Raw genomic sequence first — 57,671 nt, 5'->3', positions numbered from 1 at the left:
TAGCGCCTTGCCTCCGCTCCGTTAACTCACCCCGAATACGCTATGCTGTTCGACCCTCTCTATGCTTCGCATAAAGAGGGTGAAAAAAAAACTCCCCCTCTTTCCGTTAGCCAACGGAGAAAGGGGACAGGGGGTGAGTCAACTCGCCTGGCGGACATTACCGATATACTCTCCACTCTACAAATACTCCTTAATTTTATTCAAAACGCCATTGATATCCTTTTCGATATTATCGTTTTCAAACCTTAAAATAGTTAAACCTAATTCTCTTAATACGTCGTCCCTGTTCTTGTCATACTCTTTTTTAAACAAATGTACAGGTCCATCAGCTTCAATAACCAACTTAGCTTCGGCACAATAAAAATCAGGAATATAATATTGATTTATGCCAAATGTAGATTTTACACAAATAGGGTGTTGCCTCAAAAATTTTTTACCGCTAAAGTTTCTGTTCCTTAAGGCCTGCCAAAGCAAATTTTTTGATGGGGTTTGTCTTCTTCTAAGTTCCCGGCATAATTCTGTAATGGATGGCATAAGTAAATTTACAAAATATGTCTTAAGCTGCAAATCGCTCCGTTAACTCACCCCGCCGACGCTACGCTGGGCGACCCTCTCTCCGCTACGCGGAAAGAGGGTTTAAGAAGAAAAAAGAACCTCCTCTTTGTCCGTTAGCCAACGGAGAGAGGGGGCAGGGGGTGAGTCAACTCGCCTGGCGGATTACCGCCTTGCCTCACCCCGCCCTCTCTCTCCAAAGGAGAGGGTGGTTTTCTCTTAAAGTCCTCTCCTTTGGAGAGGATTAGGTGAGGCATTTAGGGAAGGCACTTATATATATTTAATTATAAGCCTTTTAATTTATTAAATATTTATTTACCTTTGCATCCCCGCAGAAAGAACTCCGGGGATAATGTTGAATACATAAATTACAAAGAATGGCAACTAAGATCAGACTGCAAAGACACGGTAAAAAAGGAAAACCCTTTTATTACATCGTAGTAGCAGATGCCCGTGCTCCAAGAGACGGTCGTTTTATTGAGCGTATAGGTTCATACAACCCTAACACCAACCCAGCTACAATCGACATCAATTTTGATAAAACCCTTGATTGGGTAAACAGTGGCGCACAGCCAACCGATACCTGCCGTGCAATACTATCTTACAAAGGTGTATTATACAAAAAACACTTACAAGGTGGTGTTAAAAAAGGTGCCTTAACCGAAGAACAGGCAGATACTAAATTTGCAGAGTGGTTAGACCAAAAAGACAGCAAAATAACAGGCAAAAAATCAAACCTTAACGCTGCTAAAGATGAAGCTAAAAAATTAGCTTTAATTGCAGAAGCGAAAAAGAAAGAAGATAAAGCTGCAGCCATAGCTGCTAAAAATACGCCTGTTGCCGAAGAAGTTGAAGAAGAAGTAACCGAAGCGCCAGCCGAAGAAACTGCTGCTGATACCGAAACTGAAGCCGAAAGCGCAGAATAATTATTTAGATACAAGTAGCGGATATCAAGTATCAAAACACAAGATATCAGCTGTATCAAACACAACAATGGCGAAGCAACCCAACGGTTCTTCGCCATTGTTATTTAAACAGTTTTACAGATATGAAAACCGAAGATTGCTTTAGGATAGGCAGCGTGCTAAAAACCAAAGGGCTTAAAGGCGAAATGCAGCTGTATATTGATTTTGACGGCGCCGATAAAATAAAATTCAACTCGCTGTTTATTGATATGGCCGGCAAAATGGTGCCTTATTTTATCACATCCATAAAATACCTGCAAAAAAACCAGGCCTACCTTTTTTTAGAAGATGTAGATACCATTGAAAAGGCCGCTATGCTGGTAAAACGCGACCTGTACCTGCCCAATAAGCTAAAGCCAAAAAAGAAAAAGGAGGAGTTTACCCTTAAAGATGTAAAAGGCTTTATAGCGGTTGACGAAACCCACGGCGAGCTTGGTGAAATAACCGAAGTGCAGGAGTACCCGCAGCAACTGATAGCCACGGTTACCTACCAAAACAAAGAAGTACTTTTCCCGCTGAATGTGGATATCATAAAAGGCATTGACATTGAAGCCGAAGAAATATACATTGACCTGCCCGAAGGCTTGCTGGATGTTTATTTGAGCGAGTAAGGGTTGCTAAATCCAGGGAATTTTTCGATATTCAAGCATGAAATATTTGTTTACTGCCTTCCTCACTTTAATTATTTTTGGAGCTAAAGCCCAAACATCTTTAATTGCTTATACCGACGAACCTGGTACTGTTGTATTTGATAAGGTTACCAAAAAGGGACCACTAAATATAAAGGTAGGCGATACGGTTGTGCTTTATAAATTCAATGTAAATAGCAAAGTTTGGAATATAAAGTATAAAGGGATGCCGGCAACTATTAAAGATACGGTGGTATATCAGTCTGATAGGGTCACTCAATTCAAGAATGTATTTATTAATAAAGAGTATCTCAAAGACCTAAAAAGAAAGTACGGGCCGATATATGCATCATATATTTATAGCGGTAGCCCTGCAATAGGGATGACCAAAAAAATGTTTGAAGAATTTAAAGCTAAGCCTGATGAGATAAACCGGACTGTTGGAAGTTGGGGCGTGCACGAACAGTGGGTTTACAATGAAACTGCAAGCGGAAAGTCCGAATATTATTACTTCGAAAACGGTAAGCTAACGAGTTGGCAGGACTAAGGGAATAATTTGTTAATAACACTTTTGTGCGTAAGTGAGATCTTTTCCACTGTGCGTGCAGTGATGCTTTGCACTAAGGGTGATTGCTACTCCGTTAGTAATAAATAAAATTTATTTGTCAAAAATACTGGTAACTATATATTACTTGGGACAAGGATTTTATTTATCTTCTTCAAATAATCCCTCATGTATTAGATAGAAAGCATGTACTTTATATTTAGGGATAGGATTGCTTTTGTTGTAGAATTTATTGGCCTCCTCCATTGCTTTACGTTGCTTTTCAGCACACACATTTTCAGCCGAACTCTTTAACCTATATATTTCTGTAGATAGGTAATTATGTTCACCAAATACATTTATACCGTCTGTTATAAGATACACCTTTCTAAAACGCCTTGACATAAATCTAAGTTATGCTAAATATTTTAGCCTTTAAAAAGATTTTAAAAAATACGCTTATTGGTCATTGGCAATAAAAAACACATAAATAAACACGGTTAAGAAAAGTCAGTCAATTTTTTGTGTTTTCATTTGTGTTTTTTACAAAAATCATTTGGATTGTAATTTTTAATTTGTAATTTTATCCCCATAGAGTAGTAGCTATGAGTTTAGAAATAACAGACGAACAACTTGTTCAACATTTAAAACAAAAAGAAACGGGATTATTGATTCAACTTGAAAAAGTTAGAGCCGCCTTGGCTGTGTTTGATTTAGTCGGTTTAGATATTGATGAATCCACTCGTTTTCAACCGAATAAGTTACCTATAAATAACTATGACACTTTTATGTCTTATGACCAAAAAGTAATTTTTGCGTTAAGAGCGATTGAGGGTGGTTACATTAACCATATGGTTGATTACTTATTAAAAGCAGGTGACGACACAGAAGAAAAGAAATTATACAACGGACTTACAGGAGCAGCGAGTAGATTATACAGGGGTAATATACTTAAGGCTGACACGCGAGGCAAAAAATATAAATACTATTTAAATCCTGATACAGAAAAAGAAAGGGCAGAAATTCTGCCCCTCTATTGAATTGTTGAATGTTGTGCGGGCGAAGACGGTCACATTTGCCGTAAGAATTGAGAGTAGTAGCTTTCAAACTTAGCAGTAGTGTAATGGACTACAACGCACGACTTTAACATTATGCATGGTTACATGTTGTTGAGAGAAACTCCCGCTGTAACTAAGCACTATGGTAGCCATTTGACGGATGATGGGAGTAAACTTTTGACGAAGCCTCCTGTCATCCCCATTGGCATGCTTAAAAGTATGTATAATAATTTAATTATGCAAATTTATTATTGTGTTTAATTATTTATTATGTTTTTAATGCAAAATAATTAAATAAAATTTGTCCCATTAAGTTATTAATATTATATTTGTATAAGCAAACAAAGAAACAATGACAACTCAATTCAAAAGCCTTATTCAAGTATTAGATTTCTTCAAAGAGGAAACTACCTGTATTAGCTACTTAGCGCAAAGCCGTTGGGGCAATGAGCCGTCATGTCCGCATTGTGGTAATGTTGGCGCATACGTCACCAATAGGGGCTACAAATGCAAAGCAAAAGAGTGCCACAAGAAATTTACCGTTACTACAGGTACTATATTTGAAAACACAAAAATCTCTTTACGTACATGGTTTGCTGCAATGTACTTGTGTACTGCTCACAAAAAAGGTGTTTCTTCATTACAGTTGTCAAGGGATTTAAACATTACTCAAAAAACAGCATGGTTTGTTTTGCACCGTATACGTGAAATGCTTAATGCTAACCAGCCTGAACAATTAGAGGGTACAGTAGAGATTGACGAAACTTACGTAGGTGGTGCAACCAAAAACAAAAGCAATAAAAAACGTGCGGAGTTACGTGCTACTGGCGCACAGTATTTCAGCAAAACAAGCGTTGTTGCTATAGTAGGTCGTGAGAGCGGCCAGGTACGCACACGTGTGTTACAAGCCAATAGTGTTAAATACTCTGATGTATTGCCATTGATACAAGCTAACGTTGCTGAAAACGCTTTAATCATTACCGATAGTTCAACTATGTATGGTAGCCTTAAGCACTCTTACAAACACGAGGTTGTTAACCACGTAAACAAAGAGTACGTAAGGGGTGCAATGCACACTAACACCATAGAGGGCTTTTTTAGCCAACTTAAGAGAGGCATTTACGGTATCTATCACCAAGTAAGCCCTAAACACTTAGGTCGCTACTGCAATGAGTTCCAGTACCGTTACAACACACGTAAAACAACTGATGTTAACCGTTTCGAGGATGCAGTAAAAAACATCAACAACGTGCGTTTGACTTATGCAGATTTAATTAAGTAATTTTGATTATGGCAAAGGAAGAAGAAGCTAAGAAACCATACGACCCGAAAGCGAAGCGCAAAGTAAGGGGAGAGAAGTACGAGGAGAAAGTGAAGTTTGAGGGCACTTTAGAGCAAATGATTAATATAGCTGCACACACCAAGCTACCCGATAAGAAAGAAGAAAAGTAATACCTATATTAAGGGGCTAAACCAATAGCCCCTTTTTTATGAAAGATTTAGAAGTCCTTCTAATACTCTTAAGTGCCGTTTTTTCTATAATTATTACTATTAAATGGAAGAAATCCACGTGGAAAAAGAAAATTTCCTTTATTGCGTGTATAGCGGCTTCATTAGTAATCGCTTATAATGCCCATGAAAAAAATAAAAAAGATGATTTGATTGATAGAATAAATTCCAGTTTTGGAGAAATCAACGATAATACGGATGTGGCGGTTGCTAAAATGGAGATTGGAAACGGCGGTACTTTTTTCAATCTAGGGACAGGTGTATTTAGTATCCCACCAAATTATAAAGACTTAATTAAATTATTTGTTCGATCAAATAAGTTATTTATGACTGCTATAATACGTGATAGAAAAGGCGATGTTATAGCAGCAATATATGAGAATGAATGGACTTGGTATAAGAAAGGGTATGAATATAATAATGATGAAAATTCGTTTGAAATAGTTACACAGGGAGATAGAAATGTGTTTTTCAATGTCAACCTAAAAAAGGGAATTGCACAAGTAACTGGTTTTTTTTATACAGCAGATGGTTATGGCTTGCAATTTTACCATGACGATGGAAAGGATTATTCTGTTATGTTTAAAATAACGCCCACTACCCTAGATACTGAAATTCCCCAAATCATTGAAAAGCCGATTTTTAAATACCCAAGAGAAAGGTATATGGGTATTCGAGCTTCAAAAAATTAATCCTCATTGCCAATAGCTTTTGCGCATAAGAGAATTATGATAATGCCTAAAAGAAATTCCATCATTTTAAAAATGTTTTAAATAAAATCCTTGTCCCAAGTAATATATAGTTACCAAAATACTTGACATTTGTAAACTTTGTTTTACATTTGGTAAATCAAACTTTACAAGTAAATGAAAACACGCTATTTATTCCCCCACTGGAGCAGGTATTTAGGCTGGTTCCTTATTTTTCTGCATATCCCTATTATGGCTTTAAGAAAGATGCAAGTGGGTAACGACCATTTTCAGGGCTATGGAACCGGCCTGGATAGCGATAGCCTGTTTACCGGCGAGCATCTGTTTTTTATAGGCACAGCCTTGTTTATGGCCATCGGGCTGTTCTTGGTAGCCTTTTCAAAAGAGAAGATAGAGGACGAGCAAATATCACAACTAAGGCTCGACTCGTTACAATGGGCCATTTATCTAAACTATATTTTATTGGTAGTATCGCTTATACTTTCAAACGATAAGGAGCACATTTTATACCTGAACCTGTGGATACCTCTTGCCTTCTTCATCTTCCGTTTCCGTTGGAAGATATGGCAGCTTAACCGCTCCTTTAGATCAGAAACAGAATAAACTAATTACCTGTAACACATAAAAAGCATGAAAACAAAACTTTTATTAGCAAACTGGTTTAGGCCACTGGGTTGGCTGCTAACCGTGCCAGGATTTATATTAGGCTACCTGGTTATACGTAACGACTATAAGATACCCGGCTTCGGGCTACTGCTACGCAACAAAGCATCGTTGTTTTTGCCCATGTTTGAAAACCTGACCAACGAATTAGCACTAACGTTGGTAGTTGTTGGCCTGGTATGTATTGCCTTTAGCAAGCAAAAGCACGAAGACGAGCTTACGGCCAAAATAAGGCTTAACGCGCTGTATTGGTCCATACTGATCAACTACGGCTGGTATATGCTGGTGTTTTTGGTTGCCACTATAAATGTTTGGCTGCGGCTGCCGGTGCTGCAAACGGTGATAGAGTTTGTGGCCGATGGTTTGAATTTTTTGGTGTATAACCTGATAACACCGCTGCTTATATTTATAGCCCGTTTTTATTACCTGCTATATAAAAGCCGCGACGAATATGCCATAACACCTGTAAGGTTTTTAGCCAATAAGCCTTACCGCATGATAGGCATTTTTAGCACCCTTGCATTGGTGGCGGCCATAGCTGTAGTACAAATTACAGCCACTAACGACGATGGCACCAACCTGATATATGTATTGCCGGCAGCCATGCTGCTGTGGGTTTTCTCTAAAGAAAAACAGGAAGACGAATACATTAATAGCATACGCCTGGATGCCATGCAAATAGCCGTGTATGCCAACTACGCCATACTGTTACTGGCAAACGTGCTGGTTTATGGCACCGGCTTTTTGTTTGTACTGATACTAAACCTAGTTACTATACCGGCTATATTTTTACTGGTATTTAACTATCGTTTATACAGGCTAAGGCAGCAGGGCAAAAGCGGCTTAAAACTGGGCTTTTTATAATTACAGCAAGCATGAAGAACACACTGCGTATAGAGCGCGCCATTTTAAATATTACACAAGCCGACCTGGCCGAAAAAATCGGCGTATCCCGCCAAACCATTAATACTATCGAAAGTAATAAATACGTACCTTCAACAGTGCTGGCGCTAAAAATAGCCCGGGTATTTGGCAAACCGCTTGAGGAGATTTTTATGCTGGAAGAGGGGGATTAGCCCCCTCCCTCTACGTCACTGCGCGGAGCGATAGCGACAAAGCAATCTCCGGACTGTGCATAAACGCCTTGCATTAAGGGAGATGGCTTCGTGCCTCGCCATGACGCGCGGGGAACCTGTCGACCCACTTAACGGATTACAATATGAACGTACAAATATTTACACCACCAGCAAGCCAGGGGCCGGCACCAAAAGCCACCTTTGCGCCCGAGCTTACCATACCCAATGGTATTAAGGATGTAAGCTTTTATACCCGTGCCTTCGGCGCTTTTGAACTAAGGCGTTTTGGTAACGACGATGGCAGTGTGCATGTAGCTGAATTTATTATTGGCGATACCCTTTTTCACCTCCACGAGCAAACTTCGGATAGGAATGTTAGTCCGGCGAAGGCAGGCGCTACCACGGTAACCATCGGTTTGTTTGTAGAAGACGTACACACGGTAATGCAGCAGGCAATTGCTGCCGGGGCAACAGAAACCTCGCCCGTGCGGGATTATGATTACGGTTATCGCCAGGGCCAAATTTTAGACCCCTTTGGCCACGCATGGCAAATACAAAAAAAGATATAAACGAGCAACTAATGGAAGAGCAACAACCAACATTTGGCCACGGCAAAATTTGCTATGTGGTAATACCAACGGCAGATATAGCTGCATCGGCCCGGTTTTTTAAAACTGTATTTAACTGGCGCATCCGCGAGGATAACCTGGGCAATGCATCCTTTGATGACGGTGTGGGCCAGGTAAGCGGCGGCTGGGTAAAAGGCCGTAAACCGGCAATGGGTGTTGGCTTATTTATATCACTAATGGTTGACGATGCCGAAGCTACTGTTAAATTAATAAAAACCAGCGGCGGCACCATAACCCAACCCATTGGTAACGAAGCGCCCGAGATAACCGCCCACTTTACCGACCCCGATGGCAACGAATGGGGCATATACCAGCATAGGGGGTAGTAGCCCCTATGCTGCCTGTTATGCTGAGCTTGCCGTAGCAATTGGCGAATTGGCCTTTACGCGCGTCCTTCGACAGGCTCAGGATGACCCGGTCGCACAGATGTCATGGTGAGCCCGTCGAACCATTGGTGCATAGGCCTTTGCGCACGTACTTCGATAGGCTCAGGATGAACTTGGCTGCTCTATTTCATCTTCACATTTGCACATCTGCATATTTGCACATCTATCCCTATCTTTGCCGCCATGCGTTTTGATATCATCTCTGTTTTGCCGGGCCTGCTCGAAAGCCCCTTTGCCCACTCAATTTTACAGCGCGCGCAAAAAAAGGGCGTGGCGCAAGTTGTGGTGCATAACCTGCGCGATTACGCTACCGGCAAACAAAAAAGTGTAGACGACTACCCTTATGGCGGCGGCAGCGGCATGGTAATGACCATACAGCCCTTTGCAGCCTGTATAGAAAAGCTAACGGCCGAGCGCGAGTATGACGAGGTGATATTTATGTCGCCCGATGGCGAAACGCTTAACCAGGGCATTGCCAACCAGCTATCTATAAAACAAAACATCATCATACTATGCGGGCACTATAAAGGGATAGATCAGCGCATCCGCGATTTGTTTGTTACCCGCGAGATATCCATTGGCGATTATGTGCTATCGGGCGGTGAGCTACCCGCCGCGGTACTGGTAGACGCCGTGGTAAGGCTGATACCCGGTGTACTGTCTGACGAAACCTCGGCCCTGTCCGATTCGTTCCAGAACGACCTGCTGGATGCGCCGGTTTACACCCGCCCTGCCGATTGGAACGGGCACAAGGTACCCGACATCCTATTAAGCGGCAACACCCCCGAAATAGAAAAGTGGCGTTTCGAACAATCTGTAGAACGGACAAAAGAAAGAAGACCCGACCTGTTGGAGTAGGCTGTTAATGAGTGGTTGATCGGGTTAATTAAACGGTTGATTTTTGAGCCGGGTTTAAAACCATCTCAACTTTATTTCCGCATTCGTAAAAATATATGGAATAATTTTTTATATTAGTTAGTGACAGGGGTGTAAAAAAGAAGAAAAAGTTCCTGTATAACCTGTAAAAAACTAAAAAATTCTATGCGTAAGCTGCAAAATAATACAAGGCAAACGGGCATCATTTGTTAACAAAAAACAAAATGTTGAAATTTTTTAAACAGAGTTTTTTATTTTAAAAATTATCCGTATTATTGCACTCCGATTTTTACGGGCTAAAAATCGCTTTAAGAGCTAATAATCATGGATTTAGTAAAATTTGTAGAAGAGCAATCAGTAGTAAAGAATCAATTCCCGTCTTTTAAAGCCGGTGATACTGTTAGCGTATATTATAAGATCAGAGAAGGTAACAAAGAACGTATCCAGCTTTACCAGGGTGTTGTTTTACAGCGCAATAGCGTTGGTAACAGCGAAACCTTTACAGTACGTAAGGTATCAAACGGTATCGGTGTTGAGCGTATCTTCCCTTACAATTCTCCAAATATTGATAAAATAGAAGTAAACAGCGTTGGTAAAGTACGTCGCGCTAAATTGTTCTATCTGCGTGCCCTTACCGGTAAAGCAGCTCGTATCAAATCAAAAAGAGTTTAATTACGATTTTCGTATATTTAGAGCCTTTCTGCATGCCAGAGAGGCTTTTTTTGTTTTCCAAATTTTGCTATGAGATACCTGTTGTTGGTGATGTTTTTAGTGGGAATAAGCCCCTGCATGGCACAAAAGCTATCAGGTAAATGGATAGGCGAGTTGCCGCAATCCGACAAAAAGATACACTTCACCATCGAGTTGGACCTTACCCAAAACGGGAAACAAATAAACGGCACATCCAGGTTTAGCACCTTAGATTATCATACTGTAAACTATCTGGTAAAGGGCAGTATAAACGGCACCGATATTATACTGGATGAGTACAGGGTAGTAAATTGCGATTGTAACAACCAGTACATATTTTGCCTTAAAAAAATGCGTGGCAAGCTAACGCTTGATTCCGCAGCATCGGCCTATACTATTAGCGGTATATGGACCAGCGACTCGTCATATAACGGCAAAACCTATGTAAAAAGCGATTGCTCACCGGGTACCTTCGTCATATCAAAATCTACCCGTTTGCGCCCACTGGATGGTTATTACGAAAAGACCGACATAAAAAACGCCCGCGAAACACCTTACGCCAGCTTGCGCGAAACTGACGTAGCCTTTGCCAAACGCATATGGCGAGACATTGATGTACGCGAAAAAATGAATCGCTATATGGCATCACCAAAGCAAAGGCTGATAGATGTGTTGATGAAAGCAGTTGCCTCTGGCGAGATAACCCCGTTTGACCCTACGCCGACCAAAGAAGACCCGGGAGGCGACTCCTTTACCCGCCGCTTTACAGCCGAGCAAGCCAAAAGCCGCATGGCTGATAGCGCTGTGGTTGACAAATTTGATAAGGATGGTAATAAAATAGGCTCGGAGTTTAGGGCTGGTGAATTTAACCCCGATAGTGTGGTGCGGTTTAGGATAAAAGAAGATTGGGTGTTTAATAAAGCCTTATCGGTTTTTGAACCCAGAATAATAGGTATAGCACCTATGATAAAGCCTAAAGCAGCCGGACTAAACTTACCGTTTCAGCCCGCTTTTTGGATATACTTCCCGCAGGCACGCCGGGTATTAGCTAATAAAGAAGTGCAAAACCGCAACAATGATGCAACGGCTTTAAGTTATGATGATACATTTATGAAGCGCCTGTTTACCAGCTACATCATTAAACAATCTAACGATAAGGACGAACGCATCAGCGATTACAAACAGGGCGCCGACCAGCTTAGGGAGGCTGAAAAAGCAAAAAAAGCATTAATGGACTGGGAGCTGGGCTTGTGGCATAATTAACCGATAACTATTAAAGATCGGTTTAATAAAAAAAAGCCTTTATGCATGCATAAAGGCTTTTTTTTTATTACTTGTAAGCTATTACTTTTTAGCCGCTCCTTTTGCAGCAGGCGATTTAGCCGCCGGGCGTTTTGCTGTCGGTTTGGGTTTTACAGATGCTTCTTCAACTGGTTTAGCCGGGGCTTTAGCAACGGGTGTTTTAGCAGCTTCCTTTTTGGGCTCATGCTCTATAACCAACGTCTCTTCGCCATGCTCGTCAGATAATGGGGTGGCTACATCTTCAATAACGGTGGCGTTTGTATCTGTTGTTTCGGCAGGTAATGCCCCGTTACTGTTTAGCTGCGCCAATACAGTACGGCCGCCTTTAACCACCTGGTTAAGCTCTACATTTATTTTAGTGCCGAGGGGTAAAAATATATCCACCCTGGATCCAAACTTAATAAACCCGAATTGCTGGCCCTGTACCACCTCATCGCCCTCTTTAACGTACCAAACAATACGGCGAGCCAAAGCACCCGCAATTTGGCGGAAAAGCACCTGTGTGCCTTCGCTGTTTTCGGTTACTACGGTGGTGCGTTCGTTCTCGGTAGATGATTTTGGGTGCCATGCCACCAGGTATTTACCCGGATGATATTTAAAGTATTTTATTATCCCGCTAATAGGGTTACGGTTTACGTGCACATTAACCGGAGACATAAACACCGATAGCTGTATGCGCCTATCCTTTAAAAACTCAGGTTCATCAGCTTCTTCAATTACTACCACTTTACCATCAGCAGGGCAAAGCACGTTGGTTTCGTCGATGTTGATGTCAAACACCGGGCTGCGAAAAAACTGTACAATGGTTACAAAAAGCAAAAACGACGCGATGTAAATGATCCATTTTACAACGTAAGCTTCAGGAAAATAAAACTGTATTAATGCATTCAGTACAAAAATGAATAGTATGCAAATAGCCAGGGAGGTATATCCTTCTTTATGAAATCTCATATCAGGTTAAAATTATGTTGTAAAATTAAGCATTTACAACGAAGTATAAATAAGTATAAACAATTGGCGCAGCCAGTATAAAACCGTCAAACCTATCTAACAAGCCGCCATGGCCGGGTAGTATGCCGCCGCTGTCTTTTATATTGATGCTACGTTTAAACATTGATTCTATCAGGTCGCCAATGGTGCCAAAAAAGCCAATTAATACAGCAACGGTTACCCAGTGCTGCCAATCAAGCTCGGTAAAATAAAGGCTAAGTATATAGCCTACACCCGCGCTTATTGCCACGCCTCCAAAAAAGCCTTCCCATGTTTTTTTAGGCGAGTGGCGCTCAAATAACTTATGGCGGCCAATGCTCATACCTACTAAATACGCCCCGGTATCATTAGCCCAAAGCATCAATAAAAAGCCTAAGGGCATATGAAAATTAAAACTTCCCTTTAAATAAGCCAAAGCATGAAAAAACGTAAAGGGCACAATAACAAACACTAAACCCAGCAGTGTGTAAGCAATATTGGTAAAAGGGGCTACGGTTATTTTAAAAAGTTCTTGCACAAAAACTGCGCTAAGTGTAAGCGTTAGTAAAAGCAATAGCTTGTGGTAAATAGGGCTGTCCTGGTAGGTAATTAATGCAAACAATACGTAAATAAAAACAGCGTTTATAAAGCCGGTTGCCCGGTTAGGCTGTATGCCGCTTTTTATATTAAGCCCATAAAACTCGTGCAGGCAAACTAAACTAAGCGCAAGGTAAAATATGCCGAAGGTGTAATGCCCTAAAAGCACCGAGGCAAGCATCACTATAATAAAAAAGAAGCCTGTTATGGCGCGTGTCTTCATAAATTAATTTGGTTCAGTATCATTATCTCAATTGCATGGCTAAAGTTTTCCTGGTGAATATACACCTCAACATCGCCAAAATTTTGGTGCGATGACGCCTGCTTATTTAGCAAAACAGCATCAATATGATGGCCGGTAAGCACTTGCTTAACAATTTCTGATTGATAGTAGTTGGTGGATGTAAAAATTTTAACCCAGTTCTTCTCCATTAAAAGCAGGACTTTGTTTTTTGCCCGTTGCAAGGTTTTTATAAACCAGCAGCAAAATTATAATAATTATCAGGCTAAATATATAGTACACGTAACTAAATAAATGCTGGTCTTCGGGGTTAAAGCTTATTTGTTTTTTATTGTAAAGGTAAGTTACCACTACTGCTGTGCCGTTATTTAAAAAATGCGCCCAAACTGCCGGCCATATGCTACCGCTCCAGGCTACCAGGTAACCAAAAACGCCGCCTAAAAACATCCGCGGTAAAAAACCGTAAAACTCCATGTGAAAGGCACTAAACAATGCCGCGCCTATCCAAACGGCAGCATGCGTGCTTTTAGTCCACCGCTGTAGTATGGTTTGCAAAACGCCCCGAAACATAAATTCCTCGGCAACGGCAGTTAAAAATCCAACCAAAAACAGGTTTTTTAGCATATCTGCTATATTGTCCATTTTTAATATGGCCATAGTGAGTTTTTCGGCACTTTCCTCGCTTTGTTTCATCCATTTTTCAACGCCGCTTAAATAGGGTGGTAAAACCATGCGCTGGTTAACGTTACTAAGCAGTTCCATAAACGGCGAGGAGATAAACATCAAAACAAATGTGATCAGTATTAATACCCATGGGAAAGCGGATGTGGCTTTTAAGTAAGGGGCAGGCTCTTTTACTATTACATAAGCAAAAAAAACAGGGGCTATAAAAATGGGCAGTGTGGTGCTAATTACCTGTAATAGGTATAACGCGCTGGCGGTTTTAGGGTTACTAAAGTTTAAATTGGCTATATCCATTATGGCATTAAGGCCGTATAACCCGCCTATAACTGCTACTGCCAAAATATACCCTATTATTATAACAGCCACTGATACAACAATGAATACAGGAAACTGTAGGCCGGGAGAGAGTTGATTTACAGGCTTTTTTACCATTTGCTTTAAAAATGCGTATTTTTGCAGGGCTTAAAGATAAGGCATGTCTGTACAAATAGGAAATATAGATTTAGGTGAGTTCCCGCTGTTACTTGCACCGATGGAGGACGTTAGCGACCCGCCGTTCCGTTATGTGTGTAAGCAAAACGGCGCGGATATGATGTATACAGAGTTTATTTCGAGCGAGGGACTAATACGCGACGCGGCTAAAAGTCGCCAGAAACTGGACATTTTCGAATACGAACGCCCCATTGGCATCCAGATATTTGGCAGCGATATAGACCACATGCGCGAAGCCACCGAGATAGCCTCATTAGCCGGCCCGGACCTGATGGATATAAACTATGGCTGCCCGGTTAAACAGGTGGCCTGCCGTGGTGCGGGTGCAAGCCTGTTGCAGGATATTGATAAAATGGTAGCCATGACAAAAGCTGTAGTAAATGCAACACATTTGCCGGTTACTGTTAAAACCCGCCTTGGCTGGGACGATAATACCAAAAACGTTTACGAAGTGGCCGAACGACTGCAAGATGTAGGCATTAAAGCTTTAACCATACATGGCCGCACGCGCGCGCAGATGTACAAAGGTGTTGCCGATTGGACATTAATAAGCGAAATAAAGAAGAATCCGCGGATAAAGATCCCGATTTTTGGTAATGGCGATATTGATTCGCCTGAAAAGGCAGCCAACTGGCGCATGGAATATGGCGTGGATGGGATGATGATTGGCCGTGCCGCTATCGGCTACCCATGGATATTCAGGGAGATAAAGCATTTCTTTAAAACGGGCGAGCACTTGGATAAACCCACTATTGCCGAACGTATTGAGGTTTGCAAAACACACCTGCAAAAATCAATGGAATGGAAAGGGCCGCGCACCGGTATTTTTGAAATGCGCCGCCATTACAGCAACTATTTTAAAGGTGTGCCAGATTTTAAAGAGCACAGAATGAAACTTGTTACCGCCGCTACTGTTGAAGAGATAATGGATATATTAGCCGAAGTGGATAAAAAATATAGCTTTGAAATGGCATAGTATTTATTAGGATTATTATATATTTGAAATAAAGAGAGATACAATAACAATGGCAACTACTATAACTGAAGGTGTTAAGGTTTCAGTTGAAACAATTTACCAGCCCGAATATTCAAACCCGGTGAACGACCATTTTATGTTTGCTTATAAAGTGAATATAGAGAATATGGGTAACTATGCCGTACGTTTAGTTAGCCGCCACTGGTATATATTCGACTCTAACGGAGCCAAGCGCGAAGTAGAGGGCGAAGGTGTAGTAGGTATGCAACCCATAATTGAGCCTGGCAACTCGCACGAGTATGTAAGTGGCTGTAACCTAAAAACAGATATGGGCAGCATGAAAGGCGAGTACCAAATGGAACGCCTTTTAGATAATTCGGTTTTTAACGTACAAATACCTGAATTTTATTTGATTGCGCCTTACCGGTTAAATTAATTTGCCCTTCCTTCGGGAGTAGAAGATATTGAAAGTTCTCTCGCACTGTGCGAGGGAACTTTTTTGTTTATTAAGCTTGTTAAATATCGAATTAATTATTTCTCTGCTGCAAGTATGGGCATTTCTGCAATGTTGTTGTAGGCCAGTTCGCTCAAAGCCACTTCATCTTTGTAGCCTATGTGGCTAAGTTTTACCCAGCCATAGTGCGCTTTGCCTTTAATATAAAATTTAATACCGAGGTACTTATCAATTTGGTTTGCCCATAAACCCGCATATTGCTTGTTTGCTCCAACACTTGTAGAGCCAACTATAACGCCCTTTTGACCGGGTGAATTCCAATCGGTTTTATAACCGGTGGTTGGCTGTACCTTGCTACCGCTTTTAAGTGGATACGTGTAAAAGCTATTAAATACATTTGGCTGCCCCTTTTGTATAAGCAATTTATTACCTGTACCCGATACCGGGTTAATAATTAAATAGAGATAGGGTTTATTGTTTTGCATAATTAACACCGTGGTAAAGCTGTAATCAGGTGTGCCATCAGCATTTACATCCAGGTTAAAATGTTTGTTATAACCGAGCTTTTTGTTTATCAATTTATAAATAAAGGTGGATGGTATAGCTGCAGTGTTCATAAGAGCTGTGGCAGAAGAGTCGGCAACTATACTATCATTTTTAACCGCAGATGCGTTAATATTGTCTTTTTTACAAGCCTGTAATGCAACCATGGCGACCAGGCAAACGAGGATGTATTTTTTCATAATACCCAGATGACGAAGCAGTCAACTAAAGCGTTACAGAAAGCTATCGTTTATTAAACAAAAAGGCCCTTGCTACGCAAGGGCCTTTAATAATTTATTATGAGTGCATTTAGTTACGCCTGTTAAATAAAAACGAAGCGTAATAAAGTAAGGTAGCCAACGCACTTAAGGCGGCAACCACATAAGTCATGGCGGCCCACCATAGGGCATCTTTAGCCTGCTCGTGCTCTTCGCGGGTTTGCATAATGGTATAGTTATTCGCCAACCATGCTAAGGCGCGGTTGCTGGCATCAAACTCTACAGGCAGCGTAACAAAGCTAAAAGCGGTTACCAAAGCTAAAGCGGCAACACCCACCGCCAATACAAAGGGGTTATGAGTAAAAAATAGCAGCATAATGCCTATCATCAGCGTCCATTGGGTTAGTGTTGATGCTACATTAACAATAGGCACCATGGCCGAGCGGAAACTTAACCAGGTATATGACCGCGCATGCTGTACAGCGTGCCCGCATTCGTGAGCGGCTACCGCTGCTGCAGCAACACTGCGGCTATGGTAAACATCGGGGCTTAGGTTTACAGTTTTATCTTCGGGGTTGTAATGGTCTGTTAACTGTCCCTCAACAGATATTACCTTTACGTCGTAAATACCATTATCTTTCAGCATTCGTTCGGCTACATCTTTACCGGATAAGCCGGATAAAAGCGGCATTTCCGAATATTGTTTAAATTTGCTTTTGAAACGCCATTGAACAATAAAGCTGACCAGGGCAACTACTATCATAAGCAGCCAGGCCGAATTATAGGTAACAAATAACAAGTGATTCATATCTCAATAGTTTTATAAATTCACTATTTCAAAAAGTATTCCGTAAAACATAACAACGTATTGGACGAGAACAAATTTTCTTACTGGGAGCGCACCGCTTTTATTGATAATGCCGATGTGATCATCATAGGCAGCGGCATAGTAGGCCTAAGCGCTGCCCTGCATTTAAAAGCGCAGCAGCCAAAACTTAAAGTGTTGGTTTTAGAGCGTGGCTTTTTACCCAGTGGCGCCAGCACCAAAAATGCCGGTTTTGCCTGTTTTGGGACGGTTTCTGAACAATTAGAGGCATTAAAACGCTCATCCGAAGAAGAAGTAGTTACTTTGGCTAACTATAAGTGGCGCGGTTTACAACGACTGCGGCAAAACCTGGGCGATGCGAATATTGACTATTATCAGCATGGCGGCTACGAGTTGTTTATGCAAGGCGAGGAAGGCAAAGCCGAAGAAGCTATAGACCAATTGCAATACCTAAATAAATTATTAAAACCCGCGATAGACGGGCATGACATTTATGCAGTAGCAGATGCTAAAATTGCAGATTTTGGTTTTGCTAACGTAAGCCGGATGATATACAACCCCTTCGAGGGGCAGATACATACCGGCAAAATGATGCGGGCATTATTGAATAGGGTATACCAACAAGATGTGGTGGTACTGAACAATTGCGCGGTATCGACTATCGATAATCACGACACGCATATACATATAAGCACATCGCAGGGCGACTTTAAAGCAAAGCAGATTATATTGGCTACGAATGCATTTGCAAGCCAGCTATACCCAGAACTGAATGTAATGCCCGGCCGCGGGCAGGTGCTGGTTACTAAACCCATACAAGGCTTAAAGCTGCAGGGCACTTATCACTTTAACGACGGTTACTACTACTTCCGCAATATAGATGGTCGGGTGCTATTTGGCGGCGGCCGCAACCTGGATTTTAAAGCCGAGGAGACACACGATTTTGGACACACCGATAGCGTAAAGCAACAATTAACTGATTATCTGCACAAGGTAATACTCCCTGGCCAACAAGCCGAAATAGATTACTGGTGGAGCGGAATTATGGGTTTTGGCGAAACGATAAGCCCGATAGTAAAACAAATTAAACACAATATTTACTGTGCTGTAAGGTGCAATGGCATGGGTGTAGCCATGGGCAGCCTGGTAGGCGAAGAAGTGGCGGAATTGGTGTTGCAGGCTTAAAACAACTCTACCAGCCGTTCTAAAGCCATACCGCGAGAGCCTTTGATAAGTATAGTGGCGTTAGTAATAGGGTTATCTTTAAGGCCGATAATGGCATCCTCGGCAGTAAGGTAAAAAGTAGTGTTGATCAGGTTCGTATTTGTCACCTCAGATTGTTGGCTGCTAAAATCCTTGCCTATAAAAATGCGCTCAGTTACATTAGCATCTTCGGCTTTTTTGATAACCGCGGTGTGTTCTGTTGCCGATTCTTCTCCCATTTCAAACATGTCGCCCAATATCAGCACCTTTTTATCGGCATTTATCTTGTCCATATTTTCTATAGCCACAAACATGCTGCTTGGGTTTGCGTTGTAAAAATCGCATATAAGGGTATTGGTAGCCGTCTGCATCATTTGCGAGCGGTTGTTCTTAGGCTGGTAACCCTCAACGCCTGCGCTTATCTTATCAGCGCTTAACCCAAAATACACGCCGATGCTTATGGCCGCTAATATATTATGCAAGTTGTAAGCGCCCGTTAGTTGTGTTTTTAGGGCGTGCTTTTCGCCGGTTTTGTTATTGGTATATGCTAAGGTGAGTAAGGGTGAGTTCTCGAGCAATTCGCCGGTAACCAGGTTTTTTCCGGGCCCGGTGCCGTAATACACGCCATTGGTTAAAGAGCGGGCTTGTTGCATCTCCAGTAAGACTTTATCATCACTATTAATAAAAGCCACACGCTTAAAGCTCTCCTCTGCGTTGTTTGACGCCAGGTAATCATATAGCTCGCCTTTGCCTTTTTTAACGCCCTCAACTCCACCAAAACCCTCCAAATGAGCCTTGCCTACATTGGTTATCAGGCCATGGGTAGGTTGTGCAATACTGCTAAGAAAGGCTATTTCTTTTTGATGATTGGCCCCCATTTCAATAACCGCTATCTCGTGGGTATTGTTGATGGTTAGTATAGTAAGTGGCACACCAATATGGTTATTTAAATTACCTGCCGTAGCCAGTGTTTTAAACTGTTGTGATAATACCGCATTGATCAACTCTTTTGTAGTGGTTTTGCCGTTGGTACCCGTAAGGCCAATAACCGGGATGTTTAGCTGCCTGCGATGGTGCGCCGCTAGGTTTTGCAGACTGGTTAAAACATCATCAACCAAAATATATTGCTTACCCAATGCGTAGGCAGCGTTATCAACTATAGCATATGCCGCGCCTGCTTCTACAGCTTTTTGGGCGAAGGTGTTGGCATCAAACTTATCGCCCTTTAAGGCAAAAAACAAACTCCCCGGTACTATTTTACGTGTATCGGTGCTAATAACAGGGTGTTGCAGGTATAGCTGGTAAATATCTTCGGTAGTGGTCATTTGTTAACGCTTAGTTTGATACTTCGGCTTTGTTTGTATAATTCATCCAGGCAATAACCGCCTTAATTTCGGTATAAGTGTAGGCATCGCCCAATACTTCTTTTAATGGCGAAAGCCGCTCATTGCCATAGCTTTCAACGGCATCCTTAATGGCGGGTAGTTTTTGCTTTACAACAAAATCATACACATCCAGTTCGCCGGTTTCTACAAAATTAGTTAAATGATTTTCAATTGTCATAGGCGATAACCCGCGTTCGGCTGCAATGTCAGCGGGCGTTTTACCCTGTTTAAACAGCGTAAAGCTTAAACGTGCGGTATCGGCTATTTTACTTTTTTTAGGTTTGCGCTCGCGCTTAGCGGCTTTTTGCGACATTTTTGAGGATAAGCCCTTTTCTTTACTGTAAGCTGTAACTACGGCCAAAAACTCACGCCCGTACTTAGCCAGTTTTACATCCCCAAAGCCGGATATCAGCCTCAATTCATCCATTAGCTGGGGTAAATAGGTGGCTATTTCTATAAGCGATGCATCCGATAAAATGATGTAGGCGGGCACGTTTTCACTGATAGCGATATCCTGGCGTTGTTTGCGCAGATCGGCCAATAGGTCGGTTTCATAAGCCAGCTCTTCGTGTTGCTGCTCATCAATGGTTTGCGATGATATCAGTTCAACCTTTTCCAAGCCTTTTAAAACACCCTCGCTTTTTGGCGTAAGCTTTAGGGCCGAATAGCCATCGTCTGACACTTGCAGGTACCCTAACGCTATCAATTCGCGCAGGTAGCGTTGCCAGTCGGCTTTGCTGATATCTGCGCCTGCGCCATAAGTTTTAAGGGCTTTATGGTCGGCCCATATCTTCTCGCTTTTCGATCCGCGTAAAAAGTCGATCACATATGTAGCGCCAAACCGTTCCTTTATCCTTGCTACTGCCGATAGCGCTTTTTGTGCGATAAGCGTACCGTCAAATTTGGTGAACTCGCTTAGGCAATAATCGCAAGAGCCGCAATTATCCGGGAATGGTTCGTCAAAATAGTGCATCAGGTACTGGCGGCGACAGGCATGCAGCTGGCAATAAGCTACCATATCGTCCAGCTTTTTAAGCATAATGCGGCTTTGCTCCTCATTGTTTTCTACCGTGGCAAAGCCCTTAAGCTTAATAGCGTCGCCGGGAGAGTAAAGCAGCAAAGCGTCTGATGCCAGGCCGTCCCGGCCGGCGCGACCGGTTTCCTGGTAATAACCTTCGATATTTTTGGGCAGATCGATATGCACCACATAGCGCACATTAGACTTATTGATACCCATACCAAAGGCTATAGTGGCTACAATTATCTTTATCTCGTCTTTTAAAAAGGCTTCCTGGTTGCGGGCCTTAATATCGTGGATTAAGCCTGCGTGATAGGCTGCTGCGGCGTAACCTTCATCTTTCAGGTTTTCGGCCAAAGCCTCGGTTGATTTGCGCGACAGGCAGTAAATTATACCCGATTCATCTTTCCGGCTATCTAAGAAGTTAAGCAGCTGGCTAAAGCTGTTCTTTTTGGGGATAACCCTATAAGTGATGTTTTCGCGGTTAAAGGATGATGTAAACACCTTGGGCTGGTGCAGGTTAAGCTTTTCCAGTATATCTTTTTGGGTAAGCTTATCGGCTGTTGCGGTAAGCGCAATAACCGGCACATTGGGGAATTCGGCTTTTAAGCCGGCAAGCATCAGGTACTCCGGCCTAAAATCGTGGCCCCATTGCGATATGCAATGTGCCTCATCTATAGCTATTTGCACCACATTGAGGGTGCGCAAAAAGGCCATCATCTTATTATCGGCACCAAATAAACGCTCGGGGGCTATATATAGCAGCCTTATCTGGTTGTTTCGCAGTTGTATGGCTATGTCCTTTTGTTCCTCCGGGCTTTGGCTGGAGTTGAGGTAAGCCGCCGGTATGCCGGTAAGGTTAAGGCTGTCTACCTGGTCCTTCATCAGGGCTATTAAGGGCGATATTACAATGGTTAAGCCGTTAAGCAGTACCGCGGGCAACTGGTAGCATAACGATTTACCGCCGCCGGTAGGCATCAATACCAACACATCCTGCTTGTTTAAAACATGCTCAATAATGGCTTCCTGCGAGTGCCTGAACTGGTTATATCCGAAATATTTTTGAAGTGCCTGTAAGGGTGTCATCTGCTTTTACAAATGTGCGTTTTTTTGTTTAACCGTGGTTGGCGCCGACCAAATTTGGATGGTGTTTTCTTTATCAAGGCTTTTTTGATAAAAAAGTAGCTTTACAGCACGTATGGGCCTAAACCATTCTACTTTTGGCTATAAATTATTCCATTTTTTTCGTGGTCTATAGCTAAAATTTTCGTTTATTTTCGCTACCCCTCTCTTGCTAATATAATATTTAATTGCAATAAAACAAGTTTTACAGGCATTTTCTACTCGCCCAATTATCGCCGGCGTTATTAAACGTCAAAAAAATATTTTAGATTAGCCTTTGCTACCTCTTATTATTTATTATGATAAAAAAACTACGCCTCCTGTTTTTTACGGTTGTGTTTTCGCAATCAATTTTCGCTCAAAAAATTCAATCGCCCGAAGAATTTTTAGGATACAAGCTGGGCACACAATTTACCCCCCATTACCGTATTGTTGAATACTTTAAATATGTTGCCGGGGCATCTAAAAATGTAAAGCTGCAGCAATTCGGCAGTACAAACGAAGGGCGGCCTTTATTGGCCATGTTCATCGCATCTGACGAGAACATTGGCAGGCTTGAAGAAATACGCCACAACAACCTGCGTTTAGCCGGTTTAGAAAGCGGCACGCCAATAGCCAATGCGCCGGTGATTACCTGGCTAAGTTTTAACGTGCATGGTAACGAGCCGGCATCAAGCGAGGCAGCAATGTGGACCTTGTTTGATATGGTTGACCCCGCTAACGCCCGCACCAAGGAGTGGTTAAAAAACTCGCTGGTGGTTATTGACCCCTGCTTAAACCCCGATGGGCGCGACAGGTATGTAAACTTTTATAACTCGGTTAAGGGCTTAGCGCCCGACCCAATGCCAACATCGCGCGAGCATGCCGAGCCATGGCCGGGAGGCAGGGTAAACCATTATTACTTTGATTTGAACCGCGACTGGGCATGGCAGGCACAAAAAGAAACGCAGGCCCGTGTTGGCCTATACAACCAATGGCTGCCCGAAGTGCATGTAGATTACCACGAACAAGGCTACAATGCCCCTTACTACTTTGCGCCCGCTGCCGAACCATACCATAAAGATATTACCCAATGGCAGCGCGATTTTCAGGTGACCATAGGTAAAAACAATGCCAAGTACTTCGATCAAAATGGCTGGATGTATTTTACCAAGCAGGAGTTTGACCTGCTTTATCCATCATACGGCGATACTTATCCACTGTATAATGGCTCAATAGGTATGACTTACGAGCAGGGGGGCATCAGCGCCGGTTTGGCTGTAGTTACCCGCAGCGGCGATACGCTTACCTTGGTACAGCGTGTGGCACACCACCATTCGACAGCCTTAAGCACAGTGGAGATCGTGTCGGCAAACGCGCAGAAAGTATTAGATGAGTACAAGAAGTTTTTTGACAATAGTAAAGCTAACCCGCCGGGGCAGTATAAAACCTATGTGATAAAAAACGACAATAACGAAAAAGTGAGCACGCTGGCCAAAATGCTTACCCGCAACGGTATACAATACGGTTTTGGGCTGGCCAATAAAACGGTGACGGGCTTTGATTATATGACCGGTAAAACCGAGCAATACAACGTAGGGGCCAATGATCTGGTGGTGAATGCCTATCAGCCAAAATCGGTATTGCTGCATGTATTGCTGGAGCCTAAAACCATCATACCCGATTCGGCTACTTACGATATTACGGCATGGGCATTGCCTTATGCTTATGGCTTAACGGCCTATGGTGTAAAAGAATCGTACAAACCGGCCACCGCCACCTGGAACGTTATAAAGCCACAGCCGCTAACCAGTACACATGCTTATGCCTATGTATCGGCATGGCAGTCGGTCGCCGATGCGCGCTTTTTAGCCGCCCTGCTTAAAAAGGGTATAAAGGTTAGGTATTCCGAAAAACCATTCGAATCGGCAGGTAAAAAATTCTCGGCCGGGTCCTTACTTATCACCAAAGCCGGAAATGACCGTCCTGATTTTGACCAGGTAGTTACCCAAACAGCGGCCTCGCTCGATCATGAACTGGTGCCTTTATCGTCGGGCTTTGTTGATAAGGGTAACGATGTTGGTTCGGATGTGGTGCGTTATATTAAAACACCAAGGGTTGCTTTAATAGCCGGTGATGGCGTAAACTCAGAAGCGATGGGCGAGGTATGGCATTTATTTGAACAGCAATTAGGCTACCCTATAACGCTGGTAAGGTACCAGGACCTTAGCCGTACCAAGCTTGGCGATTATGATATCGCTATTTTTCCTGATGGCCGTTATGCGGATTTCCCGTCGGAAAAAATTTCGAGCTGGGTACGCGACGGCGGTAAACTCATCGCATTAGAAAGCGCGGTAGAGCAATTAGCCGATAAAAAGGGATTTGCCATCAAAAAGAAAGAAGATAAAAAGGACGATAAGGACAAAGACAAACAAAAGGCGCCAGATGTTAAAATATACGCCAACCGCGATCGTGATGCTATATCATCATCTATACCAGGCGCTATATTTAAATTGAACCTGGATAATACCCATCCGCTTGGCTTTGGTATGCCTAATTACTACTACTCGTTAAAGTTAAACGATGATATTTACGAGCTGTTAGGCGAGGATGATGGCTGGAATGTAGGTACAGTTAAAAAGGATAGCTATACATCGGGCTTTGCAGGTGTGGTGTCCAAACAAAAAATTAACAACGGACTATTACTTGGCGTGCAGGAAATGGGCCGCGGATCGGTAGTGTACATGGTGGACGACCCATTGTTCCGCAGCTTTTGGGAAAATGGCAAACTGCTGTTTAGCAACGCGGTGTTTATGGTGCAGTAGGTAACCCCCTACCCCCCTGAAGGGGGAATTTTTGAATGCTAAAAGGGCATCCAGCAATTGCTGGATGCCCTTTTAGTTTAAAAAGAACAGTAGTTCCCCCTTCAGGGGGGTAGGGGGTATTATCCTCCGCTTTTTACCCTGCCTTTTTCGTCGTCGGCGCCGCTGCGGTGCTCGCGAGATTTGATAGAACTGTTACCAAAATTGTAGGTAACCGTAAAGCGGCCAACTCTTGTATCGTTGCGTTGTTTTATATCAAAGTTATTGTTTAGCGCGTGGCTGCTTAGGTCGTTACGGCGTATCTTAAATACATCGTCACAAGCCAGCTTAAGGTTAAGCTTTTTGTTCATGAACGATTTGCTTATACCCATATCTACCGCATAACGTGGTTTAATATTATATATACCATATGTTAAAGGCGACTGGTAATCGCCCATTACCTCTAAGCGGTAACCCGAAAACTTAAACGTTTGCGTTAAACGGCCCTGGAAAGCCGCCTTGCCTGTGTTAAAATTGAAACCGGCCAGTGTATCAGCTTTAAAGCCCAGGTAAAACCCGGTAAGGTTTACATTACCTTCCCACCATTTGGTAATAGTAAAGGGGCTGTTCACATTAATATTGTAACCGGTTTGGGTTTGTAAGTTTTGGTGTGTTTCGAAGGTTTTATTACCCTCTGATAATATCAGTTCGGTTATGGCATCGGTAGTGCGGCTGTAACCCAGGCTTACGTTTAACGAGTGGTTGTAAGTATAATTAAACTCGAAATTTTGGGTGTATTGCGGGTTAAGGAACGCATTACCCTGCGAGTAGGTGTAAGGGTCAAGGTAATAAACAAAAGGGTTCAGGTCATCATACCCCGGCCTGTCTATACGGCGGCTATACGAAAAGCTTATCTCGTTTTTATCATTTAGCGTGCGGTTAACAAACACACTCGGGAAAAGGTTAAGGTAGCTGCGTTTTACCGGTGTGCTGCCCATTAGGTTACCGTTAGATCGGGTTTGCTCAGCACGTAAGCCTAATTGTATAGATGCTTTTTTAAACTGCTTGTTTAAATTGATATAACCCGCGGCTATTTTTTCGTCATAAATAAAGCGGTTGGTACGGTTAATATCGTTTATATAATCAACATTGTTGTTCGCATCTATGGTGCCTATTTGCGCCTGCAAATCATTATCGGTTTTAACACTGCTAAACTTAGCGCCTGTTTCCAGTTTTATGGTTTTGCTTAGCGGTTTGGCATAATCAACCTTGCCGGTGTATATACTAATAACCGATGGTGTTTGATTGCGTAATAACTGCGGAGCATGCTGCGGGCTGCCATCCTGTAAAAAATAGTTGGTGGTGTATTGGGCGTTTGAGTTGTTTTTAAATTTAGAGTAATCAAGGTCAAAGCTCAACTCTTGGCCGTTGGTATCAATTTTTAGCCTGTCGTTAAGGTTAACGGCAAAATTTTTATAGGCCTGGTTAACGGTTGATATGGTATTTAACGATGAATCGGCGACACCAAACTGTTTACCTATTATGGTAGCTGTATTGTTATCGTCGTAACCGGTATTATTATAGCCACTTACCACAAAGCCAATGGTATGCTTAGCTGTAAGGTCATAATCGGCACCAAGGCGGTAATTATTATAGTGGTTTGCGCTTGGCATGTGCGATAGCTGGTTAAAATAGTTTTTGTTACCCAAACTATCAGATACTACCCGGTTTAGGCCCAGGTCATGAAAGCGTTTGTTATCACCACGGCTTAGGGTGGTAAATACGTTTAAGTTACCCTCTTTATGGTTAAGGTTTAAGCTGGTATTATCCCTCCAGTAACGGCCTTTAGCCACACCGGCGGTAATGCTGCCATTTGTACCCGATTGCGTGTTCTTTTTTAGCTTGATATTGATGATACCCGAATTGCCCGCCGCATCGTACTTAGCCGATGGGTTGGTAATTATCTCGATAGATTTAATGGTATTGCCATCGGTAGATCGTAACAGGGTTGCCAATTGGGCGGCGGTAAGATAGGTAAGCTTGTCGTTTATCATAACCGTTACCCCTTGCTTACCTTTAAGGCTAATGTTATCATCCTTATCTACCGTAACGCCGGGCGCCCTGGCTAATATTTCCATGGCTGTATTACCTGCCGCCAGTACGCTGTTTTCAACGTTCATTACAGTGCGGTCTATCTTGCGCTCAATTAATGGCTTGGCGGCTACAATGCTTACGCCTTGCAAATTGCGGCTGCTAACCAGCATGGTAATGGCGGGTGCAGTAACAGCGCTTTGCGCCGCTATTATTTCAAAGGCGGGGCTATAGCTGGTTTGATAACCCACGTTGGTAGCCTTTACAATGTATTTGCCCTCGGCAATATGGTCGATAGTGTATATACCGGCATCGTTAGTTAAGGTGCTTTTAACCGCTGTAGAGTCGGCCGCGCGCAATAAGGTTACGGTGGCATAGTCTACAGGTTTGCCCTGCTCGTTTTTTAATGATCCCGAAACGGTTAGGTTTGGCGGGTTGCTGCCCATTGCATACATGGTGGCCGATGCAAGGGTAAATAATATGATGTATAATAATTTAAGCGTTTTCATGGTGTAAAAATTTGGCAATAGATATCCCTGGAAGGTTTCCCTTCATTTTTTAAAAAGTAAATAGTTTGTTTGTGTTATTGCGGGTTTATATCCCTATGGTTAGATGGTAGTGCTTTGTGAGGTTTTATTCATAACATATATAATTTATGCGTTAAGGCGATGTTGCGTTTTTATATAAGATGATAAAATACCCCCTAAGGTTACACTTAAAATAAACTTTTTAATACCGGGAAGGCTATTTTAGCAACTTCGCTATAAATAGAAAAGCCATTTTCTACAGGTTTTTCAACCACTGTTTGTTTATCAAGTGCATTAACACGCTGCTGATGAGCAGCATGGCTAATGCTGACATAATAATAGAAAGGTAATATAAGCCCGCTGAAGATCAGCAGGCCTATATGCTTAATAATTAGTTTCATTATTCTCCAATTTTTTTCAAGCTGTCAGCAGTTGCTTTTTGGGCCGGTGTTAATGGTATCACCACAGTATCAACCTTGCATTGTATGCCGTTCTCGGTCATTATAAACTTGGCCGATGTCGCGTTTTCCTGCTTGTTTACGTTTTTGCAATCCCATACGCTTAAATCGCGCACAAACCTGTCCATATCCTGGTCTATCACCACTTTATAATTCAATGGTACTTTAAGTATAAGGTGCAATTCCTGTGCGCGCCATAACCTGTCGTCTTGTTTTTCAAGTCGGCGGTTAAACTTTAAGGTAGCGCCATCCTGCACAAATTGGTAAGTAGTACCACGGGCGTTAAATAACGCATCTTCGTAATCGCTGCCGCGCGCGCTAAACGATTCTACCAATACCGGCTGCGCAACGTCGCTTTTTTCGATATACAGATCGATATTCCTATCCGGCATATCCATATTGCTATCATCGTCGTTGTCAAGAATTATCTTGCCCCTAAAATCTTCTTTAATTTTAAGGCGTATACTATCTTCTTTGGTTAGGTATTTAATATCGTTCAGCTTTAAAACATAAGTGCTATCGGCAACAGGTTTTAAGTTGATGGTTTGGCTAAAGCTTGCACCGGCTTTAAATTCGGCGCTGGTTTTTGCTGTGTAGTAAATAACTACACTTAAGGCAACCACCCATACCATTAACAATGCCGACCCGGCTGTGCGGTTAATTACATTGCCCTTAAATACAAAATTAATAATAGCTAATATGATAGACAGCAATGGAATAATACACATTATTAATAGCGCCACTATAAATATGTTGTTTACCTGGTGGTTTACAATGTTAAAAGGGAATATATGGTAAATGCCCATATTGCTGTTGCCGTAAGCAAAAGCAGTTACTACGGCAATAACCAAAGCTACTATGGCAGCAAATGCCGATAGTAAAATGGTAATAGCAATTAACTTTAATAAAACCTTGCCCGCACCGCCTATAAAATTACCCAGGTGGCCAAAAAAGTCGCCGGCAAAATCGCGGGTTTTATAAATAAGGGGGCGAGCTTCCTGGCCCATATTGTTAAGGCTGTTGCGCACACCGCTCAGCTCTTCTTCAAAGTTGTTTTTAAAACCTTGCAGGTCCAGCTTTTGGCCTTTCATGGCCATGCGGTCGGCACGGGTAACTGCTTTAGGCACAACAATCCATAGTATTATATATAGTATAAAGCCTACACCGCCCATTGGTGTTAAAAAAGCGAACAGCAGGCGTATCCATACCGGGTTAAAATCAAAGTAGCTGGCAATGCCCGAGCATACACCTGCAATCAGGTGGTCGTCAGGGTCGCGAAACAGGCGGCGGCTTTCGGTATTATAAGCATAGTGGGGGTGAGCGCCCTTAGGGCTTTCGTCTTCGGCCGATTCAAAATCCTGTACCGAGCCCATTTGCTCAACCACTTTGGTTACGTCAAATTCAACAATAACCTGTTTGCCCTCTTTAAGCAAAATCTCGTTAAACATTTCGGCAATGCGGTTCTCAATATCGGTAGTGATCTCGAGGCTGTCGGCCGAATTCATAAAATGACGCTTAACCTCGGTCATATAGGTTTTAAGTATATCATAGGCATCCTCTTCTATATGAAAAACGGTGCCGTTTATGTTGATGATAATAGTTTTATTCATGATGGTGATAGTTTAATAGGGTGATTTAATTGTTTCTGTCGCCTATGGCAGTTTGTACAGCATATAAAAGTTCCTGCCATGTGCCATCAAGCTGCTCCAGCACCTTTCGGCCCTCGTCAGACAGGATGTAGTATTTGCGTGGCGGCCCCGATGTAGACTCGACCCAGTTGTACGACAGCAGGCCATTATTCTTTAACCGGGTTAATAAAGGGTATAGAGTACCCTCAACAACAAGCAGCCGGGCTTTGCGCAATTCGGATATGATATCCGATGCATATATCTCGCCCTTTGCTATAATGGAAAGTATGCAATACTCCAGTATGCCTTTCCTCATTTGGGTTTGGGTGTTTTCAACAATCATAATGCAAAGATATATGTTTTAGAATGTATTATGCAATACATAGTACTATATTTTTTAATTATTTATTCTTTTTGGGACTATTAGCGAATTATTTTTTATAAAAAGCATGTTTTTTTAACAATTAATTTGATTTATTGATAACGTAACACTACTTTTATGATTAATTAACTATTAACTGATCTTATTATTAACAAACATGAAAAAACTTCTACTAGTAAGTTTGTGTTTCCTGATGTTAGGCATAGCACAGGTTTATGCACAAAATCGTACGATTACTGGTACAGTTACTTCAAAGGATGACGGTTTGCCGTTACCAGGAGTAAGTGTTACAGTAACAGGAACAACAATTGGTACACAATCCAATGTTTCGGGTAAGTATACCCTTTCCGTGCCAGCAACGGCAAAATCATTAACCTTTTCTTTCATCGGTTTTTCAAGGCAACAAGTTGCTATTGGCTCAACTGATGTAGTAAGCGTTTCACTTGCTTCAAGTGCAAGCCAACTAAGCGAAGTAGTTGTAACGGGTGTATTTGGTATCAAATCAAACTCACGTTCATCTTCAAACTCTGCGCAGGTTGTTGGTGCTACAGCTTTGAACACAGTGCGTCAAACCAACCTTAACAACGCCCTTGCGGGTAAAGTTGCAGGTTTACAGGTACGTAGCCAATCATCAGCAGCTTTAGGCCGTAACACCGAGGTTCGTCTTCGTGGTGCCGGTGGCTTTGGTGCTGGTAGCGGTGCTTTGTACGTTGTTGATGGTACTGTATTGCCAAACGCCGATGACCTTAGCCCTGATGATATCGAAGACGTTTCGGTATTACAAGGCCCTGCTGCATCTGCACAGTTTGGTTCGCAAGGTGCTAACGGTGCTATCGTAATCACTACTAAAAAAGCCAAAAAGAATGGCGGTGTTGGTATTGATGTAAATTTAGGTGCGCAGTTTGACAAGGCTTACATTTTGCCTAACTACCAAAACTCTTATGGTGGTGGTGCAAATGCCGACTTTACCGAGTATACCTGGAAAGCTGGTGACCCTGATGGCTGGAAAGCTTTAAGCGGCAAATACTACCCTGACTATAGCGATGACTCGAGTTGGGGCCCTAAATTGGTTGGTCAAGAATATATACCTTGGTATGCATGGGCAGCAGGTACTAAATATTCTTTCAAAACAGCAACCTGGGATCCGCAGCCAAGCAGTGCTTCAGATTTCTTCCAAACAGGTGTGAATTTGAACAACTCTATTGCGTTTAACAAAGCAGCAGACGATTATAGCTTCAAACTATCTTACAACAATCAATATGTGAAAGGCTTAATCCCTACACAGGATTTGAAAAAGAACGTTTTAAACTTAAATGCAAGCTACGATATTAGCAAAAAATTAAACTTTTCTGCTAACATCAACTACGTAAACCAAAAGGTTAATGGTGAGGTAAATGATAGCTACGCTAACCAAACCTCAGGTTCATTCAGTTCATGGTATCACCGTGATATCGACATGAACATCATGAAAGAATTAAGAGCGTTACAATCTCCGGATGGTACCTATGTAAGCTGGAACCACTTAAACCCAACTGCATACGACCCGGCTAATCCTTCTAAATTTTATGCTGGTAACTACTGGTACAACTTTTATACCTACCAGGATTTTTACAAACAATACCAAAACCGCGACCGTTTATACGGAAACGTAGCTTTAACTTACAAAATCACTAAAGATTTAAACTTAAGGGCTACTTACCGTAAAAACCAGGAGTTTGGTTATTACGAAGGCAGAGAGTATTCCGAGTTAAAATACAGCCAAACACAAACTGGTCGTAAAGGTTACTACTCAACAAGCGAGTACAACTCAAACCGCGAAAACTATGAGTTTTTAGCATCCTATAAAAAGACCATCAGTGACTTTAGCATTGATGCAAGTGTTGGTACAGACTCTTATAACCTGACATATAAAGACCTATCTGCAAGTACTGTAGACGGTTTAGGTATTGATAACTTGTTTACCATTGGTAACTCGGTATCTAACCCGGCATTTGGTAACGGTAGGGTTAAAGAAAAATATAATGCAATAGTTGGTTTATTGAACGTAGGCTATAAAAACGTGTTGTTCATCAACGGTAGCTTACGTAACGATTGGTATTCAACCTTACCATCAGATCACAATAGCGTTTTATCAAAATCATTAGGTGGTTCATTCGTTTTCAGCGAATTACTTAAAGGACAAGATAGCTGGTTAAGCTTTGGTAAAGCAAGAGTACCATGGGGAGAGATTCCTAATGCATTGGGAACAAATAACGAAAATTTCGGTGCTTACAGATACCCGGGCTCTGCTTATGGAGTGGGTTCAAACAAGTTTAACGGAAACATTCTGATGGCTACCCCAGATCAATTTGTTGACCCGGCTATTAAAGGCGCGGTGGCTAGTTCAACAGAGTTTGGTTTAGATCTACGCTTCCTGAATGACCGTTTAGGCTTTAGCTCTACTTATTTTACTGCTACACAAAAAGGATTACCATATACCCTCTCTGTTAATGGAGCCTCTGGCTTTTCATCTATATTAACCAACATTGGTTTAATCTCCAGAGCAGGCTTAGAGTTTAAATTAGATGCTGCTCCTGTTAAGTCGCCAAACTTTAACTGGAATATTACTGCAACTTATTCAAACTTAATTAGAAATACCATTGTAGAAATAAGCAACAAATACAAAGTTGATCGTATCAACGTTAGTGGCCAACAAGTTTGGGGTTCAACCATGCCTTACCTAATTCAACAAAAAGGTAAAGAGTGGGGTCAAATTTTTGGTAATGGTATCCTTCGTAACTCTGCAGGTGTGCCTGTACTTGATGCAAATGGTTTCTACAAAAATGATCCTAACGTATACTTTGGTAGCGTATTACCTAAACACCAGGGTGGTTTACAAAACAGTTTCAACCTGTTCCACGATTTTGATGTGAGAGTAAATATTGACTACCAATTTGGTGGTAAATTCGTTTCGTTATCAAACCAGTGGGGTTCATACAGCGGTTTAACTGCACGTACTGCAGGTGTTAACGATAAAGGTAACCCAATACGTGATGCTGTTGCCGATGGTGGTGGTGTACATACCACAGGTGTTGATGTTGATGGTAACCCTGTTAGCTTTTATGTTAATGCTAAGGATTATTTCCAAAACTTATACAACAACAAAACTTTTGATGATTACATATACGATCTTACTTTCGTAAAATTACGTGAGCTTTCTATTGGTTACCGTATCCCTACTGCTAAATTAGGTATCTCTAAATACATCAAGAGCGCTAAATTTGCAGTTGTTGGTCGCGACCTTTGGTTATTATATGCCAAAACAAAAGATTTTGATCCATCACAGATCAGTGCAGTTACTGGTGAACAAAGCCAATTGCCAGGTACAAGAGGCATAGGCTTTAACCTTAGCTTAAGTTTTTAATAATTGCTTAACTAAAAACATTATTTAAACAATAAAAAGATGAAAAAAATATATTTATATACACTTACAACCGCATTGATTTGGGGAGCTGCCGGTTGTAAAAAGCCTAGCGACTTTGGGGATACAAACGTAAACCCTGCGGCCACTACAACGCCTATCATTTCGGCTCTGTTAACTAATGCAGAAGTGGGTGTAGCCGGTTATGCCTCAAATTTTACAGAGGCTATTTCTGGCGGCCAGTACGCACAGTATTTTACAGAAACCCAATATTCTGGTACGTCGTTATATTCAACACCGCAAAACTCTTTTACAGGTACTTACAGCGGTATATTGTACGATTTGCAGAATATCATTAACTTAAACCAAAGCAAAAATACATCAGTAGCTGCATCTATATTACAGCAGTACCTGTTTTGGGTAATTACCGATGATTGGGGAGATGTGCCTTACAGCGAAGCCCTTAAAGGCTTAGATGCGATAACCCCTGTTTACGATAAGCAACAAGATATCTACAAAGGTATCCTTACCAACTTGACATCAGCTGTAGCAGCTTTTGATGGTTCGTCATCATTAGCCGGTGATGTTATTTATGGTGGTGATGTTGCTAAGTGGAAAAAGGCAGCAAACTCTTTAAGAATGTTGGTTGCTGTACAAATGTCAAAAAGGTTCCCAGGCGCAAGCGATTATGCTGCAACACAATTTAAAGCGGCTTTAGCTGCAGGTGGCATTACTTCAAACGCAGATAACTTCCAGGTTAAATTCCCTGGCGGTAGCTACAAAAGCAACTGGTACAGCTTGTACGATGGTCGTAAAGATTATGCAGAAGCGCAAACCTTGACTGATATTATGAAAGGTTTTAACGATACACGTACCAATGCATACGGTGGCGATTCTGAAGCTGCAGGTAGCACAGGTTCATCAAGTAATGGTAACCCTTACGGTTTAGAACGTAGTAAGGCAATTGCATTTACCGATGCTAACAATGATTGGGCACGTGTTTTACGTGGCGATTTACGTGCTGCTGATGGTATTGTTTATGTTATCACATCTGCCGAAACATGGTTGGCCAGGGCAGAAGCTGCTAACTTGGGTTGGACAGGTGAATCGGTTCGATCTACTTACAAAAGTGGTATTGATCAATCATATGAGCAATGGGGTGTTGGTGCACCAGCAGCAGGTTATTATACCCAAGCGGGTGTAGTGGTTACTGATGCTCCTCAGCCTGGTTTAACAAGTGCTAATACTAAGGCAATTGCAATCCAAAGGTGGATAACAAGCTATCCGGATGGTCATCAGGGATGGAATGTATGGCGCAAGTCGGGTTATCCTGAGTTAACCCCTGCTCCTGATGCTGTAAACACATCTAAACAAATTGTTAGAAGGTTTACCTATGCATCAACCGAGTACGGTAGTAACACCGATAACGTAAATGCTGCTGTTGCAAGGTTAACGGGTGGCGATAGCCAAGACTCACGTGTTTGGTGGGATGTACAATAATTTTTAACAGACTTTTAAAATAAAAGATATGAAAAATACTTTAATAAAATATCTGGCTGTTGCGGCTTCGGTAGTTGTTCTTTTCGGCTCTTGCCGTAAAGATTCATTCCAGGGCGAGCAATCAGAAGGTAAGGGTACATCCTTTGTACGACTTTACGAAGCCCCTTTACGAAACTTATACTTTGATAAGTTTTCTGATATAAAGGAAGTTACCTTGTTTAACATCAGGAGAGACGCAGCAAGTAGTGCTGATCTAAAAAAGGCAATCACCGTCACTCTAAAGCCTCTTGCTTTAGTTGCAGTTGATTCGGCATACCTTGATTACACCTTTTTACCAACAACTATTGCGTCTTTAAACAACGCAGCACTTAGCGGTTCTATAGGTGGCGACATCACAGTTAACTTTGGTGCAGGACAGGATATCCAAAAATTTGCTGTAAAACTGGACGGATCGAAATTCGATTTGACCAAAAAATATGCAATTGCTTACGAAATATCCGATGCAAGCGGCCTGACTTCAAAAGTAGGAAAAGATACTATTCTTGTAACAGTTGGTATCAAAAACTACTTAGAAGGTAACTACCATGCAACAGGTGTATTTACACACCCTACAGGTGGTCCAAGACCGATAGATGAGGCTAAATATTTAGGTACCAATGGTCCAAACACAGTTTCAACTACTGTAGGTGACCTTGGTGGTTATGATTTAGAACTTACTGTTGACCCTGCTACTAACAAAGTAACGGTTGGTGGCTCAGTTAGTCCTGCTCAACCTATCGAGCCGGTACCTGGGTTAACTAATACTTACGATCCTGCTACTAAAACGTTCCACGTTAACTACCAATACATTGGTGGTGGTGGCTACCGTGTGGTACAAGAAGATCTTGAATTCACTTCAAGATAATACTGAGTATATAACATTAAAAAGCCCGCTTCGGTATTTACCGAAGCGGGCTTTTTATTTGACAGTAATCTTTGGGCTAAAACTTACCGCAGCAGGTGCATCTTTTATACAGGGTTACTATATTGCGTAAAAAAGGTATACGGAAGAGCCATTAATTAAATAGCCTATTTTTTATCAACGCTATACTTACCCGGCCCTACAAAAAGTAAGCCTGCAAATACAAAGGCTAATTCAACAGCATGTGCCGCGCCTTGCAGGCCATCGCCTTTGCCAAAATGGGTAGCTGCGGCTACTATAAGGTTAATAAGCAGCAGCAAACAAACCGGCCTAAAGGCAAGGCCTATTAAAAACAAAAAGCCGCCTAAGGTTTCTACTACTGCAGCCAAAAAGCCCCATACTACAGGTAAAAAGGTAATGCCCACATATTTTGTTGAAGTGCCCAAACCGGCCCAGCCCTCGGGGCCTCCTAATAATTTGGGATAGCCGTGGTACACCATCATTGCGCCCAGGCCCACCCTGATAATTAATAAACCGGTATTGCGGTAATTGTTTAAACTGCCAAATAATGCCATAATGTAAATGTTTAAGATGTGTTTATAGGTAATTAATATCAACCAGGTTGTTGTTAACGGAAAGATTTACTTTTTTGCCCAGCACCAGGCTGCAATTATTAGGCACGTGGCCCGCCGGGAAATCAAAGCAAACAGGGTAATCGTATTCTTGCACTACATCCATCACAATTTGCGGGATGGTTTGACCAAAAGGGATATCGTTATCCTTCATATCGGTAAAGCCGCCTACAATAAGGCCGGCCAAATGCTTAAGCTTACCTGCACGTTTTAGGTTGCGCAACATGCGGTCTATCGAGTACAGGTACTCGCCCACATCCTCAATAAAAAGCACTTTGCCAGTATAATCCATATCACTTACCGAGCCGGATGCGGCTATCAGTAACGATAGGTTGCCGCCAATTAATAGGCCACTACCTTCGCCAACGCGGTTTAATGGATTAGGTGCCAACTGATAACTTAATTCCTCGCCAAACAATGCCTTACGCAAGGTTTCGAGCGAATAGGCCGATGCATCCGGGATGTTTAACGGCATTTGCCCGTGTATACAAGGCAAGCCGTAATTGCTGATGATATGCGAATGCAGCAGGGTAATATCGCTAAAGCCAACCATCCATTTTGGTTGCGTAGCCAGGCGGCTAAAATCAACCATATCTATCATCCTGATAGTACCGTAACCGCCGCGAGCGGCTATAATGGCCTTAATGCTATCGTCATCAATAAAGCGCTGCATATCTTTAGCCCTAAAGGCATCATCGCCCGCAAATTGATGGTATGATGCGTTTACAGTATCGCCCAAAACAACCTCCAGGCCCCAGCTGCTTAACAATTTTACAGCATCTGTCATGGGTATGGACAGCTTTTTGGCGGGGCAGGTTATGGCAACTTTGTCGCCTTTTTTAAGGGAAGGTGGTTGCGCGCCCCAAAATTGGTTAGTAGGCATTAAGCTGAATGTTTATGTAAATGTATCAAAGCAGGCCCACACTAAGCCATACGTACTTTGCGTTGTCCGCCCACTTTCTGATTTAAAAAAATTATCTTTGCAAATTAATAAACATACCTGTTTTAATGTCGCAACTTAACAAATATAAAAGATACACCATTACATCGGCGCTGCCTTATGCAAACGGGCCGCTGCACATTGGCCATTTAGCGGGGGCATACTTGCCTGCAGATATTTTTGTACGCTACCTAAGGCTGATGAAAAAGGATGTAGTTTACATTTGCGGTTCCGACGAACATGGCGCGGCCATCACCATTAAGGCTAAAAAAGAAGGCACAACACCACAGGCAATAATTGATAAATACCACAACCAGATAAAAGATAGCTTTGCCGAATTTGGGATATCATTTGATATTTATCACCGTACTTCATCGGCTATTCATCACGATCTGTCGCAGGAATTTTTCCTGAACTTGTACGAAAAGGGAGAGTTTATCGAAAAATTCTCTGAGCAGTATTACGACGAAGAATTTGACCAGTTTTTGGCCGACAGGTACATAACTGGTACCTGCCCGGTATGCAGCTACGATAAAGCCTACGGCGACCAGTGCGAAAATTGCGGCACATCGTTAAACCCTACCGACCTGATAGACCCGATATCCACCCTGAGCAATAAAAGGCCCATATTAAAACCAACCAAGCATTGGTATTTGCCATTAGATAAATACCAGCCATGGCTTGAAAAATGGATAGACGAAAAGGAAGGCGAGTGGAAGGTAAACGTGTTTGGCCAATGCCGGTCGTGGTTAAAATCGGGCTTGCAGCCCCGATCGATGACGCGCGATTTGGATTGGGGTATTGATGTACCCTTGGCCGAGGCAAAAGGCAAAAAGCTATACGTTTGGATGGATGCCCCTATAGGCTATATATCGGCCACCAAGCAGTGGGCAATTGATAATGGTAAAGATTGGCAGCAGTACTGGAAACAACAGCCCAACGAGGCCGATAACGCCTGCCTGATGCACTTTATAGGCAAGGATAACATTGTGTTCCATTGCATCATCTTCCCTGCTATATTAAAGGCCCATGGCGATTACATTTTACCGCAAAACGTACCTGCCAACGAGTTTTTAAACCTTGAGGGTGATAAGCTATCTACATCGCGCAACCACGCGGTTTGGCTGCACGAATATTTAGAAGAGTTCCCCGGTAAGCAGGATGAGTTGCGCTATGTGCTCACCTCGATACTACCCGAAACCAGCGACAGCGAGTTTACCTGGAAAGATTACCAGGCGCGCGTAAATAACGAATTAGTAGCCATACTGGGTAACTACGTTAACCGGGTAATGATACTGATGCATAAGTATTACGATGGCAAGGTAGAAAGCGATAATAGCCTGGTTAAGCTAAGCAGCGAAGCCCTTAACAGCGAACTGGGCGGCTATTACGACGATTTGGGCAAAAACCTGGAGAGCTACCGCTTTAGGGCAGCATTGCAAAACGTAATGGATATTGCCCGCATGGGTAACCGTTACCTAACCGAGCAGGAACCCTGGAAAACCATAAAAACAGACCCTGCCGCGGCTAAAACCGCCTTGCATAACAACCTGGTATTAATAGGCCACCTGGCTACCTGCCTGCAGCCGTTTTTACCCGGTACAGCCGCCAAAATTTTTGGCATGCTAAATGTTGATGCCGTAGCCTTTGACCAGGAAATGATTTTTAACAATGGCCACCAGTTAAACGCCGCAGCTTTACTGTTCGAAAAGGTAGAGGATGAAGCCATTGCCATACAGGTACAAAAACTGGCCGATAAAAAGCAAGCGTCGGCAGTGGTGGTGCAACCTGTTGTGGCCCCAGCTAAAGAAAACATCAGCTTTGATACTTTTGCCGCGATGGATATACGCACCGGCACCATTTTAACCGCCGAAAAGGTGGCTAAGACCAAGAAACTGCTAAAGCTGACCATAGATACAGGCATAGATCAACGCACCGTAGTATCGGGCATTGCAGAGCAGTTTGAGCCCGAAAACATTATAGGCAAACAGGTAAGCATTTTGGTAAACCTGGAGCCAAGAGAAATAAAGGGCATCATGAGCCAGGGGATGATATTAATGGCCGAGAACGCCGAAGGCAAGCTTAGCTTTGTAGCCCCTGCCGACCAAATGCCAAACGGCGCGGTAACCAGATAGATCTTAGATGTGCAACTATGCGGATGTGCAAATGTGCAGATGGATTTTATCGATTTTAAATTAAGCCTTAAAAATTGAGCTATAATTTGCACATTTGCACATTAATTATCTGCACATCTGCATGGTCCCGTAGTTCAACGGATAGAATAGGAGTTTCCTAAACTCTAGATATGAGTTCGATTCTCGTCGGGACCACATTTTAAAGTTAAAATTAAAAAGTAAAAAGCCCTTTAGATGAAAATCTGAGGGCTTTTTTGTGGGTATTCTTTCTTATTTTAGTACTATGCGTACAATCTTAATAATCCTGTTGCTCTCAGCGGTTTATTGTATTTCTCAACTTGGATGTAAATTCGAAAACAAATCTAAAAAGGAAAGAGGTATAAAAGAGTTTGAAGGAATAATCACTTATCATGAAATTTTTAAAAACAGCGATAGCAGCTTTAATGTAGACGACACGGTCCAAGTTTTTTACTCTAAAGGAAATTACGTTGGCGTACATTCTGATAAATCACAACAAATCCATGTGGTTAAAGATTACTATTTTGAAAGCAAACCGCTACGATTATTGCTTTTTAATAATTCAGATACTTTATATCAATTGAATTTGAACTTTCCAATTGAAAAATTAGATTATTTTAAAGTGAAAAAAGTAAGTAATCGAATCCTTTCAAGAAAATGCGAAAGCATTGATTTAAATACCAGCTATTCTGAAAATGATGCGACGACCTATACAGATTTTAATTTTATTTTCTCGAGAGGCTATTTAAGTGTTAATAAAGATCATTTCAAGAATTGGCATTTGGGCTTTTTTGATAAAGTTGTAAATGAATCAGGGGCGTTCTATCTAAAGTTGAAAGCAGTTCATTTTGATAGTTCACACAAAAATGTTTTATCAAGTAAAACGTATGATGTTATATCAGTAAAAGAAGAAGCTGTTGATCCTAAAATATTTGAAATAGATGCTACATTGATAGATGATTACCCTAACTAAAATTGTAAATTGTCACTTCAACTATCTTAACCTCAATCATCAATTTACAAACAATCATCAATTCACCACTATAAATTTTCAATACCTGGTGCGTATATTAGCTTGATGTTTGCAGGTATCAAAACTAAAAACCACTATCTTTTTTTAATCACCGTTTCCTGTTTGGTGATTGTATTATGCGCATTTAAATTTAATAACAAGAGCCATACAACTGCTGTGGTTGAGGATTGGTGCGCAAAACCACCCCGGCCGGGGCTTGAAAAACTGAAGGAAATTAAAACCTCAAGGCCATGGTTTAAAGTTTATGATGTAGGGCAAAATACATACGCAATTGTAGAGCCGTATAATTGGGAAGAAACAATATCGTACCTTATACTGGGTAAGGATAGGGCACTATTATTTGACACCGGCATGGGGCTGGACTCCATTTCGTTAATAGTCAAAAAGCTTACTAAGTTACCGATCATTGTACTTAACTCACATACCCATCCGGATCATATTGGTGGCAACCACGAGTTCGGTAATATTTTGGCTATGAATACCGCCTATACCCACATAAATGCAGCTAACGGCTACCATCATAACGATGTAAAATGGGAAGTGTCCCCGGCCTCGTTTTGTATTGCCCGTTTACCCCATGAAGACACTGCTCATTATTATATAAAACCTTTTAAAGTAACACGGTTCATCAAAAACGACTACATGGTGGATCTGGGAGGAAGAAAAATAAAGGTAATAGCCACCCCCGGGCATACACCCGACGCTATTTGTCTGTACGACAACCAGGCCGGCTATATATGGTGCGGCGATAGCTTTTATGAGGGGCCAATACTGTTATCCTCAGCGGGCACCGATTTAAATGCCTATCAAAAAAGCATAAACACGATGGCTCAATTAGCCGCTAAAGCAACGCGTGTATTACCGGCACATAATTTACCTATTGCCCAACCTCACCTATTAATAAACGCAGCAAAAGAATTTAACTTAATAACATCGGGTACAAAGAAAGGTAAACGGGAAGACGATCATACTTTGGTGTTTGATTGCGGTAAATTTTCGTATCAAATAGGCGAAAGGTTTATGCAGCAATTATCGCGATAAGCGCTTTAGATAATTTAGGTGATCAAATAGCCTTAAGTAGCCGCACCTTTTTATAAAAAATCACGCTAAAGTATGACGGAAATAACAAGTTGTTAATTGACATTTGAGGGCGATTTAACCAATAACAAACAGCATTAAACTATAAATAAAACACATGAAAAAAGTAACAGGCCTGGGTGGCGTATTTTTTAAATGCAACGACCCCAAAAGCATGAACGACTGGTACGCCCAAAACCTTGGCTTAGAAACCAGCGCATACGGCACCACCTTTGATTGGCGGCAAGCCGATGACCCCTCAAAAAAAGGCTCTACATCATGGTGCGCGTTCCCACAGGATACGCCCTATTTTAAACCTTCGGAAAAGCCTTTTATGATAAATTACCGGGTTGATAACCTGGTTGCACTGCTTGAAGAACTAAAAAACGACAACGTAACTATTGTTGATGAAATAGCCGAGTACGATTACGGCAAGTTTGTGCACATACTGGATCCTGAAGGCAATATCATAGAGCTTTGGGAACCAAAGGATGACGAAGAATAGATAAGCCACACGTGGCTTTTGCGTTTTGCTTGGCAGATAACTGCGCTTGCCGTAAACTAATACATGCATATTGGGTTTAGTATATTTGCAGGTAAACAACGGGATATGGCAGCAGGCTTTTTTGCTATTTTGGATGATATAGGCGCATTGATGGACGATGTGGCAGTGGCCGCTAAAGTAGCTACGCGCAAAACCGCCGGCATACTGGGCGACGATTTAGCGGTAAATGCCGAAAAGGCTACAGGCTTTTTATCGTCGAGGGAGCTGCCGGTGCTTTGGGCCATCACCAAAGGGTCGTTGCTTAATAAGCTCATCATCGTCCCTATAGCGTTATTGCTAAATGCGTTTTTCCCGGCAGCTATAAAGGTTATTTTGGTTTTAGGCGGATTTTACCTGGCCTATGAAGGGGTGGAAAAGATTATAGAATACTTTTTTCATCGCTCAAAAGCGGCGCACCAGGTAATTACCGAAAGCGAACAAAGCGGCGCAGATGCCGAAAAGGTAAAGATCAAATCGGCCATCACTACCGATTTTATCCTGTCTATAGAAATTGTAATTATAGCACTGGGCACCGTGCTTAAGGAAAGCCTTTCCATACAGGTGTTAACAGTTTCGGTGGTGGCCATACTGGCTACTATTGGAGTTTATGGTATAGTTGCCCTAATTGTACGGATGGATGATGCCGGTTATAAGCTGATCAAGCGGTTTAATAACAAAGGGGCGTTTGCGGCGCTTGGTGCTTTATTGGTTAAAGCTTTACCGGTAATTATTAAAATTTTGGCCATTGCAGGTACGGTTGCCTTAATATTGGTAGCGGGTGGTATATTTGATCATAATATAGCATACCTGCACCATATGCTGCCCAACCTGTCGCCAATAATAAAAGAGCTAACCATAGGGCTGATTGCCGGCCTGGTGGTAGTGGCTATACTAACAGGCGGTAAAAAAGTATTTGCGTTGCTAAAATAACGCCCTTTAACTCACAAAATACATTTTCAACAGCCCCTTGTTTTTCGCCTCCAGTTCGCCGCGATAGGTGATGGTAAATTCATCCGTAAGCAAATCGCGGGTGGTTTGCGATATGTTGATCTTGCCGGGTTCGGAGTTTTGCTCCATGCGGGCGGCGGTATTAACGGTATCGCCCCAAATATCATAAGCGAATTTTTTTACCCCCACAATACCGGCCACCACACTGCCCGAGTGTATACCTATACGTATGCCAAAGGTTTTGTCGCCAAGCGCCAGTTTACGCTGCTGCATAAAGCTTTGTATAGCTATAGCAGCCTTTACGGTTTTAGCGGCATGGTCGGCATCGGCATTGGGCAAGCCGGTAACCGCCAAATAGGCATCGCCAATGGTTTTTATTTTTTCGATACCAAGGGCGGTTACAATATGGTCAAAGGCCTTAAAGCACTGGTTAAGCTCGTCCACCAATTCCTGCGGACTAAGCAATTCGCTAACAGTGGTAAACTTCACAAAATCGGTAAATAACACGGTAACCTGGTCAAACTGGCGGGCCTGGGCCTGGCCGGTTTGTTTCAATTCTTCGGCAACGTCGGCAGGTAATATATTGTGCAGCAAATCGTCAGACCGGCGCTTAAGCTTAAGCTGTGTATAGTAATTGCGCGATACAATAACCGTTAACAGCATAAATATGGCTATGCCTGTTATATAATAATTGCGCTGTTGCCGCGCCTTTATTGCGGCTAATTGCTGCTGATATTTAAGGGCGGTTTCGCGCTGGCGGGCCTCGGTTTGCATTACGTTTTTTTGCTGGGCCATGTTGGCAGAGCTATCGCGGTAAAGCACATAGTTTAAGTAGTTTTGGTACGCCTGCCGGTAATCGCCTAATTTAACATAGCTTTTGCTGATATCGAGCGAATTGGAAGCCATTGATACCAGGTAGTTGGTTTGTTTAGCCCCGGCCAACGATTTTTTAAAATACGATAACGCCTTTTTATCGCGCTGGGCGGGCGTAATATCCATCTTTAATAATAATGAATCAGGTGCATCGCGATAAATATTGCCCAGGGTACCAAGTACAGCTCCGGCATCAGGGTTGTCTTCGCCCTCTATGGCCAGGTCCATGCGGCAGTAGCGGTAAGCGGCCAAATAGTTTTTGGTTAAATAGTAATGCCAGCCAAGGTTGCTGTAAACAATTACCTTTAAGCTGTTGTCGTTCAGTTGTTCGGCCAGTAGCTCTGCTTTTTTATCATAAATAAAGGCCTGTTTAAAATTGTTCCATTCGGCATAGTTAACAGCTGTTAGGGCATATTCGCGCACTATGTCTTTTTTCCAGCCATATCGCGTGTAAATTTTTAAGGCTTGCAGGTGGTAATCAATGGCCTGGGGGTAATCATTAAGGCCACGATAAGCTTCGCCGATATTTGATAACATATCGGGCACAAACTTGGGTGCGCTGGTTTTGGCCAGTGCCAATCCGCGGCGACTAACAGCAAGTGCCTGCACGTAGTCGGCATGGTCCATATACCAATACAGCAACCGCACATCGGCCTGTACTACGCCATTGGCAAAGTTTAATTTTTTAGCCAGATTGCGGGCTGCGGCACAAATGGCCGGTGCTTTATCGCTGTAAAACAGTTCGGCATTTTGGTCGGCAAAATAAGCGTTTACTTTGTTGGTATCATCCTTCATTTGGGCAATACGCTGTAACAGGCTATCTGCATGGAGGACTATTGGCTTTTGGGCTACTACGGTTAAATTAAACTGGATAACCAGGTAAAGCGCGCCAAGCCATTTTAGAGTTGGCAAGCCGCAATGGCGATAATTAGGTTGCATAGCCTAATTTAAGTGTTAAAACGCATAATTGCCTCATTTTGAAAGATTTTTAGCATATTTAACTATGCCGATAACCTTAAGGGGGGTTACAATAGTTATCAGAATGTGAAGTAAGCACTGATATAAGTTGTAGTGGAAAGATAGGCGCTGATTAGTACTTTCAGGCGATTAGCCCGGCGTTATACAACGCTTCAAAAATAAGCTGGTCTGCGGGCGAACTTTGGTATCTGTCGGCGTATGATAAATACTTTATTTCTTCAACTTCGTTAGTTGGTTGTGGCTCACCTTCGTAATCGCAATAATAGCAGGTCATTTTTACAATTATACCGGGCTGGTGGTTATCGGCCTGCGCCTTGTAGACGCCCATATACCGCAAAGTTGACAGCGACAGGGTAATATTTAACTCTTCTTTTATTTCGCGCTGCAGGGCCTCAACATCGTTTTCACCTTTTTCTCTTTTCCCGCCGGGGATATACCAAACGCTCCTGCCCCTGGTTCTCGAACTTAGTATCTTTTTATTTTTGATAGCAATTAGCGCAAGTTTATCTATCTCTGTAAAGGTTGTTGGCGTGGTGTTATGCATAACAATGGTTAGTGTAAGTTATTAATTACAATTGGCTTTAAAAATTATATTGCACCAAGCCGCATGCCGTTACTAACCATTAGCAAGCGCGTAGGTAGTTTTCCTGAGTTCGTTTAACGCGTTAGGCGCTTTAGTATGGATAGTTGCCTCAACAGGCATTATGGCTTCGCCGATGCATACACGTAGCTCCATACCTTTTTTGTTGAACAGTTGTGCAGGCAGCATAGCGGTTTGCAACCCCGGATGTATATGCCGCAACAACCCAAACCCTAAGCCGTTATTACCATGAAAGTAAATGGGTATAACCGGTACACCCGCTTTGGCGATAAGTTTGCCTACTACCGGGTGCCAGGCGCGGTCGGTAACGCGGCGGCGGTTAAAATCATAGGCCGATACTTCGCCGGCGGGGAAAATAGCTACCGGCACACCCGATTTTAGTTTGGCTAATGTAGTTTTTAAGCCCGTGATGCTCGAGCTGTCGGTTATTTGTTCAAAAGGATTTACCGCGATGATGTATTTGGCCAGGTTGGGCACTTTTTTTAGCAGGAAGTTGCCCATAAACAGGGTGTCGGGCCTTTGAGTTACCAGCAAATTCAACAGCGCTAACGACTCGATACCGCCATAAGGATGGTTACTTACTACAATAAAGGCCCCGCTTGCCGGTATGTTGGCCAGCTGCTGCTTATCAATACCAATGTTTACACCCAAAAAAGCCAGCACAAAATTGGTGAACCCTACGCCTTCCAAATCACCGGCTTCGTTCATCATTTGGTTAAAAGCATCTATCTTCATCCGCTTCATTAACCATAAAGCCAGTTTTGGATGGGATGATGTTCCGGTTGCCCGGGCAAAGTCTTCCGCAGAGATAAGTGCCATTATACAAAGGTACAATGGGGGTGTAAACGCTATGGCTACTTATTGTTAAGCTTTATGCAAATGAATACGCGCCCCTGCTTTTTCAGTTCCCTTTCGGTCTAAAGTTTGGGACGCTTACCACCGACGCTACAAGACCACGCTAAACCAACCAATCAAAGTTCGTGATAAATTTTGCAAGCGTTCGTGACAGTGTTTTGTCACGAACTTTTTTTAAGCCTAAACAAAGATTTTATGTAAAATATTGGAATATTATTTTATATTAGTTAGAGGCCGGCGAACAAAAAAAAACGAAAAATTTATAGCGGGGCCTGCAAAAAAAACGAATACTTTACCTAAGGCAGAGCAAAAAAAAGTATAGCTTTAAACCCAGGTACAATTTTTAAAACATCAGCACAATAAAAACCCACATGCAAGAGCCAAACGCATTAACCCAGGTAGCCGAATTTCATAAAACCTTTAAGCACCCTATATTGGATAAACCACAGATACCATCGGCCGATAGATGCGCCTTACGGGTATCGCTTTTAGCTGAAGAAGTGAAGGAGTTACAGGAGGCCATTGCCGATAACAACCTGGTGGAAATAGCCGACGCTCTGTGTGATATACAATATGTTTTGGCCGGTGCCATCCTCGAATTTGGTATGGCCGACAAGTTTAAACAACTGTTTGATGAGGTACACCGCTCTAACATGAGCAAGGCCTGCAAAACCGAAGAAGAGGCCCATCAAACCATAGCCCATTACAAGCAAAAGGATGCCAGCGAATCTTACTTTAAGGAGGAGGATTCGCTGTATTTGGTGTACCGAACCAACGATAATAAAACCCTAAAATCTATCAATTACTCACCCGCCGACTTGCGGGGCATATTGTAATAATTTACTAATCAATAGTTTGTTGAAAGCGTATTGCCATAATAAAATAACAGCTCGCCGCCTAAAGTGTAATCAACTGCCGGTATGAAAACCATTACGCAGCTTGATGTAGGCAGGCACAACAACTTTGACGTGCTGCGGCTTATGGCAGCGCTGATGGTGATACTTTCTCATGCTTACCTTATCACGGGTAACTTCGCTTCCGAGCCGTATGTTAAGGTGCTGGGCTTTACAGATATGGGCGCTTTTGGTGTGGGTATATTCTTCATTATCAGTGGTTACCTGGTTTTAAAAAGCCTGTGCCGGCAAAAAACGCCGGGTAGCTTTGTAAAGGCAAGGGCCCTCCGGATCTTCCCCGGGCTAATAGCCTCGGCTTTGTTCTGCGCCTTTGTAATAGGGCCGTTATGTACCAATTTGCCGCTATCCGCCTATTTTAAAAGCCCCGAAACCTACGACTTCCTTTGGCGGTTCTCGGCGCTGCATAACATCAAAAATATGCTGCCCGGGGTGTTTGTATCAAACCCCTATCCCCGCCACGTTAACAGCCCGGTATGGACACTTCCTGCCGAAATCTTGCTGTACCTGGGTGTGTTTGTCATCGGCCTTGTAAGGCTGGTTTGGCAAAAGCAATACAAGCTATTATTGCAGGCCTTACCGCTTATATTGCTGCTTGCCGCATTTTTTTTCAAAAAGAATTATTCGTTAGAATACTACAATTACACCGTCTGCAGCTGGGGTATTTACTTTTTAACAGGGATGCTTTTTTACTGGTTTAACAAGCATATAAAAATAAGCATAAGGGTGTTTTTAGTGTTATTAGCCGCCTTTTTGGTGCTTTATTTTTTAAATATACCGTTGTATAGTTATGTGTTTATGGCGGTACTGGTATATGGTGTGTTTGTGTTCGCCTATCATCCCAAACTGCATATCAGCCTCGCCAAAAACTGGGGTGATTTTTCGTATGGGCGGTATATATACACGTTCCCGGTACAGCAAATGCTTATCGCAAAATTTGGGATACTTGGCCCCATAAATAATTTCCTGCTATCTGTTTTACTTACTTTACCTTTGGCAATGTTATCATGGTATTACATGGAAAAGCCGATACTTGCCTTAAAGCAAGGGTCTAAAAAGCTGCAACCAATAATCCTTTAAGTAAACACATGCCCGCCGATCAAAAAACCACTCTGCACCCCCTTAACGCGCACCGTAACCGCTACAACTTCGCCGAATTGATAAAGGCCATGCCGCAACTCGCAGGTTTTGTAGCGCTAAACGAGCATAAAGACCTATCTATAAACTTTGCAGATGCAAACGCAGTAAAAGTGCTTAATCAGGCTTTGTTAAAGCAGTTTTATGGTATAGATCATTGGGATATACCCGAAGGCTTTTTATGCCCGCCCATACCCGGCCGCGCCGATTATATACACTACGCTGCAGATATTTTAGCCGAGAGCAATGATGGCGCTGTGCCAACAGGCAGGCAGGTTAAAGTGTTAGATATAGGGGTAGGTGCTAACTGCATTTACCCGCTGATCGGCTATAAAACCTATGGTTGGAGCTTTGTTGGGTCGGAAATTGACCACATTGCGCTTAGATCGGCAAAAAATATTACCGAGGCAAACGGGCTTGCAAAAGCTATCGAAATTCGTAAACAAACCGGCACTGCAAACATATTTGAAGGCATCATAAAACCCGGCGAATTGTTTGATATCGCCATATGTAATCCGCCGTTTCATGCGTCTGAGAAAGAGGCGCTTGAGGGATCGCAACGCAAATGGAAGAACCTGGGCCATAACCAGGATAACGGCTTAAACTTTGGCGGCCGCAATGCCGAGCTTTGGGTAGAGGGTGGCGAAGTGCGGTTTATTAATAAAATGATGAGCGAAAGCGCCCGTTTTGCAAACGAATGTCTTTGGTTTACAACGCTTGTATCTAAAAAAACCACATTGCCCGGCTGCTACAAATCGCTTGATTACTTAGGCGCCAAACAGGTAAAAACCATAGATATGGTCCAGGGACAAAAAACCAGCCGCATACTCGCCTGGACCTTTGGATAAATAACAACATAGCCAATGGCGTTTAAAACATTGGAGCAAGTAATAGGACTGTTCCATCATTGGCAGAATAGCGGTTTAAAGGTGCTTTACTACGCCGCTACTTCCTTATTATACTTGTTTCTGTATTCTATTGGCGATAAGCCGGTTAGCTTTTTAAAAATAACACGGAAGGCCTTAGTATCGGTGTAGCCGACATTGTACATAACTTCGTTCACATTCTCTCGGATACTTTCCAGGCTCATTTTGGCAGCTTCGATGCGTACGCGCTGCATATACTCAACAACTGTGTTTGATGTTGCTTTTTTAAAGCGCCGTTCCAGGTGGCGGCGGCTAAGCGCAAGCATATTGGCCAGGTTATCTACCGTTATCTTTTCGCGATAGTTTTCTTCGATAAATTGCTGGGCCCGCTTAATGGTTTCGTCGTCGTGGTTTTTTTGGCCATGAAACATCATAAACAACGATTGGCTGTTGCGCTCAATATCTATCTCAAATATCTTCGACGATGTTATAGCCATTTCGCGCCCGGCAAACTTCTCTACCAGGTACAGTATCAGGTTAAGCGATGAGTATGCGCCTCCGCTGGTATAAATGCCCTTCTCGTCGGTAATTATCTTGTAAGGCATCAGGTTAACATCAGGGAACATTTTTCTGAACTCTTCAGCAGCCAGCCAATGCGTGGTGCAGCTTCGCCCTTTTAATAAACCTGTGGATGCCAGTATAAAAGCGCCTATACACAACGATACTACCTCGGCACCCGTTTTATATTGCTTAACTATCCAGGGTAAAAAATCGGCGTTGGCGGTTAATATTTTACTTACATCGCCATGTACCGCAGGTATAACAATAAGGTCGGTTTTAGCTACCTCGCTTACTACCATATCGGTTTTTATAGTGTACAAACCATTGCTTAAAGTGGTCTGGTTACTTAAGCCAACCAAATGGATCTTAAACAGCGGTGGTTTCTTCATCCTGTCTAAAGCCTCGTTTACTTTAGTAAACATTTTATGGGTCGCCTCTATATTACTCAGGCTGGTCTCACCTTCCGGAATAAGTATCGATATGTGTTTCATGTTTCAAAATTAAAGCTTGGTACCGTCGCAATCAACCCCTTAGATTGTCGTAATTACACCCTTTGTTATATATTTAAGCAACGCACATTTGTAATGCAAAACAAGTAATCGTAAAAATGGAAGTGGAAGTTTTTAAAACAAACGTGAACGAAGCCAATATTTCAAGAAGGCTTACAGAACAACTTTTAAAATGCTTTCCGGCAAGCAAGGTAAACTTCGACCTGGAAGATTGCGACAACGTGTTGCGCGTAGAGGGTACAGGTATATGCCCCAAACGTATAATTGAATTATTAAACCATAACGGGCATCATTGCGAAGTGCTCAAGTAATATTAAAAACTATAAACATGTCAAAGATCGTTTCCTACATTCATTTTAACCCGGGCACCTGCCGGCAAGCCATGCACTTTTACCAAGAGGTATTGGGCGGTGAACTATCCATCCAGATCGTGAAAGATTCGCCCATGGCGGCGATGTTTCCCCCACACCTGCAAGACGGCGTTTTGCATGCCGACCTGACTAACGGCAACTTGACCATATTGGCTTCGGAGCTTTCGCCTGCCGATGTTTCGGGGCAGTATATCACCATGATGCTAGTATGTGATACCAAAGCCGAATTAATAGAAAAGTTTGATAAGCTGGCCAAAGGCGGCAACGTAAACTATCCGGTAGAAACCTTCTTTGCAGGCAGCATGGGTAACCTAACTGATAAATTTGGCACCCAGTGGGGCGTTTTTTCTGACGAAAAATAATATTATCTTTATTAATCTATACCAATATGAAATCAAAAACAATAAAAGTAGCCTACTGGATACTCACCGTTATATTTGCGTTATTTATGCTGATGGATGGTAGCGCCGGGGTAGTAAAAGAAAAAACCGGGCAGGATGTAATGAACCACCTGGGTTATCCTGTATACATTATGGTGATAACCGGTATCGCCAAAATATTGGGTGCCCTGGCTATACTGCAAACTAAATTTAAAACCCTAAAGGAATGGGCATTTGCAGGCTTTGCCATCAATTTTATTGGGGCATCGGCATCAAGGGCTTTCGTTGGCGATGGTGCAGGCCTTGTTGTTTTCCCTTTAATAATACTGGCAGTAATGTTCGCGGTATATTACTTCTGGAAACGTTATGAAGCAACCAATGCAATAGCTTAACACGTATAAATATAGTAGAATGAACATTTTTATTATAATACTCATTGTTATAGCAGCTATTATCGCATTGGTTTTACTACTGGCGCTGATAGCCAAAAAAGACTATACTGTGGCGCGCCAAATTGTAATTAACAAACCGGCTGCAGCGGTATTTGAATACGTTAAATACCTTAAAAACCAGGATAACTATAGCAAATGGGTTATGCTAGATCCCACTATGCAAAAAACCTATAGTGGCACCGATGGCTCAGTGGGGTTTGCCTATGCTTGGGACAGCAAGGATAAAAAAGCCGGCAAAGGCGAGCAGGTGATACAAGCAATAACCGAAGGCGAGCGCATAGATATTAAGATCGTTTTTATACGCCCCTTTGAGGGCATTGCTGATAGTTATATAGAAACACAGCCCCAGGGCGATACCACTAATGTGAAATGGGGTTTTAAAAGCCGGATGGCTTATCCGATGAATGCTATACTTTTATTTATTGATATGGATAAGATGCTCGGAGCGGATTTAGATACAAGCCTGAACAATTTAAAAGGAACCTTAGAAAAGCAGTAAAAGCGATCAAGTATTACTAAGTAACTAAACTATAATCCAAATATTATGAAAATTGCATTTATCATTGTTCGTACCCTAATGGGTTTGCTGTTGCTGTTTGCATCGGTTACGTTTTTATTTCACTTGTTTCCCATTCCACCAATGGAGGGAGCGGTTAAAACCTATAACGAGGGCTTGGCCGTTGTAAATTTAATGACCATTATTAAGGTGATTGAATTGCTTTGCGGGCTTGCATTTGTAACCGGGAGGTTTGTGAAACTGGCAGCCGTAGTTTTGTTTCCAATAGCGCTTAACATTTTATTGTTCCATGCTGTTGTTGCCCCAAGTGGAGTAGGTGCCGGCTTATTTTTGGTACTAGGCGATCTGTTTATAGCCTATTACTATCGCGCAACATACGCGCCGTTATTTGCTTCAAAATAACAGGCATCAAATAACATAAATAGCCGTATTAATAACATTGGTGCGGCTATTGTTTTATATTAGCGCATGCAAAAACTGGCCTTTATTCTGTTGTTTATCCCGGCGATGATGCTTTATTCGCCAAATAAAATAACACATCACCCTGAACCGGCTCCTGACTTTATAAAGGGCAATTTCATAGATGATTACGGGATAAGATACACTATAAACGATAGCCTTTGGGTGCAGCAACCGCGCAGTAAATTTCATATCATAAAATGGAATGCGCAGGAGCAATACCTTATTGCCCGTAACGATGAAATGAACCCCGGAGAAGGCGGCATGTATACCAGGATAGATTATATGCAGTTTGCCAATATGGCACCTTATACATGGGGCTTTTGCCTTACAGCGTATGATGCTAAAACCGATGCCTTAGCCGAAGCTACCGCTGCTGCCGATAGGAAGAACCCACGAAAGGGATGTAATGGCTTCCCCTTTTCGCGGATGAAGCCCGCCAAATAAGTATTTAACAAAAAGGGCCGTATATATGCGGCCCTTTTTTGTTAATAGGAAAGCTGTGGCTATTTGCCGGCTCTTTTATTAAGCTCGTCTATCGGCATGGTAACCATGCGGCCAATTGGTGTTTTGCCCTTGTAGGTAATCACCCTAAGTTGGGTAGCATCAACCGGCGCGCTAAGCGGGCCGGTGTATTTAGGATAAAACCTGTCCGGGTACGAGTTGTCAAAGCTGTAGTAAATATCAAGGCCGGGCACCTCGGTGGTCAGTTCGATATTTAATGTTTTATCAGCATTGCGGGTTGCTTTAAATATAGGGTCGTATACGCTTGGCGCGTATTTGATTTCGGCCTGGTCGAGCCTTGCAAAATGCTTCTCTACTTTAGGGAAGAAAGTTGCAAAGTTCTTTTTCTCCTTAGGCGACCATACAGACTCAGACACGGCAAAAGCACGTGGCCAGATCATATACTCCACCTGTCGGAAATTGTAAACCTGCTCTGTCCATAAGTTAGCTTGTCCGCCTTTTATCCATTTGGCGTCGGCACCATCAGGCACCGGCTCAAATTCGTAGGTTTTGTTTAGGCGCAGTGTGGCGTATACGTGCGGCTCCATCACCCTGTCGCTTTGCATGTAATCAAGGTAAACAAAGGTAGTTGGGCTCATCACTACTTCGTGCCCTTGTTTGGTTGCTTCTATACCGCCTTGTGTGCCTCTCCAGCTCATTAAAGCAGCGTTTGGTCCTATACCACCCTCTAATATCTCATCCCATCCCATGAATTTTTTGCCTTTCGACTCAACAATTTTTTCTAATCGTTTTTCAAAATAGCTTTGCACCTCTTCCATGGTTTTAAGGTTTTCTTTAGCCATCAGGGCCTTAACTTCGGCGCTCTGCTCCCAAAAGTTTTTGGCACACTCATCGCCGCCCATATGCACATAAGCAAACGGAAATAATTGTGCAACCTCGGTTAGCACCTTATCTAAAAACTCGTAGGTGTAATCACCAGCAGGGTTCAATGTATTATCTACCAAAGCAGGGTGCCCTGGTTTCGACCAATCCATTATCCGTTCACCCGAACGTACTACATATTTGTCGGCACCCGGCGTAGCCGACAATTGCGGATAAGCCACCACGGCTGCAAGGCTGTGACCCGGTACATCAATCTCAGGCATAATATCAACAAAGCGGTCTTTGGCATATTTTACCAGTTCGCGTATATCATCCTGGGTGTAAAATCCACCATAGTTACGTGGCGCATCTTCCGCAGGTGGGGTAAACGAGCCAAACTCACCTTCTTTTTTAACATTGTAAGCACCAACGGTTGTTAACCTTGGCAGGCTTTTTATTTCTACCCTCCAGCCCTCATCATCAGTTAAGTGCAGGTGTAATAAGTTAAATTTATAACGCACCATATCATCAATAAAGTGCATTACCTCGGCTTTAGTAAAAAAGTGGCGAGATACATCAAACATTAAGCCCCTCCACTCAAAGCGTGGGTAGTCGGTAATGTCTACAGCCGGTGCCGCCCATTTCACATTTTTAGCTACTTCAAGTCCTTCAATTTCTTTAGGCAGCAATTGCATTAAGGTTTGTACCCCGTAATATAAACCACCGGCAGTATTAGCCTTTATGGTGATACCTTTTGGTTTAACAGAAAGGTAATAACCCTCTTTTCCAATAACTGCATCGTTGTTTTTGTTTAAAACAAGCTTAATGGCAGCCATTGGTGCCACTGTTTTCACACGTACCATTTTACCTGCCGCGCCCGAAAGTTTGTTTTTTAACAAGTCTAAAACAGGGGTCATTTCTTGCTCCGAACTTGATTGTACAACTACAATTTTTGGCAATACATATTCGCCGGTATGTGTAGTAATTTTTACGGGTTCGGGAATAATGGCAATGCTTGTATTTGCCTGTTGACCAAAGGCCAACGAGCCAATGAGGCATGACCATACCATTAAGGATAATTTTTTCATTTAAAACGGTTTATTGGTTAATAATTGGGGTACTTCTGCAATTTATACTTTTTAAATAATATTAAAAAGTGTTTTGTTTTATAAATAATTAAAAGCTAAATGCTTGATTATTAATATCGGCAAAAGTGTTTTCATTTTGGTTTTTTTGTTAAATTGCCATCATAAATCTCACAATTGCGCCTGCAATTTTATAAACCTATAAACTCAAATTAAAATGTCAACTGATCGCAGAAAATTTTTGAAGCACCTGGGTACATCTGTTTTACTTACCTCGGCATCGCTTAGCAGCTTAGCAGCAAAAGAAGAGCACGAACAACGAATACTACGCGCCGAAAAACGTATCAGCCCTAATGATAAGATACGCATTGCCACCATTGGCATGGGTATAATGGGGTTTAATGATACTAACGCGGCCTTAACTGTACCGGGTGTAGAACTTGTTGGTGCTTGCGATTTGTACAAAGGCCGGTTAGACAGGGCCAAAGAAGTTTATGGAAGTAGCTTATTCACAACCGGAGACCACCGCGAGATACTGGAGCGTAAAGATATTGACGCGGTAATTATAGCAACCAGCGATAACTGGCACAGCCAAATTGCTATTGACGCCATGAACAAAGGCAAAGCTGTTTACAGCGAAAAGCCAATGGTACACAAGATAAGCCAGGGCCTTGCCGAAATAAAGGCCCAACAGGATACTAAAATGGTTTTCCAGGTGGGTAGCCAAAGGGTGAGCAGCATCGCCTTTAAAAAAGCAAAAGAAATGTACGAAGCCGGAGCAATAGGGAAGATAAATTCCATTGAGGCATCGTTTAACCGCCAAAGCGCACTTGGTGCATGGCAATATACCATTCCAACAGATGCATCGCCGCAAACGGTAGACTGGGCCAGGTTTCAATCGAATGCAAAAGTGAAATACGATTATGATAGCAACCGCTTTTTTAGATGGAGAAATTACCGTGAATATGGTACGGGCGTAGCAGGCGACCTATTTGTGCATTTGCTTACAGGCATACATTTTATCACAGGGTCAAAAGGCCCCGAGCGTATTTATTCAATAGGCGACCTTGCTTACTGGAAAGATGGCCGAAACGTGCCCGATGTGATGAGCGCGGTAATCCATTATGGCGAAACTCCCGAGCATCCGGCTTTCCAGGTTACCTTAAGGGTTAACTTTATAAGCGGCGAAGGCGAGCATAGCACTACAAAGATATACGGATCGGAAGGGGTGCTGGATATGGGCGACGGAGAAAGCTTTACTTTACGCAAAAACAAAATGTCGGTTGCGCCGGGCATAGGCGGATGGGATTCGTTCAACACCTATACTGTAGCGCAGCAAAAAGCGCTGATGGATGATTATAATAAGCGCTACAGCGAGGCAGATAAACGAAATACGGCATCGGCCGATGTAACTTACCGCGCCCCGGAAGGTTATAATGCCTCTAACGATCACTTTGCCAACTTTATGGATTCGATACGTACCGGGAAACCGGTTGTAGAGGATGCCGTTTTTGGCTTTAGGGCAGCAGCGCCATGCCTGGCTTGTAACGACAGCTATTTTGAAAACAAAGTGATACACTGGGATCCGGTTAACATGAAAATAGTATAACTATAGCACCAGTAACCATAGCGCATATACAAAAGAAAGCCCGTTAATAAATATAACGGGCTTTCTTTATCTGATAATACTTACCCAGCCCGAAAATGGGCTTACGCCTGTTTTAATATCGATAACATAGTAATAGGTGCCTGCAGGTAAAGCGGCACCGTTATAAGTGCCATCCCATGCTTTAGGGTAACCAACAGACTGGTAAACCAGGCGCCCATTACGGGTATAAATAAATACGGTACAAGTGGGGTAGTTTAACAAGGCAGGCATGTTCCAGGTATCGTTTATGCCATCGCCATTAGGGGTAAAGGTGTTGTTTTTAATGATCTCGCATTCGGCATCGCTGCGCACCACCATGGTAAGGGCATTTGATTGTATAACCGGGTTTAAAACGCATTTACCACCACTTATTACCGAACAGGTAACCACATCGCCGTTAACAAGTGTATTGCTGGTATAACTTGGCGAACTAATGCCCGAATTTACGCCGTTTATTTGCCATTGGTAATGGGTATTACTGTTAGCAGCATTGGTAGTTGCTGTAAACGTTATAGAACTACCGGGGCAAATAAGCCCGGTGAACGATGGGCTTATGCTGACGGTATTAGTAACCGACGATTGCGTTTGCAACGTTGCCTGGTTAGATACTGCAGATATAGGTGTACAGCCAGGTGTAACGCCATCGGTATTAGTTACTGTACACGTAATTTTATCACCATTTATTAGGGTTTTGCTGCTAAGCGTAGCACTGCTGCCATTAACCACTATCCCGTTAACCTTCCAAACATATTTAGGATTGGTACCGCCGTTGGTAACTGTGGCTTTGTAAGTGATAAGCGAACCATCGCAGGGCACTGCTACTGATGGTGC

At 42.5% G+C, this 57,671-nt stretch carries 57 protein-coding genes, 1 tRNA gene and 1 pseudogene (1 of these 59 running past the window's edge); 37 read left to right on the top strand and 22 right to left on the bottom strand.

Features of this window, described 5'->3' with window-relative positions; all coding sequences use genetic code 11:
• Positions 1-177 precede the first annotated feature (177 nt).
• On the bottom strand, positions 178-534 hold the full coding sequence (locus tag FFF34_012385) for an endonuclease domain-containing protein (GenBank protein ID TSD64695.1): 357 nt from the start codon (positions 532-534) through the stop codon (positions 178-180).
• A 395-nt stretch (positions 535-929) separates the two neighbouring features.
• Here FFF34_012385 and FFF34_012380 point away from each other — a divergent pair, with 395 nt between their 5' ends.
• The 3 genes from FFF34_012380 to FFF34_012370 all read left to right on the top strand — a co-directional run bounded on the left by FFF34_012380 (position 930) and on the right by FFF34_012370 (position 2,693).
• Complete coding sequence (locus FFF34_012380; protein TSD64694.1) at positions 930-1,478, top strand: 30S ribosomal protein S16; 549 nt, start codon at positions 930-932, stop codon at positions 1,476-1,478.
• Between the two features lie 122 nt (positions 1,479-1,600).
• A complete protein-coding gene (rimM, locus tag FFF34_012375) occupies positions 1,601-2,128 on the top strand; it encodes a 16S rRNA processing protein RimM (protein ID TSD64693.1) in 528 nt (175 codons plus the stop codon).
• Between the two features lie 37 nt (positions 2,129-2,165).
• Positions 2,166-2,693, top strand: a complete 528-nt coding sequence (locus FFF34_012370; GenBank protein ID TSD64692.1) for a hypothetical protein — start codon at positions 2,166-2,168, stop codon at positions 2,691-2,693.
• Between the two features lie 159 nt (positions 2,694-2,852).
• On the opposite strand, the gene FFF34_012365 is transcribed toward FFF34_012370, so the two are convergent.
• Complete coding sequence (locus FFF34_012365) at positions 2,853-3,095, bottom strand: hypothetical protein (protein ID TSD64691.1); 243 nt, start codon at positions 3,093-3,095, stop codon at positions 2,853-2,855.
• 200 nt (positions 3,096-3,295) lie between these two features.
• Here FFF34_012365 and FFF34_012360 point away from each other — a divergent pair, with 200 nt between their 5' ends.
• The 11 genes from FFF34_012360 to gldN all read left to right on the top strand — a co-directional run bounded on the left by FFF34_012360 (position 3,296) and on the right by gldN (position 11,550).
• Positions 3,296-3,730: a hypothetical protein gene (locus tag FFF34_012360; GenBank protein TSD64690.1), complete on the top strand. Its 435-nt coding sequence runs from the start codon at positions 3,296-3,298 to the stop codon at positions 3,728-3,730.
• A 370-nt stretch (positions 3,731-4,100) separates the two neighbouring features.
• Positions 4,101-5,030, top strand: a complete 930-nt coding sequence (locus FFF34_012355; protein ID TSD64689.1) for an IS1595 family transposase — start codon at positions 4,101-4,103, stop codon at positions 5,028-5,030.
• A gap of 208 nt (positions 5,031-5,238) precedes the next feature.
• A complete protein-coding gene (locus FFF34_012350) occupies positions 5,239-5,949 on the top strand; it encodes a hypothetical protein (protein ID TSD64688.1) in 711 nt (236 codons plus the stop codon).
• Positions 5,950-6,123: 174 nt separating this feature from the next.
• Positions 6,124-6,570: a hypothetical protein gene (locus tag FFF34_012345; GenBank protein TSD64687.1), complete on the top strand. Its 447-nt coding sequence runs from the start codon at positions 6,124-6,126 to the stop codon at positions 6,568-6,570.
• Positions 6,571-6,597: 27 nt separating this feature from the next.
• A complete protein-coding gene (locus FFF34_012340) occupies positions 6,598-7,494 on the top strand; it encodes a hypothetical protein (protein TSD64686.1) in 897 nt (298 codons plus the stop codon).
• Positions 7,495-7,505: 11 nt separating this feature from the next.
• Positions 7,506-7,706 carry a helix-turn-helix transcriptional regulator gene (locus FFF34_012335; protein TSD64685.1) on the top strand — a complete coding sequence of 67 codons (201 nt, stop codon included), beginning with the start codon at positions 7,506-7,508 and terminating at the stop codon, positions 7,704-7,706.
• A gap of 143 nt (positions 7,707-7,849) precedes the next feature.
• Positions 7,850-8,275 carry a VOC family protein gene (locus FFF34_012330; protein ID TSD64684.1) on the top strand — a complete coding sequence of 142 codons (426 nt, stop codon included), beginning with the start codon at positions 7,850-7,852 and terminating at the stop codon, positions 8,273-8,275.
• A gap of 11 nt (positions 8,276-8,286) precedes the next feature.
• Positions 8,287-8,661: a VOC family protein gene (locus FFF34_012325; protein ID TSD65065.1), complete on the top strand. Its 375-nt coding sequence runs from the start codon at positions 8,287-8,289 to the stop codon at positions 8,659-8,661.
• A 243-nt stretch (positions 8,662-8,904) separates the two neighbouring features.
• Complete coding sequence (gene trmD / locus FFF34_012320) at positions 8,905-9,579, top strand: tRNA (guanosine(37)-N1)-methyltransferase TrmD (GenBank protein ID TSD64683.1); 675 nt, start codon at positions 8,905-8,907, stop codon at positions 9,577-9,579.
• A gap of 342 nt (positions 9,580-9,921) precedes the next feature.
• A complete protein-coding gene (locus FFF34_012315) occupies positions 9,922-10,269 on the top strand; it encodes a 50S ribosomal protein L19 (GenBank protein ID TSD64682.1) in 348 nt (115 codons plus the stop codon).
• Positions 10,270-10,638: 369 nt separating this feature from the next.
• Positions 10,639-11,550 carry a gliding motility protein GldN gene (gldN, locus tag FFF34_012310; GenBank protein ID TSD65064.1) on the top strand — a complete coding sequence of 304 codons (912 nt, stop codon included), beginning with the start codon at positions 10,639-10,641 and terminating at the stop codon, positions 11,548-11,550.
• Positions 11,551-11,880: 330 nt separating this feature from the next.
• Here the strand turns inward: gldN and FFF34_012305 are convergent.
• From FFF34_012305 to FFF34_012290, 4 genes and pseudogenes are all read right to left on the bottom strand, one after another.
• Positions 11,881-12,540: pseudogene (locus FFF34_012305) on the bottom strand (phosphatidylserine decarboxylase family protein).
• A gap of 25 nt (positions 12,541-12,565) precedes the next feature.
• Positions 12,566-13,378, bottom strand: a complete 813-nt coding sequence (locus FFF34_012300) for a phosphatidate cytidylyltransferase (GenBank protein TSD64681.1) — start codon at positions 13,376-13,378, stop codon at positions 12,566-12,568.
• Positions 13,375-13,587, bottom strand: coding sequence for a hypothetical protein (locus FFF34_012295; protein TSD64680.1), 213 nt, complete (start codon positions 13,585-13,587; stop codon positions 13,375-13,377). Before FFF34_012295 ends, FFF34_012300 begins: the two co-directional genes overlap by 4 nt.
• A complete protein-coding gene (locus FFF34_012290) occupies positions 13,568-14,512 on the bottom strand; it encodes a CPBP family intramembrane metalloprotease (protein ID TSD64679.1) in 945 nt (314 codons plus the stop codon). Before FFF34_012290 ends, FFF34_012295 begins: the two co-directional genes overlap by 20 nt.
• A 43-nt stretch (positions 14,513-14,555) precedes the next feature.
• Between FFF34_012290 and dusB the strand changes: the two genes are divergently transcribed.
• Positions 14,556-15,548 (top strand): tRNA dihydrouridine synthase DusB, encoded by a 993-nt coding sequence (gene dusB / locus FFF34_012285; GenBank protein TSD64678.1) that lies wholly within the window; start codon positions 14,556-14,558, stop codon positions 15,546-15,548.
• A 49-nt stretch (positions 15,549-15,597) separates the two neighbouring features.
• Positions 15,598-15,984, top strand: coding sequence for a Co2+/Mg2+ efflux protein ApaG (gene apaG / locus FFF34_012280; GenBank protein TSD64677.1), 387 nt, complete (start codon positions 15,598-15,600; stop codon positions 15,982-15,984).
• A gap of 95 nt (positions 15,985-16,079) precedes the next feature.
• Here the strand turns inward: apaG and FFF34_012275 are convergent, their stop codons facing one another.
• Both FFF34_012275 and FFF34_012270 read right to left on the bottom strand, forming a co-directional pair.
• The gene (locus FFF34_012275) at positions 16,080-16,745 is read right to left on the bottom strand and encodes a hypothetical protein (GenBank protein ID TSD64676.1); all 666 of its coding nucleotides are present in this window, start codon (positions 16,743-16,745) and stop codon (positions 16,080-16,082) included.
• A gap of 109 nt (positions 16,746-16,854) precedes the next feature.
• A complete protein-coding gene (locus tag FFF34_012270) occupies positions 16,855-17,571 on the bottom strand; it encodes a zinc metallopeptidase (protein TSD64675.1) in 717 nt (238 codons plus the stop codon).
• A gap of 60 nt (positions 17,572-17,631) precedes the next feature.
• On the opposite strand from FFF34_012270, the gene FFF34_012265 reads away from it, so the two are divergent.
• Complete coding sequence (locus FFF34_012265) at positions 17,632-18,774, top strand: FAD-binding oxidoreductase (protein TSD64674.1); 1,143 nt, start codon at positions 17,632-17,634, stop codon at positions 18,772-18,774.
• Here the strand turns inward: FFF34_012265 and FFF34_012260 are convergent.
• Both FFF34_012260 and recQ read right to left on the bottom strand, forming a co-directional pair.
• Complete coding sequence (locus FFF34_012260) at positions 18,771-20,117, bottom strand: UDP-N-acetylmuramoyl-tripeptide--D-alanyl-D-alanine ligase (GenBank protein TSD64673.1); 1,347 nt, start codon at positions 20,115-20,117, stop codon at positions 18,771-18,773. The genes FFF34_012265 and FFF34_012260 overlap by 4 nt on opposite strands.
• Positions 20,118-20,127: 10 nt before the next feature.
• The gene (recQ, locus tag FFF34_012255; protein ID TSD64672.1) at positions 20,128-22,281 is read right to left on the bottom strand and encodes a DNA helicase RecQ; all 2,154 of its coding nucleotides are present in this window, start codon (positions 22,279-22,281) and stop codon (positions 20,128-20,130) included.
• A gap of 335 nt (positions 22,282-22,616) precedes the next feature.
• Between recQ and FFF34_012250 the strand changes: the two genes are divergently transcribed.
• Positions 22,617-25,121 carry a zinc carboxypeptidase gene (locus FFF34_012250; GenBank protein ID TSD64671.1) on the top strand — a complete coding sequence of 835 codons (2,505 nt, stop codon included), beginning with the start codon at positions 22,617-22,619 and terminating at the stop codon, positions 25,119-25,121.
• A gap of 119 nt (positions 25,122-25,240) precedes the next feature.
• On the opposite strand, the gene FFF34_012245 is transcribed toward FFF34_012250, so the two are convergent.
• The 4 genes from FFF34_012245 to FFF34_012230 form a co-directional block, all read right to left on the bottom strand.
• Positions 25,241-27,697, bottom strand: a complete 2,457-nt coding sequence (locus FFF34_012245) for a TonB-dependent receptor (GenBank protein TSD64670.1) — start codon at positions 27,695-27,697, stop codon at positions 25,241-25,243.
• A 206-nt stretch (positions 27,698-27,903) separates the two neighbouring features.
• A complete protein-coding gene (locus tag FFF34_012240; GenBank protein TSD64669.1) occupies positions 27,904-28,116 on the bottom strand; it encodes a hypothetical protein in 213 nt (70 codons plus the stop codon).
• The gene (locus FFF34_012235) at positions 28,116-29,783 is read right to left on the bottom strand and encodes a PspC domain-containing protein (GenBank protein ID TSD64668.1); all 1,668 of its coding nucleotides are present in this window, start codon (positions 29,781-29,783) and stop codon (positions 28,116-28,118) included. The genes FFF34_012240 and FFF34_012235 overlap by 1 nt, the downstream gene beginning before the upstream one ends.
• Before the next feature lie 25 nt (positions 29,784-29,808).
• Positions 29,809-30,144 (bottom strand): PadR family transcriptional regulator, encoded by a 336-nt coding sequence (locus FFF34_012230; GenBank protein TSD64667.1) that lies wholly within the window; start codon positions 30,142-30,144, stop codon positions 29,809-29,811.
• Positions 30,145-30,340: 196 nt separating this feature from the next.
• Between FFF34_012230 and FFF34_012225 the strand changes: the two genes are divergently transcribed.
• From FFF34_012225 to FFF34_012215, 3 genes are read left to right on the top strand one after another with little or no spacing between them, the layout of a single operon-like run.
• On the top strand, positions 30,341-33,586 hold the full coding sequence (locus FFF34_012225; GenBank protein ID TSD64666.1) for a SusC/RagA family TonB-linked outer membrane protein: 3,246 nt from the start codon (positions 30,341-30,343) through the stop codon (positions 33,584-33,586).
• 39 nt (positions 33,587-33,625) lie between these two features.
• Positions 33,626-35,083 carry a SusD/RagB family nutrient-binding outer membrane lipoprotein gene (locus FFF34_012220; protein TSD64665.1) on the top strand — a complete coding sequence of 486 codons (1,458 nt, stop codon included), beginning with the start codon at positions 33,626-33,628 and terminating at the stop codon, positions 35,081-35,083.
• A gap of 28 nt (positions 35,084-35,111) precedes the next feature.
• On the top strand, positions 35,112-35,987 hold the full coding sequence (locus tag FFF34_012215; GenBank protein TSD64664.1) for a hypothetical protein: 876 nt from the start codon (positions 35,112-35,114) through the stop codon (positions 35,985-35,987).
• Between the two features lie 164 nt (positions 35,988-36,151).
• Here the strand turns inward: FFF34_012215 and FFF34_012210 are convergent, their stop codons facing one another.
• Positions 36,152-36,559: a DoxX family protein gene (locus tag FFF34_012210; GenBank protein TSD64663.1), complete on the bottom strand. Its 408-nt coding sequence runs from the start codon at positions 36,557-36,559 to the stop codon at positions 36,152-36,154.
• Between the two features lie 22 nt (positions 36,560-36,581).
• Positions 36,582-37,499, bottom strand: a complete 918-nt coding sequence (locus tag FFF34_012205) for an LD-carboxypeptidase (protein TSD64662.1) — start codon at positions 37,497-37,499, stop codon at positions 36,582-36,584.
• 125 nt (positions 37,500-37,624) lie between these two features.
• Here FFF34_012205 and metG point away from each other — a divergent pair, with 125 nt between their 5' ends.
• The 6 genes from metG (at position 37,625) to FFF34_012175 (ending at position 43,293) form a co-directional block, all read left to right on the top strand.
• The gene (gene metG / locus FFF34_012200) at positions 37,625-39,691 is read left to right on the top strand and encodes a methionine--tRNA ligase (protein ID TSD64661.1); all 2,067 of its coding nucleotides are present in this window, start codon (positions 37,625-37,627) and stop codon (positions 39,689-39,691) included.
• A 123-nt stretch (positions 39,692-39,814) separates the two neighbouring features.
• A tRNA-Arg gene (locus FFF34_012195) sits at positions 39,815-39,886 on the top strand.
• Between the two features lie 88 nt (positions 39,887-39,974).
• On the top strand, positions 39,975-40,682 hold the full coding sequence (locus tag FFF34_012190) for a hypothetical protein (GenBank protein TSD64660.1): 708 nt from the start codon (positions 39,975-39,977) through the stop codon (positions 40,680-40,682).
• Positions 40,683-40,787: 105 nt separating this feature from the next.
• Positions 40,788-41,783 carry an MBL fold metallo-hydrolase gene (locus FFF34_012185; protein TSD64659.1) on the top strand — a complete coding sequence of 332 codons (996 nt, stop codon included), beginning with the start codon at positions 40,788-40,790 and terminating at the stop codon, positions 41,781-41,783.
• Between the two features lie 154 nt (positions 41,784-41,937).
• Positions 41,938-42,324 (top strand): VOC family protein, encoded by a 387-nt coding sequence (locus tag FFF34_012180; GenBank protein TSD64658.1) that lies wholly within the window; start codon positions 41,938-41,940, stop codon positions 42,322-42,324.
• Between the two features lie 105 nt (positions 42,325-42,429).
• Positions 42,430-43,293: a DUF808 family protein gene (locus FFF34_012175; GenBank protein TSD65063.1), complete on the top strand. Its 864-nt coding sequence runs from the start codon at positions 42,430-42,432 to the stop codon at positions 43,291-43,293.
• Positions 43,294-43,299: 6 nt separating this feature from the next.
• On the opposite strand, the gene FFF34_012170 is transcribed toward FFF34_012175, so the two are convergent.
• From FFF34_012170 to FFF34_012160, 3 genes are all read right to left on the bottom strand, one after another.
• Positions 43,300-45,123, bottom strand: a complete 1,824-nt coding sequence (locus FFF34_012170) for a tetratricopeptide repeat protein (GenBank protein TSD64657.1) — start codon at positions 45,121-45,123, stop codon at positions 43,300-43,302.
• Between the two features lie 160 nt (positions 45,124-45,283).
• Complete coding sequence (locus FFF34_012165) at positions 45,284-45,706, bottom strand: NUDIX domain-containing protein (GenBank protein ID TSD64656.1); 423 nt, start codon at positions 45,704-45,706, stop codon at positions 45,284-45,286.
• A gap of 72 nt (positions 45,707-45,778) precedes the next feature.
• Positions 45,779-46,582 carry a hypothetical protein gene (locus tag FFF34_012160; protein TSD64655.1) on the bottom strand — a complete coding sequence of 268 codons (804 nt, stop codon included), beginning with the start codon at positions 46,580-46,582 and terminating at the stop codon, positions 45,779-45,781.
• A 407-nt stretch (positions 46,583-46,989) separates the two neighbouring features.
• On the opposite strand from FFF34_012160, the gene FFF34_012155 reads away from it, so the two are divergent.
• From FFF34_012155 to rlmF, 3 genes are all read left to right on the top strand, one after another.
• Positions 46,990-47,454, top strand: coding sequence for a hypothetical protein (locus FFF34_012155; protein TSD64654.1), 465 nt, complete (start codon positions 46,990-46,992; stop codon positions 47,452-47,454).
• Between the two features lie 84 nt (positions 47,455-47,538).
• Positions 47,539-48,609, top strand: a complete 1,071-nt coding sequence (locus FFF34_012150; GenBank protein ID TSD64653.1) for an acyltransferase — start codon at positions 47,539-47,541, stop codon at positions 48,607-48,609.
• Positions 48,610-48,617: 8 nt separating this feature from the next.
• The gene (gene rlmF, locus FFF34_012145) at positions 48,618-49,514 is read left to right on the top strand and encodes a 23S rRNA (adenine(1618)-N(6))-methyltransferase RlmF (GenBank protein TSD64652.1); all 897 of its coding nucleotides are present in this window, start codon (positions 48,618-48,620) and stop codon (positions 49,512-49,514) included.
• Positions 49,515-49,603: 89 nt separating this feature from the next.
• On the opposite strand, the gene FFF34_012140 is transcribed toward rlmF, so the two are convergent.
• Positions 49,604-50,584 carry a helix-turn-helix domain-containing protein gene (locus FFF34_012140; GenBank protein TSD64651.1) on the bottom strand — a complete coding sequence of 327 codons (981 nt, stop codon included), beginning with the start codon at positions 50,582-50,584 and terminating at the stop codon, positions 49,604-49,606.
• Positions 50,585-50,700: 116 nt separating this feature from the next.
• On the opposite strand from FFF34_012140, the gene FFF34_012135 reads away from it, so the two are divergent.
• The 6 genes from FFF34_012135 (at position 50,701) to FFF34_012110 (ending at position 53,228) form a co-directional block, all read left to right on the top strand.
• On the top strand, positions 50,701-50,913 hold the full coding sequence (locus tag FFF34_012135) for a hypothetical protein (protein ID TSD64650.1): 213 nt from the start codon (positions 50,701-50,703) through the stop codon (positions 50,911-50,913).
• Positions 50,914-50,930: 17 nt separating this feature from the next.
• On the top strand, positions 50,931-51,335 hold the full coding sequence (locus tag FFF34_012130; GenBank protein ID TSD64649.1) for a VOC family protein: 405 nt from the start codon (positions 50,931-50,933) through the stop codon (positions 51,333-51,335).
• A gap of 26 nt (positions 51,336-51,361) precedes the next feature.
• Positions 51,362-51,745: a DoxX family protein gene (locus FFF34_012125; GenBank protein TSD64648.1), complete on the top strand. Its 384-nt coding sequence runs from the start codon at positions 51,362-51,364 to the stop codon at positions 51,743-51,745.
• Positions 51,746-51,764: 19 nt separating this feature from the next.
• Positions 51,765-52,304, top strand: coding sequence for an SRPBCC family protein (locus tag FFF34_012120; GenBank protein ID TSD64647.1), 540 nt, complete (start codon positions 51,765-51,767; stop codon positions 52,302-52,304).
• Between the two features lie 45 nt (positions 52,305-52,349).
• The gene (locus FFF34_012115) at positions 52,350-52,724 is read left to right on the top strand and encodes a DoxX family protein (protein TSD64646.1); all 375 of its coding nucleotides are present in this window, start codon (positions 52,350-52,352) and stop codon (positions 52,722-52,724) included.
• A gap of 66 nt (positions 52,725-52,790) precedes the next feature.
• On the top strand, positions 52,791-53,228 hold the full coding sequence (locus tag FFF34_012110) for a hypothetical protein (GenBank protein TSD64645.1): 438 nt from the start codon (positions 52,791-52,793) through the stop codon (positions 53,226-53,228).
• Between the two features lie 59 nt (positions 53,229-53,287).
• Here the strand turns inward: FFF34_012110 and FFF34_012105 are convergent, their stop codons facing one another.
• Positions 53,288-55,195 carry a family 20 glycosylhydrolase gene (locus FFF34_012105; protein TSD64644.1) on the bottom strand — a complete coding sequence of 636 codons (1,908 nt, stop codon included), beginning with the start codon at positions 55,193-55,195 and terminating at the stop codon, positions 53,288-53,290.
• A gap of 214 nt (positions 55,196-55,409) precedes the next feature.
• Between FFF34_012105 and FFF34_012100 the strand changes: the two genes are divergently transcribed.
• Positions 55,410-56,801 carry a Gfo/Idh/MocA family oxidoreductase gene (locus FFF34_012100; protein ID TSD64643.1) on the top strand — a complete coding sequence of 464 codons (1,392 nt, stop codon included), beginning with the start codon at positions 55,410-55,412 and terminating at the stop codon, positions 56,799-56,801.
• Positions 56,802-56,867: 66 nt separating this feature from the next.
• Here FFF34_012100 and FFF34_012095 read toward each other — a convergent pair whose 3' ends face one another.
• Positions 56,868-57,671: the 3' end of a T9SS type B sorting domain-containing protein gene (locus FFF34_012095; protein TSD64642.1), read on the bottom strand. The gene runs 3,102 nt beyond the window's last position; 804 of the gene's 3,906 nt are visible here — the last part of the coding sequence; its start codon lies off the right edge, out of view — the gene reads right to left on this strand; it ends in the stop codon at positions 56,868-56,870.

Source organism: Inquilinus sp. KBS0705 (genome assembly GCA_005938025.2).
In the GTDB taxonomy this organism is placed as follows: domain Bacteria; phylum Bacteroidota; class Bacteroidia; order Sphingobacteriales; family Sphingobacteriaceae; genus Mucilaginibacter.
Note: the sequence above shows the minus strand (reverse complement) of the source record. Positions and strands in the feature narration are given on the sequence as shown.

What these genes read in the sequence shown, in the direction of transcription:
- FFF34_012385 (TSD64695.1), bottom strand. Translation starts at nt 534, where the DNA reads ATGCCATCCATTACAGAATTATGCCGGGAACTTAGAAGAAGACAAACC.
- FFF34_012380 (TSD64694.1), top strand. Translation starts at nt 930, where the DNA reads ATGGCAACTAAGATCAGACTGCAAAGACACGGTAAAAAAGGAAAACCC.
- rimM (TSD64693.1), top strand. Translation starts at nt 1,601, where the DNA reads ATGAAAACCGAAGATTGCTTTAGGATAGGCAGCGTGCTAAAAACCAAA.
- FFF34_012370 (TSD64692.1), top strand. Translation starts at nt 2,166, where the DNA reads ATGAAATATTTGTTTACTGCCTTCCTCACTTTAATTATTTTTGGAGCT.
- FFF34_012365 (TSD64691.1), bottom strand. Translation starts at nt 3,095, where the DNA reads ATGTCAAGGCGTTTTAGAAAGGTGTATCTTATAACAGACGGTATAAAT.
- FFF34_012360 (TSD64690.1), top strand. Translation starts at nt 3,296, where the DNA reads ATGAGTTTAGAAATAACAGACGAACAACTTGTTCAACATTTAAAACAA.
- FFF34_012355 (TSD64689.1), top strand. Translation starts at nt 4,101, where the DNA reads ATGACAACTCAATTCAAAAGCCTTATTCAAGTATTAGATTTCTTCAAA.
- FFF34_012350 (TSD64688.1), top strand. Translation starts at nt 5,239, where the DNA reads ATGAAAGATTTAGAAGTCCTTCTAATACTCTTAAGTGCCGTTTTTTCT.
- FFF34_012345 (TSD64687.1), top strand. Translation starts at nt 6,124, where the DNA reads ATGAAAACACGCTATTTATTCCCCCACTGGAGCAGGTATTTAGGCTGG.
- FFF34_012340 (TSD64686.1), top strand. Translation starts at nt 6,598, where the DNA reads ATGAAAACAAAACTTTTATTAGCAAACTGGTTTAGGCCACTGGGTTGG.
- FFF34_012335 (TSD64685.1), top strand. Translation starts at nt 7,506, where the DNA reads ATGAAGAACACACTGCGTATAGAGCGCGCCATTTTAAATATTACACAA.
- FFF34_012330 (TSD64684.1), top strand. Translation starts at nt 7,850, where the DNA reads ATGAACGTACAAATATTTACACCACCAGCAAGCCAGGGGCCGGCACCA.
- FFF34_012325 (TSD65065.1), top strand. Translation starts at nt 8,287, where the DNA reads ATGGAAGAGCAACAACCAACATTTGGCCACGGCAAAATTTGCTATGTG.
- trmD (TSD64683.1), top strand. Translation starts at nt 8,905, where the DNA reads ATGCGTTTTGATATCATCTCTGTTTTGCCGGGCCTGCTCGAAAGCCCC.
- FFF34_012315 (TSD64682.1), top strand. Translation starts at nt 9,922, where the DNA reads ATGGATTTAGTAAAATTTGTAGAAGAGCAATCAGTAGTAAAGAATCAA.
- gldN (TSD65064.1), top strand. Translation starts at nt 10,639, where the DNA reads ATGCGTGGCAAGCTAACGCTTGATTCCGCAGCATCGGCCTATACTATT.
- FFF34_012300 (TSD64681.1), bottom strand. Translation starts at nt 13,378, where the DNA reads ATGAAGACACGCGCCATAACAGGCTTCTTTTTTATTATAGTGATGCTT.
- FFF34_012295 (TSD64680.1), bottom strand. Translation starts at nt 13,587, where the DNA reads ATGGAGAAGAACTGGGTTAAAATTTTTACATCCACCAACTACTATCAA.
- FFF34_012290 (TSD64679.1), bottom strand. Translation starts at nt 14,512, where the DNA reads ATGGTAAAAAAGCCTGTAAATCAACTCTCTCCCGGCCTACAGTTTCCT.
- dusB (TSD64678.1), top strand. Translation starts at nt 14,556, where the DNA reads ATGTCTGTACAAATAGGAAATATAGATTTAGGTGAGTTCCCGCTGTTA.
- apaG (TSD64677.1), top strand. Translation starts at nt 15,598, where the DNA reads ATGGCAACTACTATAACTGAAGGTGTTAAGGTTTCAGTTGAAACAATT.
- FFF34_012275 (TSD64676.1), bottom strand. Translation starts at nt 16,745, where the DNA reads ATGAAAAAATACATCCTCGTTTGCCTGGTCGCCATGGTTGCATTACAG.
- FFF34_012270 (TSD64675.1), bottom strand. Translation starts at nt 17,571, where the DNA reads ATGAATCACTTGTTATTTGTTACCTATAATTCGGCCTGGCTGCTTATG.
- FFF34_012260 (TSD64673.1), bottom strand. Translation starts at nt 20,117, where the DNA reads ATGACCACTACCGAAGATATTTACCAGCTATACCTGCAACACCCTGTT.
- recQ (TSD64672.1), bottom strand. Translation starts at nt 22,281, where the DNA reads ATGACACCCTTACAGGCACTTCAAAAATATTTCGGATATAACCAGTTC.
- FFF34_012250 (TSD64671.1), top strand. Translation starts at nt 22,617, where the DNA reads ATGATAAAAAAACTACGCCTCCTGTTTTTTACGGTTGTGTTTTCGCAA.
- FFF34_012245 (TSD64670.1), bottom strand. Translation starts at nt 27,697, where the DNA reads ATGAAAACGCTTAAATTATTATACATCATATTATTTACCCTTGCATCG.
- FFF34_012240 (TSD64669.1), bottom strand. Translation starts at nt 28,116, where the DNA reads ATGAAACTAATTATTAAGCATATAGGCCTGCTGATCTTCAGCGGGCTT.
- FFF34_012235 (TSD64668.1), bottom strand. Translation starts at nt 29,783, where the DNA reads ATGAATAAAACTATTATCATCAACATAAACGGCACCGTTTTTCATATA.
- FFF34_012230 (TSD64667.1), bottom strand. Translation starts at nt 30,144, where the DNA reads ATGATTGTTGAAAACACCCAAACCCAAATGAGGAAAGGCATACTGGAG.
- FFF34_012225 (TSD64666.1), top strand. Translation starts at nt 30,341, where the DNA reads ATGAAAAAACTTCTACTAGTAAGTTTGTGTTTCCTGATGTTAGGCATA.
- FFF34_012220 (TSD64665.1), top strand. Translation starts at nt 33,626, where the DNA reads ATGAAAAAAATATATTTATATACACTTACAACCGCATTGATTTGGGGA.
- FFF34_012215 (TSD64664.1), top strand. Translation starts at nt 35,112, where the DNA reads ATGAAAAATACTTTAATAAAATATCTGGCTGTTGCGGCTTCGGTAGTT.
- FFF34_012210 (TSD64663.1), bottom strand. Translation starts at nt 36,559, where the DNA reads ATGGCATTATTTGGCAGTTTAAACAATTACCGCAATACCGGTTTATTA.
- FFF34_012205 (TSD64662.1), bottom strand. Translation starts at nt 37,499, where the DNA reads ATGCCTACTAACCAATTTTGGGGCGCGCAACCACCTTCCCTTAAAAAA.
- metG (TSD64661.1), top strand. Translation starts at nt 37,625, where the DNA reads ATGTCGCAACTTAACAAATATAAAAGATACACCATTACATCGGCGCTG.
- FFF34_012190 (TSD64660.1), top strand. Translation starts at nt 39,975, where the DNA reads ATGCGTACAATCTTAATAATCCTGTTGCTCTCAGCGGTTTATTGTATT.
- FFF34_012185 (TSD64659.1), top strand. Translation starts at nt 40,788, where the DNA reads ATGTTTGCAGGTATCAAAACTAAAAACCACTATCTTTTTTTAATCACC.
- FFF34_012180 (TSD64658.1), top strand. Translation starts at nt 41,938, where the DNA reads ATGAAAAAAGTAACAGGCCTGGGTGGCGTATTTTTTAAATGCAACGAC.
- FFF34_012175 (TSD65063.1), top strand. Translation starts at nt 42,430, where the DNA reads ATGGCAGCAGGCTTTTTTGCTATTTTGGATGATATAGGCGCATTGATG.
- FFF34_012170 (TSD64657.1), bottom strand. Translation starts at nt 45,123, where the DNA reads ATGCAACCTAATTATCGCCATTGCGGCTTGCCAACTCTAAAATGGCTT.
- FFF34_012165 (TSD64656.1), bottom strand. Translation starts at nt 45,706, where the DNA reads ATGCATAACACCACGCCAACAACCTTTACAGAGATAGATAAACTTGCG.
- FFF34_012160 (TSD64655.1), bottom strand. Translation starts at nt 46,582, where the DNA reads ATGGCACTTATCTCTGCGGAAGACTTTGCCCGGGCAACCGGAACATCA.
- FFF34_012155 (TSD64654.1), top strand. Translation starts at nt 46,990, where the DNA reads ATGCAAGAGCCAAACGCATTAACCCAGGTAGCCGAATTTCATAAAACC.
- FFF34_012150 (TSD64653.1), top strand. Translation starts at nt 47,539, where the DNA reads ATGAAAACCATTACGCAGCTTGATGTAGGCAGGCACAACAACTTTGAC.
- rlmF (TSD64652.1), top strand. Translation starts at nt 48,618, where the DNA reads ATGCCCGCCGATCAAAAAACCACTCTGCACCCCCTTAACGCGCACCGT.
- FFF34_012140 (TSD64651.1), bottom strand. Translation starts at nt 50,584, where the DNA reads ATGAAACACATATCGATACTTATTCCGGAAGGTGAGACCAGCCTGAGT.
- FFF34_012135 (TSD64650.1), top strand. Translation starts at nt 50,701, where the DNA reads ATGGAAGTGGAAGTTTTTAAAACAAACGTGAACGAAGCCAATATTTCA.
- FFF34_012130 (TSD64649.1), top strand. Translation starts at nt 50,931, where the DNA reads ATGTCAAAGATCGTTTCCTACATTCATTTTAACCCGGGCACCTGCCGG.
- FFF34_012125 (TSD64648.1), top strand. Translation starts at nt 51,362, where the DNA reads ATGAAATCAAAAACAATAAAAGTAGCCTACTGGATACTCACCGTTATA.
- FFF34_012120 (TSD64647.1), top strand. Translation starts at nt 51,765, where the DNA reads ATGAACATTTTTATTATAATACTCATTGTTATAGCAGCTATTATCGCA.
- FFF34_012115 (TSD64646.1), top strand. Translation starts at nt 52,350, where the DNA reads ATGAAAATTGCATTTATCATTGTTCGTACCCTAATGGGTTTGCTGTTG.
- FFF34_012110 (TSD64645.1), top strand. Translation starts at nt 52,791, where the DNA reads ATGCAAAAACTGGCCTTTATTCTGTTGTTTATCCCGGCGATGATGCTT.
- FFF34_012105 (TSD64644.1), bottom strand. Translation starts at nt 55,195, where the DNA reads ATGAAAAAATTATCCTTAATGGTATGGTCATGCCTCATTGGCTCGTTG.
- FFF34_012100 (TSD64643.1), top strand. Translation starts at nt 55,410, where the DNA reads ATGTCAACTGATCGCAGAAAATTTTTGAAGCACCTGGGTACATCTGTT.